Raw genomic sequence first — 54,343 nt, forward strand, 5'->3', positions numbered from 1 at the left:
TGGGCAGCGGCTTGTCATACAGCCGCTTCCCAGCCAGGTCTAGACCGACAGCGTGGTGGGCACCCTTGCCGACGTCCAGGCCGAGGAACACCTCGTAACCGTTGTCCACGTGCGTACCGTCTCTCCTACCGAATGTGCCGGTCACCAGTCAGCATCGACAGCCGGCAGCCACGTTACGAAGAGACCTACCCAGAGGGTGGCCGTGTCCCTATTAGCGGTCCACCGATGCCACCAGACCCGGTGACACCACCCCCCGGATCATGCGTGCGACTGGGGGTGTAAGTCATACCGGGCCTGGCGACCGGAGCTCCTTGATCAGGAGCCACGAAGAAGGTAACGGGGTGTTCAGACCAGGCGGCGGTCGGAGGCCCAGCGGGAGAGTTCGTGGCGGTTGGAGAGCTGGGTCTTGCGCAGGACGCTGGAGACGTGGGTCTCCACCGTCTTGATCGAGATGTACAGCTCGGCCGCGATCTCCTTGTAGGCGTAGCCCCTGGCCAGCAGGCGCAGGACGTCTCGTTCCCGAGGGGTGAGCAGGTCCAGTTCGGGGTCCACCGGCGGGGCCGCGCCAGGACGGTCGGAGAAGGCGTCCAGCACGAATCCCGCCAGCCGGGGCGAGAACACCGCGTCACCGGCCTTGACCCTGCGCACAGCGTCGGCCAGCTCCCGGCCGGAGATCGTCTTCGTGACGTATCCCCTGGCGCCGGCCCTGATCACCGCGATCACGTCGTCCGCGGCGTCGGACACGCTCAACGCGAGGAACACGACGTCCGGCAGCTCGGCCCGCACCTGGCGCAGCACCTCGGCGCCGCCGCCGTCGGGCATGTGGACGTCCAGCAGCACGACGTCCGGCTTGTAGTGCCGGGTGCCGGCGACCGCCTCGGCGACCGATCCGGCCTCGCCGATCACCTCGACGTCGTCGGCCACCGTGTCCAGCTCGGCACGGACCCCGGCCCTGAACAGTGCATGGTCGTCGACCAGGTACACCCGCAGGCGGGCCGTCTCGTCGCTGGTGTGCTCGGTCATTCCGCTCCCTCGAATTCCGGCCTCGGCATCCGCAGGTGCACCTCGGTGCCCTCACCGGGTGTGCTGCGCAGCGACACCGAGCCGCCGTGTCGATCCATCCTGCCGTGCACCGAGTCGACGAGGCCGTGCCGGTCGTCCGGCACCTCCTCCGGGTCGAACCCGACACCACGGTCACGCACGAACACGTGCACCGCGTCCGGTTCGATCTCCGCGTACAGGCTCACCTCGCCGACCTGTGCGTGCTTGGCCGCGTTGACCATCGCCTCCCGCGCGGCCTGCGCGAGTGCCGCCAGCCGGTCGTTCAGCTCGCAGTCTCCGACCACGACCGGCCGCACCGCGATCGCGTACGTGTCCTCGACCTCGGCCGCCGCCGACGTGATCGCCTCGGCCACCGTGCACGCCGAGGGCCTGCCCGCCTCACCCGGCGGGGAACCCACGTGCCCGTACCCCGTGGGCCCGTACAGCCAGGTGCGCAGCTCCCGCTCCTGGCCCCGGGCCAGCCGACGCACCTCACGTGGTCGTTCCGCCTGACGCTGGATGAGCGCGAGGGTCTGCAGCACCGAGTCGTGCAGGTGCGCGGCGATCTCGGCGCGTTCGGTCTCCCGGATGCGCTCCCGGCGTTCGTCGCCGAGCTCCTGGGACAGCCGAACCCAGAACGGCACCGTGAGCACTCCGACGCCGACCAGCGTCGCGGTCACCGCGAGCAGCGCCGACGGCACCTGGCTCAGCGTCACCCGCCCGACGAGCAGCATCACCAGCCCGCACGCGACGAACAGCCCGCCCAGCACGATCCGCAGCGTGGCGGCCTTGCCGCCGGCGCCGAGCAGACCAGAACGGCTCGCGGCCGCCCACCGGCGACGCCGGGTCTCGTCCGCCTCCCGCCACACCAGCGCGACGCCGACCGCCACGACACCCAGCGGACCGACGATCCAGCCGACGACGCTGTCCCCCGCCGCCGACGCCGCCGTCGCCACACCGATCCCGAGCACGGCCAGCCCCAGCGCCTGCCTGCGTTCCCGGCCGGACACGTCGCGGACCTGGTCCGGGCTCTCCTGCGGGATGAACACCCAGCACAGCCCGTACGCGACCACTCCGGCGCCGGACAGCGTGGCGAGCACCGTGAACCCGGCGCGCACCCACCCGACCGGCACCCCGAGGTGCTCGGCGATACCGCCGGCGACCCCGGCGACCATCCGCCCGGAGCGGTGCCGAAGCAGCGTCCGCTGCCGCGCGACCGATCCGATCGGGACTTCCGTCGTGCTCATGGCTCCCATGTTCACACGGACCGGCGTGGTATTCATCGGGGTAGACCCGGATATGCCCCGGTCTGAGACAGGGCAGGGCCCCGACGCCGGGCACACGTGACTCAGGGATCACTCCGGGTTCGACCCCGATGGACGCACCCCGTCCGACGAGCAGAGTGAGAGCCATGAGCCCGACCACCGAGCCCCGTGCCGTACTGGCCGCCATCTGGCAGACCAGACCGAGCCGCCGGCAGTCCGACAAGAAGATCGCCGGCGTGTGCGGGGCGATCGGCCGCCGCTACGACATCGACCCGGTCCTCGTCCGCATCGGTTTCGTGGTGGCCGCGATCTACGGCGTCGGGATCCTGCTCTACCTCGCCGCGTGGGTCGTGCTGCCCGCCGACCCGAACGAGCCGCCGAGTGGCCCGTTCGCCAATCGGGCCAGCGGCTCGGTGCATCCGATCGTGATGATCGCGGCCATCGTGGCGGCGCTGTTCGCCCTGTCGTCACTGATGCGCGGCGGCCTCGGCCTGATCGCCGGGCTCGTGGTCACCGCCGGCCTGCTCTACCTGCTGCACCAGAACCGGGCGGACCGGGGCCTTCCCGGCACCGAGCCGCGCCCGGTCGCCACCCCGGACCCGGAGCCCGGTCCGGCACCCGTGCCGAGCCCCAGTCTGTTGGGCGCGGACCCCTTCGCCCCGGACTTGCCCGGCCACGGTGAACCGCCGCCGCCACCGAAGCGACGCCGCAAGCCACTGACCGCGATCGTCTTCGCACTCGCGGTGCTGACCGGAGGGGTGGTCGCGTCGATCATCCTGATGGCGGGCGGTCCAGGCGGACCCGACGCCGTCCGGCTGGTACTCGGCTGCGTCCTGGCGGTGATCGCGCTCGGGTTGCTGCTCGGCGCGTTCCTCCACCAGGGACGCGGGCTGATCCTGCTGGCCATCCCGTTGGTCCTGATCGCGTTCGGCGTGACGAAGGCGAGGATCAACCACTGGGAGCAGTCCGGGGAGCTGCGCATCGCCCCGACCACCGTGGCCGGGCTGGCCGAGACCTACCACCGGGGTTTCGGCACGGTGGAGCTGGACCTGACCCAGCTCGACCTGTCGGCGCCAGGGACACCCCCGCCGCCCCCTGTTCCTCCCGCGCCGGGACAACCGGCGCCCACCGGCGCGGCACCGGTTCCACCACCGGCACCCGGCGTCCCGCCGCTGCCGCCGGTACACACCAAGATCAGCATGCAGGCCGGTGAGGTCATCGTCATCCTGCCGCCGAACGCGGACGTGACGGTGCGCTGCCACACCGACGTGGGCAGCGTCGACTGCCTCGGCCAGCACGATGACGGCGCCCCCGGCGCCGATCTGCGCGACGCCGATCTGGGTGAGGACCACACAGCGGGCGGGCGCCCGCTGGACATCGACATCACCGTAGGAGCCGGAACCGTGAGCGTGAACCGTGGCTGACCAGGATCCGAACTGGACCGACACCACCGAGACCAGCACCGACACCGTCACCGAGACCAAGCGGCGCAGGCAGGGGCCCGATCTGCTGCCCCTGCTGGCCGGGCTGGTGACCCTGGCGATGGCATGCATGGCGCTGGCGAACTGGGTGCCGAACTTCCCCAGCCTCGACCCTCGCTGGCTGCTGGCCGGCGGAGCGGTGCTGGTGGGCGTGCTGTTGCTGATCGCCAGCGTCCGGCCGCCTCGTCGGTAGTTCTGAGGTGGTCGGGTCTACTACCCCGTGAGTGGCGAGTGGTCCTATAGCGCCACTCGCCACTCACGACGAAAAAGCGTGTCGTGAGTGGCGAGTGGTGCTACGCCTTCGGCGCTCCTTCGGGGTAGAACCACTTGCCACTCACGAAGTGGGGGGTGGGTCCAGGAGGCCTCGTTGGTAGGCGCGGACCAGGCGTCTGGGGACCAGGTGGCGGCGGCCGGATATCAGGATCGGGACCAGGTCGACCGGGGTGGCCTTCCACTGCGAGCGGCGGGAGCGGGTGTTCGAGCGGGAGGTCCGGCGCTTGGGGACGGCCATCAGCGCTGCCCCCCGCGTGCGCCGTAGCGGCGGCGGAACTTCTCGACCTGCCCGGCCGCGTCCAGTACCCGGCTCTTCCCGGTCCAGAACGGGTGCGAGTAGCTGGTCACGTCGACCGTCAGCAACGGGTACTCGTTGCCGTCGGACCAGGTCACAGTGGTGTCGGAGGTCGCGGTCGAGCGGGTCAGGAACTCCTGTCCCGTCGAGCGGTCTCGGAACACCACCGGGTGGTAGTCGGGGTGGATGCCGGGTTTCATGCGTAGTCCTCTCCTGGGTGTCGGGCGGAACCTGGCCGGGTCGGGATGACCTCTCCGCACGGGTCGGTGTGGTACCAGCCGAACGGGTCGGAGAACCGCTGCCAGGCGTCCTCGCCCATCAGCAGCTCGGCGTCGGTGAGCAGGGCGGCGCGCAGGCCGTCCTCGATCTCGGCGGGGTCGGCGCCGCAGGTCAGCACGCTCAGCTCCTGCACGCGGTCGCCGTACCGCGGGTGCCAGCGCAGCGCGGCGCTGGTGCGACGTTCCGCTGAGGCCTTGACCCACGCCTCGTCGTCGCCCGCCGCGAGCCAGTCGTCGACGTACCCCACCTGCAGCCCGCCCCCGGCGGACTCGATCCACAGCACGGCGTCCGGCCGGGTGGCCAGCCAAATCCGGCCCTTGGTCCGGATGACGCCGTCCAGCAGCAGGTCCATGGCGTCGTGCAGCCGTTCGGGGTGGAACGGCCGCCGCGCGGTGAACACCAGTAGCTCGACGCCGCAGTCGCCGGTCAGCGGCGGCTGGCCGCGCAGCAACGTCGCGTGCGGGCTCTCCGGGACACCCCGACGCGCGGTCGGGGGCAGCGCGGCGAGCGGCGAGACCGCGTCGAGTGCGGCGAGCTCGATGCACGGGGCCAGCGGGGTGAGCCGGGTCAGAACCGCCTCGGTGCGGGCACGCAGCCACTGCTCGGCCGGCCCGCCGGTCAGTACCAGCAGGTCGGCGAACTCCGCCTGGCCGACCACCAGCTGCGCGATCGTGCGCTCGTCGTCCGGAAGCGCCGCGAGGCCCCGACCCGTGACGTCGTCCTCGCTGGCCGCGTCGGCGAGGAACCTGCTCTCGTCCAGGACCGTGATGACGCCGGTCAGCTGCACGTCGGCGGCGACCGGGGTGCCGTCCAGCAGGACGTGCAGCACCGCCCAGCACACCTGCTCGGGCTCCAGCGCCGGGTCCAGGTGCAGGACGATCCGCCTGACCGACGGCCTCCTGGAGAGCTCCCTGATCAGGGGCAGCACGTCCTCGCGCAGCGTGCAGGACACGCATCCGTGCGCCAGCTCGAGCACCGCCGTCGCGTCCGACACCACGATACGGCCGGACGGGCCGCCCTTCCCGGACAGCCTCAGCCTGCGGCGCACGACACCGGACGTCACGTCGGCCAGATCGTGGTGCAGGACGGCCGTGCCCGGTTCGGTCAGTAACCGGTCCACCACCGCGCCGACCCCCGGCGCGGTCACCCCACTCACCAGTACCAGCTCGGTATCCACGAACTCCTCCATCCTCGGTCTGCTAATCTCGAGCATAGATGAAAACGACTTTCATTATCGATGGAGGTGTGACCGGATGGCTTCAACCGACGTCCGACCCCTGGTCAAGCTGCGTTCGACGGCCGGGACCGGCTTCACGTACGTGACGCGCAAGAACCGTCGCAACGACCCGGACCGGATGGTGCTACGCAAGTACGACCCCCGGATCCGGCGGCACGTCGACTTCCGCGAGGAGCGCTGATGGCGCGCGTCGACGTGCGGCGCACGCCCCGCCGGAAGGCGAACCCGCTGCGCGCACGAAAGATCGACTCGGTGGACTGGAAGGACGTGGGACTGCTGCGGTCGTTCATCTCCGACCGGGGCAAGATCCGCGCCCGGCGGGTCACCGGGCTCACGCCGAAGCAGCAGCGTGAGGTGGCGGTGGCGATTCGGAACGCGCGGGAGATGGCGTTGCTGCCTTATCCGAGCGCTACGCCTCGGTAGGTCCGGTCTTCGCCGTGGCTGGGTTTAAGGCATCTCGGCTTCGCCGTCGACTCGTGAGTGGCAAGGGCGCCTATAGGCGCCCGGATCACTCACGACGGAAAAGCTGTCGTGAGTGCTCCGAGCGCCTACGCCTGCGGCGCCGCTCCGCGGTAGACACCCTTGCCACTCACGTGTGAAAGGAAAAGTATGTCTCGGCATTGTCAGTTGACCGGGCGTAAGCCCGGGTTCGGGAAATCCGTGTCGCATTCGCATCGGCGCATCAGCCGGCGGTGGGATCCGAATGTTCAGGTCCGCCGGTACTGGCTGCCCAGCGAAGGGCGGCACATCCGGTTGCGGCTGAGCACGAAGGCGATCAAGACGGTCGACCGGTACGGCATCGAGTCCGTGGCGGCGACGCTGCGCGCCCGTGGGGAGAAGTTCTGATGGCCAAGCGCAGCAAGATCGTCCGCAACGACCGGCGACGGGTCATCGTCGAGCGCTACCGGGAGCGTCGAGCGGAGCTCACCGCGATCATCGCCAGCCCGCGCAGCACACCGGAGGAACGCGACGCCGCCCGCCGTGAGCTGAGCCGTCAGCCCCGGGACGCGAGCGCGACGCGAGTGCGCAACCGGGACGCCGCCGACGGCCGCCCGAGAGGTTTCCTGCGGGCGTTCGGGGTCTCCAGGGTGCGAATGCGGGAACTGGCGCACGGCGGTTATCTACCCGGCGTCCGCAAGTCCAGCTGGTGACCTACCGTCACATTGTCCAGTCAATAATTCGGGATACTTCTTTCGAGTGGAACACGTTAACCCGCTGGGGCTCCGCTCGTTGACGGAGTATGACCGCGCTTCGCGATTGGGCAATGGCTGCCGCACCCGCGACCGCGTCACCTGTATCGAACGTGGCGCGGTCGGCGGGCCAGCTCGCCGCGGATGGCCACATCGAGCTGCGGGTGAGCGCCGAGCGGCAACGTATCGCCACCGCACTGCACGACGACGTCAGCCAGCTGCTGTTCGCCATGACCGGCCGCGCCCGGCGCGCTCAGGAGCTGCACGCGGACGATCCGGCCGAGCTGCTGGCGACCGTACGACTGCTCGCCGACCAGCTCCAGGAAGCCCAGCAGCGGCTACGCGGAGTGATCAGCGGCTGCGGCCCCACCGAAGCGACCGACACCGTGCCGACCGCGACCCAGCGTGACCTGGACGACTTCACCGACCGGACCGGGGTCGTGTCCCACCTCGTGCTGCACGGACTGCCCGAGCACCTTCCCGCCGCCGTCGAGCGGGTGACGTTGAGCTGTCTGCGCCAGGCGTTGTTCAACATCGAACGTCACGCGCACGCGAGCATCGTGATCGTCACACTCGACTACCGCCTCGACCGGCTGCGCCTGGTCGTCCAGGACGACGGGCTGGGCCTGCCGGCCGGTTTCGAGCCCAGGGTCGTTCCGGCCGATGGCCACCACTGGGGGTTCACCTCGATGGCCGAACAGGTGGAACGCATCGGCGGCTCGGTCATCCTGCGTCGCGTCGAGGAGGGTGGCACTCAGCTGCGCGTCGAACTGCCCCGCCAGCCCGGCCCCAGTCCCGAGCTGGCCCGCGAGGCGCGATGAGCACCGCGACCACGTTCGCTCTGTCCATCGAGAACGGCGACGAGCCATCGGCCGAGCGCCGCATCCTGATCGTCGACGACCACCCTGTCGTCTTCGACGGGGTGCGCAACATCCTGGCCGCGCACCCGGACCTGCGAATCGTCGGAGAGGCGAGCGAGCCGGTCGGCGCGGTTCGGCTGGCCGGCGAGCTGCAGCCGGACGCGGTGATCCTGGACCTGCGGATGGGCGGCCGGTTCAACCCCGAGATCTCCGGCGCGGTGAAGAAGGCGGCGCCGGCGACGAAGGTGCTGATCCACACCGCGTCGGAGGAGAACGAGCCGGTGCACGCGGCCCTGCGCGCGGGCGCCGACGGAGCCGTGTTCAAGGACGGCCGCGACCTGGTGGTCGCGCTGCGTACAGTCCTCGACTCCGACCGGGGCTATCTCGACCCCCGGCTACGCACGGAGCGCGGCGGCGCTCGGGGTGGCGACACCGGACCGGTGGTCGATGCTTTATCGCCGCGCGAGTACGACGTGCTGCGCGCGCTCGCGCTCGGTCAGTCGACCAGGGAGATATCCCAGGAGCTGTACCTCGCGGAGAGCACTGTGCGCAGCTACACGAAGGCACTGCTTGCCAAACTGGGTGTGCGCAGCCGCATTGAAGCGCTTGCGGTGGCCCGCCGAGCGAACCTCATCTGAGCGCACTGATTCGCCACTGATTGGCTCAGCACACAACTAAACTCGTAACTGGTGACAACTCTCCGTACAGGAGAGCTTACTGAGACCACCGTATCGAGTGCACTTTTCTTTCCTAACGGACTAGCCCGTACCCTCAGTGCTGTCGCCCCCGTAGCCCAATCGGCAGAGGCAAGCCCCTTAAAAGGGCCGCAGTGTGGGTTCGAGTCCCACCGGGGGCACGCTCATCGATTACCCGCGGTACGGCGAAGACGGACATTGCCCAGACTGCATGATCATATCGAGGATTCGGGAGCATAGCCCGCTCGGGCCGCACCGCGTGCGAGCTGCCGGGCGGCCTCGTGTTCCTCGGCGAGGCGGCACAGGGCGAGCACGACCGGCTCGTGGAGCACGGCGCCGACCACCCTGTGCCGCACCATCTCGTCCCCGGGCGCCGAGGCGCTGGTCAGCGCGGTGATCTCGCTGGCCGCGATGCGGTGCGCGGCCTCTGCGTAGGCGTCCAGGACGTCCCTGGCCGGCGCGGCGTCCAGGCGGCGCAACGCCAGCAGTGCGTCGGCGAGCTGGTCCCGTGCCGGGGCGCGGTGGCGCACCTGCCAGCCCAGCTCCTTCAGCAGCGCGTCGACCTCGGTGCGCGCCGACAGCCGGTCCGGGTCGTCCCCCGCCGGGCCGGGGCCCCCGGCCAACGCGTCCCGCACGCGGACGAGCGTCTCATGCGGTCCCGACTCGGTGTCGTCGACCAGGTCGAGCACCGCCCGCACGGTCACCAGCGGCAGTCCGCCGACCTCACTGAGCGCCCGGACCAGCCGGAGGCGACGCACGTGGCCGTCGTCGTAGACGGCCTGTGTGGTCGAGGTGCGCCGCCCGGCGGGCAACAGACCCGAGCGCAGGTAGTACTTGATCGTCGCCACCGGAAGGCCCGCCCGCAGGCCCAGCTCCGAGATCCGCATGCGAGTACTACCCGCACACCTGGCTGCTGGTGCTCCTGATCGGTGGCCCGGCGGGGAACACGCTGTCGATCGCGTAGTACCACCGGCCGGTGCAGGTGGGCGGCGCCACGATGAGCGGGATCCGGCGGGTCCGACCGTCGACCTCCCGCTCGACATAGGTGTGGATGTCGATGTTGCGCAGCGAGGTGATCACGATCGGTGAGGGTGTCGCCGCGGTACCGCCGGGAAGGTCGCGCAGATCCACGTGCAGCGCCGGCCCGTAGGGACCTTGCGGCTCGTCACGCACGACCCCGGTGAGCACGAACGGGGGCGCGATCGGCGTCTCGACGTACAGCAGCTGGGTGGGGTCGCCGTCCAGCGCCGGCCCCACGAACTCCGTGACGTGCGCCCGGTGGGTCAGTGGCGCCACCCCGGCCGCCGCGAGCACCTCGGCGGTGGCGAACCTCGAACCGGCCGGGCACGCGGACGGCCCACGTGACCTCAGCTGTCCCGGGTCGCACTGGGGGAACACCGGCCCGTTCCACACGACACCGCGAGGGAAATGGATGACCACCTCGGTCGGTGAGCGCAGCGGAACCGCGCGCACCCGGTTGTCGTAGGTCTGTTCGAGATCGAAGACGATGCCCTCCCCCGGCCGCGCCGGTGACGCCTGCGCACGAAAGGTCTGGGTATTGCCTAGTGCGTCCGCGTCCTCCGAGGCGTGAGCCACCGGGGCCACCGCGAGACCGGCCGTCACGAGCGCCGCGGCCAGCGAGACACCGAGCATCGTTCTCATCGGCTCGCCCCGACCGATGCCGAGGTCATGCGCCCTTCGGCCGCCTCCGCGACACCCGAGGCGACCAGACGTTCGCAGCCTCGGGCCCATCTCTGGGTGTCCTCGATGACCAGGTCGTGGACCACCTTGCCCCAGCGCAGCACCAGGAAGTGCGCGAACTGGTTCTCGTACGGAGCTCCGGCGATCGAGCTGTGGATGACGACGTGCGCGGTCAGCTGTTGCCGCCACGGCGGACCGGCCGAGACGACTCGCCGGACGTCGAAGCGGGGCTCCGGCAACAGCCGCAGGAACCGCTCGAACCAGCGTCGCAGCTCGACCGAGCCGGACAGCTGCGCGCCCAGCGGTGAGTCACCGGTGAACTCGAACTGGCAGCGGCCGTCGAACTGCGCCAGAAGGGCGTCCAGGTCTCCGCGTTCGAGCGCACGAAGACCCCGGAGGTACTCGCGACGAGCAAGTCTCTGCAGCACAGCTACTCCTGACGGCGTGGGCCGGCACGGGCGCATGGCGATTCCGTGCGGCGGGAGGTCTGGCACGCTGGAGACCACCAGGGCCAGTGTTTGACAGTGTCATACTAGCGAGGAGATTGTCAGTGTCAATCAATGCTGGGGGAGGCCCTCGAAAAGTGGGTACCCACTACGAGGGCGACCTGCGTGTGGCCCTGCTCGACGCAGCCGTCCTCGCGCTCGGCGAGACCGGCGTCGACGGGCTCAGCCTGCGGGGCGTCGCCCGGCGGATCGGGGTCTCACACGCCGCCCCCGCCCATCACTTCGGCGACAAGGTGGGTCTGCTGACGGCCGTCGCGGCCAGGGGGTTCGAGCTGTTCACCGAGCACCTGGCCGAGGCGCTCAGCGGCGGCGAGGCCGACCCGGTGGCCCAGCTGCCGCTCTTGACCAGGGCGTACTCCGAGTTCGCCGAGAACTATCCGGAGCACTTCGACCTCATGTTCCGGCCGGCGTCGGTCCGGGTCGAGGACCCCGAGTACATGCGCACCAGCGGTATCGCGTTCGAGGCGCTCCGGGCCCACCTCGAGGAGTGCCAGCGCCGGGGCTGGCGCGGGGAGGCCGACTCGGCGGCGCTCACCAGCGCGGCCTGGGCCCTCGCTCACGGAATCGCCGTGCTGCGCGCGCACGGCTCACTCGCCCGCCACTACTCCGACCCGACGCTCGACGCCGTCGAGGACATCGCGGTGTCGCTGCTGTTCTGACCAGGCCACCCTCCCGTTCGAGGGGACAGATTGCCTCTCTGGGGGCACGCCCGCGACGCGCACGCTCTCTAGCCTTGTATCGGTAGGTGCCAACGGAGGACCCGGCGCACGGTGTCTCCGACTTCACCGAGCGCACCACGGAAGCGGCGAGACTGTGGACAGCATCGCGATCGAGGAGTTGGCCTACGCGCTGCGTGGTGTGTCGTACCCCGCGCAGCGATGGCAGCTGTTGGCCTGGGCCGACTACAACGCGACCGGCGGGCGGCTGCGGGACGCGGTGTGGCAGCTCCCCGAGCGGGCCTACGCCCACCTGTACGACGTGCACGACGCCATCCATGCCGAACGCCTGCCACCCGAGGTTCCGCTGACCGTCATCCAGCCGCACCGCCTCAGCAGAGAACCCTCGGCCGAGGTTCGCTGACCGCGCCAGGTGTACGTCCGGTACCCGAGGGTAGGTGCTGGGCATGACGCATCACCCGGCACCCTTCGACGACCAGGCCCGGCTGGGCAGGCCCCGATGAAGACGGCCGTGGCCGGTTCCTCGGGTTTCATCGGCACCCGGCTGTGCCCACGTCTGGAGGACGCGGGCCACACCGTGCGGGCGATGACCCGCCACCCCGACCGGTACCTCGGTTCGGGCGAGCCGGTGTTCGGTGACGTCAACGACGAGGCCTCACTCGCCGACGCACTGGCGGGCTGCGACATCGCCTACTACCTCGTGCACTCGCTGGGCGAACCCGACTTCGAGACCCGCGACGCCGACGCCGCGCGGCGCTTCGCCCGCGCGGCCGCCGACGCGGGGATCCGTCGGATCATCTACCTGGGCGGGCTCGGCGACGACCGCGACGACCTGTCCGCCCACCTGCGCAGCCGCCGTGAGGTCGAGTCGCTCCTCGGCGGGTCGGGGGTGCCGGTGACCGCGCTGCGCGCCGGGATCATCGTCGGCAACGGAGGCATCTCCTGGGAGATGACCCGCCAGCTCGTCGAACGTCTCCCGGCGATGATCACGCCCCGCTGGGTCCGGACCCGGACCCAGCCGATCGCGGTGGCCGACGTCGTTCGTTACCTGGTCGAGGTGGCGCAGGTCGAGGAGACGACCGGCCGCGTGTTCGACATCGGTGGGCCGGACGTGCTGGCCTACCTGGACATGCTGCGGCGCGTCGCGGCGATCCAGGGCCGCCACACCCTGATCGTGCCGGTTCCGCTGCTGTCGCCGGGGCTGTCCTCGCTCTGGCTGGGGCTGGTCACCGACGTGGACAGCGACACCGGCCGGTCCCTGGTCGACTCGATGGCCAACGAGGTCGTCGTCCGCGACGACTCGATTCGCTCGCTCGTCCCGTTCCCGACCACGAGCTACGACGACGCCGCGCTCGCCGCACTGGGCGAGCGCGCCGCCGCGAAACGCTCCACGACCGGCGGGTGATCGTGCCAGAGGAGTCCCTCGGGCGCGATCACCCTGATCGTCAGGCCTTGGCCTGCATGGACTCCCTGGCGGGATTGGCCTGCTCGCCCGCCTTCGGGTCCATCTCGTCCTTCTTGTCCAGCACTCCCTGCATGATGCGGTCACCGAGCGTCTTGTCGACGTTGTGCCAGTACTCGAAGGCCCGGTTCAGCACCGGCTCGGTGACGCCGTTGAGCAGGTGCCCGACGACGTTGTCGACCAGCCGCTCGCGGGCGGCGTCGTCCATCACCTCGCGGACCAGCGTGCCCGCCTGACCCCAGTCGTCGTCCTCGGCGTGGGACACGTACGCGGAGCGGGTGATCGCCCCGTCGGTCTGCCAGGTCGGCGGGGTGCCGTACCGGCCGACGTCCGCGGCGGGCCCACCCTTGGAGTTGGGCGCGTACACCGGGTCGGTGCGCTTGCGGAACGCCATCGCACCGTCCTTCGAGTACGTGTGCACCGGCACGATCGGCGCGTTGACCGGCAGCTGCTGGTAGTTGACCCCGATCCGGTAGCGGTGCGCGTCCGCGTAGGAGAACAGCCGCGCGAGCAGCATCCGGTCCGGGCTCGGGCCGATTCCGGGCACCAGGTTGTTCGGCTGGAACGCGGCCTGCTCGATCTCCGCGTGGTTGTCGGTCGGGTTGCGGTCCAGCGTCATCCTGCCGACCTCGACCAGCGGGTAGTCGCCGTGCGGCCAGACCTTCGTCAGGTCGAACGGGTTGAACCGGTAGTCCGCCGCGTCGGCGTACGGCATGACCTGCACGTACATCGTCCAGCTCGGGTGCTCGCCGTCGCGGATGTGTTCCCACAGGTCACGCGTGTGGTAGTCGGTGTCCACCGCGCACATCTGGTCGGCCTCGTGCTGGGTGAAGTACTCCACGCCCTGGTCGGTCTTGAACGTGTACTTGACCCAGAACTCCTCGCCCTCGGCGTTGACCCACATGTAGGTGTGCGACGTGTACCCGTTCATGTGGCGCCAGGTCCGGGGGATGCCCCTGTCACCCATCAGCCAGGTCACCTGGTGCGCGGACTCCGGGGACAGCGTCCAGAAGTCCCACTGCATGTCGTGGTCGCGCAGGTTGTTGCTGACCAGGCGCTTCTGCGAACGGATGAAGTGCTGGAACTTCATCGGGTCCTTGATGAAGAAGACCGGGGTGTTGTTCCCGACCATGTCGTAGTTGCCCTCTGATGTGTAGAACTTGAGGGCGAACCCGCGCGGGTCACGCCAGGTGTCGGGGCTGCCGCGCTCGCCGGCCACGGTGGAGAACCGGGCGACCAGCTCGGTCTCGGCCCCGGGCTGGAACAGCGCCGCCTTGGTGTAGGCGCTGACGTCACCGGTCACCTGGAACCTGCCGAACGCGCCGCTGCCCTTGGCGTGCGGCTGGCGTTCGGGGATGCGCTCGCGGTTGAACTGCGCCATCTGCTCGATCAGGTAGGCGTCCTGCAGCAGGATCGGCCCGCCCGGCCCCGCCGTCAGTGAATGCTCGTCGCTCTCGACCGGGATGCCGGCGTCCGTGGTGGTGAAAACGTGCTGGGCGTCAGTCACTACTGACCTCCTCGGGTGTCTCGGTGCACGGGCGACGGTGACGTGCCCGTGCCTCAGCTGAGGCCTCCCCCGGCCCGGGTCCGTCAAACCTCGCGGCAGGAGGCCGTGCGCTCAGGCGGCGAGCCAGTTCTCCGGTGCGTCGCCGTACTCGCGCCGCAGCGCGGGCAGCAGCTCGGCGCGCGCGTAGTCGAGGAACTCCGGCTGCGTGTCACCGCCCACCTGCACCAGCGCCACGTGGCTGTATCCGGCGTCCGCCCAGGGCCGCAGTGCCTTCACGAACTCGGCCGTGTCCGGTCCGCAGGGGATCGACTCGGCCACGTCCTCCGGCCGGACGAACTGGGTTGCCGCGGCGAAGCCCGCCGGTCCGGGCAGCTCGGCGTTGACCTTCCAGCCGCCGGCGAACCAGCGGAACTGCTCGTGTGCCCGGCGCACGGCCTCGTCACGGTCCGGGTCCCAGCAGATCGGCTGTTGCCCGATCTTCGGCACGGTCCTCGACGTGGCCGCGTCGAACCCGGTCACCAGCTCGGCGTTCGGTTCGACCGCGATCATCGCGTCCGAGACCGGAGCGAACCGCTCGATGCTCTGCGCGCCGCTGACCGCCACACCGATCGGGAGCCTGGTGGCGGGCAGGTCGTAGAGCCGCGCCGAGTCCACCCGGTAGTGGTCGCCCGCGAAGTTCACGTCCTTGCCGTCCAGCAGGTCGCGGATGATCGTGATCGACTCGGCCAGCATCTCGTGCCGGACGTTGACCGGCGGCCATCCCCGCCCGACGACGTGCTCGTTGAGACTTTCGCCCGCGCCGAGGCCGAGCAGGAAGCGGTCGTCGGACAGCAGCGACACCGTCGCCGCCTTCTGCGCGACGACCGCCGGGTGGTACCGGATGATCGGGCAGGTCACATAGGTCATCAGCCCGATCCGCGTGGTGCTCGCGGCGACCGCGCCGAGCACCGACCACGCGTACGGCGCGTGCCCCTGCTCGGCAAGCCAGGGTGAGAAGTGGTCACTGCTGACCGCGAAGTCGAAGCCGGCGTTCTCCGCCCCGACCGCGTCGGCGACCAGCCCTTTCGGTCCACGTTGCTCGGTCATCAAGGTATAGCCCACTGCCACCATGCCCGCGGCTACCCATCGAGCGCGCGGCAAAAACGCCTCACCGGTCCCGGTCGCGCACGGTGCGCCACCGTTCCCACTCCCGGTGTCCGTAGGTCGCGCGCCGCACGGTGGTGTCGTTCTCCAGCCCGGAACCCACCGCGCCCGCGACGGTGCCCATGACGGTCGCCATGAGCGCCACGGTCAGGTAGTCGGTGATCCCCGCCGGGTGGCCGATGATCCGCGACAGGTACCCGGGTGAGGCGACGACACCCACCGCGACCAGCACGAACGCGAACAGCTCGACGAAGAAGACCGCCACGCCGAAACCCACCGTCAGCACGGTGCCCGCGTTGCGCAGTCCGGTGCTCGGCGAACGACGGCGTTCCCACAGGTCGTGGTCGGTGATGAGCCAGGTGACGAGGATGCCGATCGCCCCGCCCGCCATCGTCGCCAGCCGCCACGGGCTCAGCGACGCGGCGAGCTGCCAGATGTTGGAGTACAGGACGCCGAACGCGCTACCGGTCAACGCGCCGGCCAGCGCCCTGGACAGCCCGAGCACGAACTGCCACGGCCGGTTGGCCCGCACCATGCCGGCCACCAGGCGCGGGATGCCGAGCGCGGAGTCCACCACGATCTCGCTGCTGGCGTTCGCCCAGGACGGGGCCGCGGCGCGCACCCTGTTGCGGCCGCCGAAGGCCGGCACCCGATCGGTGCGCCCCGCGAGGTAGCGGATCAGCGGGACCACCAGCCGGCGCGCCCGCCGGGTGATCATGAACCCGCCGAGCGCGGGCAGGGACACCAGCGCGACGCGGTCCTCGACGCTGACCTCCGCGACGATGACGCTCTCCTCGTCCCGCAGCGGCGCGTCGGTCAGGCACAACGCCAGGTCCCAGCCGGTGTGGCGAACCCGGTCACGCGCCTTGTCGAGCAGTCGTTGCTCCGCGTCGGGCGCGAGCGCCTCGAACGGGTCGCACACCGCCTCGACCTCCCAGACCGTCCCGTCCCCTCGGCTCAGGTCGTCCGGCAGCGCCGCCGCGAGCCGGTCGGCGATCACCGAGGGCAGGTCGGGGTCACACAGCAGCCCGACGACGACCTTCTCCGTCACCGCGCGGCACTCAGGTCCTCGAGCGGTGTGGACACCCCGTCGCGCACGATGTCGCGCAGCCGGCCCCGGTGGCGCACGAGTTCCACCACCGCGAGCAGGACGTACACACCCGCGAGCACGAAGCTGACGGTGCGGTTGGTCTCGCCGGGCAGCAGGATCGAGGACAGGAACTGGACGGCGAACAGCACGAACAGCAGCGCCGCGACCTTCCCGTCGAGCCGCAGGCTCACCAGCGTGCTGACCGCGAACAACGACTGCGCGGCGGTGAGCAGCAGCTCGACGCGTTGCTGACCGTCCAGCGGCAGGCCGTGACCGGACCACGAGGAGAGCGCGAAGACCACCGGGATCGTGCCCACCAGCAGCGTCCACTGGTTGACCTTGCTGGACAGCAGCGCGCCGAGTGAGTCGCTCGCCTTCAGCCGCCACGCGTAGAGGCACGCGACGATGAGCTCGGGGGACTCGCTCGCCAGCGGCGCGACCCACTGGACCAGGATGAACTGGTCGGCGCCCCACTGGGTGCCGGTCTGAACCAGCCCGTCCGCGAAGTGCTCCGCGGTGGCCAGGATGACCAGCCCCGCGACGACGAACAGGCCCACCACCGTCGCGCGGCGAGCCGTCCGGGGCTTCTCGCCGGCCCACTTAGCGACGCCGCGCAGCTCCGGCTCCTCGGCTGGGGCCTTCGACAGGCGCCAGGCGTAGGCCACGAAGATCGCCACGAGGACGGCGGCGTCGACGAGGGTGAGCGACGACCGCAACGGCAGCGTGAGCGAGTAGCAGGTGGCGATCGCCAGGAACACCACCTCGACCGACATAGCGCGCTGCAGCCGCACCTCACCGACGTGTGTCGAGGCGCTGTCGTCACCGCCCCGGCGCCGGGAGTGCAGCACCGCGAGCGTCGCCACCAGCAGGACCAGCGGCCAGCCGACACCCACGAGTACCCGGTTGGCGCCGGTCATGTTGGCCAGCGCGAGCCCGCACGGGCTGGCGCCGGCACCGGCCGCGCACGAGCCGTGCTCGGCGAACACCTGCCCCGCCTGGAAGCTGAAGACGAAGTCGACGGCGTACTCGGGCAGGACGGCGACCAGGGCGAGCAGGGCGAGCGCGAGGCCGGCGCTGAGGTCGACCTGCGCGGCCTCGGACGCCCAGGACAGTACGAAAGCCGCGCCGACGATCGCCAGGCCGTAGACGAGTGTGGCCACCGGTGCCGCGAGGTTCGGCGCCGGCAGGCCGAGGTAGGCCGCCGCCCCCAGGTACAGCCCGGGCACGGCGGCCACGACCGCGACCAGCAGCCGGGGCGGCAGTCCACGCCGCGGAGCCGCCTGGGTCATCTCGTGACCTTCTCGGCGAGCTTCTTGTCCAGCGCCACCCTGACCAGCGCCGCGGCCAGCGCGGCGAGCTCGTCCGGCTCGACCAGTGCCGCGAGCTTCGCGGGCGAATCGGGTAGACCGACCCGTCTCGCCCCGTCGAGGGCCTTGCCGTCCAGCGCGGGCCGCAGCTCGGGCCACACCGCCTGGGCCTCCCTGGCGAAGATGTCCGCGCCCACCGGGCCGAGCCGGGGGAACCCGGTCAGTAGCTCACGGATGCGACCGGGATCGCCGTCGGCCCGGGAGCGCAGCTCACGCAGGTCACCGGAGTACTCGTCGACGAGCTGGTGCGCACCGTCCCCCAGTGCGGTGGCGGTGCTCTCGTCGTAGCGCGTGTAGTGCGCGCGGCCCAGCGCGTCGACCCGGTCCTGCCACGTGGCGTCGAGCATGCCCTTCGGCGTTCCCATGCCCGCCCGGGACAGCTCCGCGGCCGCGGCGACCGCGATGTCCGCCTTGATCCGGGTCGACAGCAGCACGGACAGCACCAGCAGCCGGTAGAGCGGCGCGGGCTCGTCCGTCAGCGTGATGCCCGCCTCGGAGGCGTACGTCCGGCCGGCCTGGTCCAGCAGCGCACCGGCGATGTCCTGGCGCGGGCTCATGCCGCCGACTCACCCCGAGGGACCGATGCCCGCGCCCCGGTGAACACCACCACCGCGCCCGCCGCCGCGACGACCGCGCCGAGCAGCGCGCACCAGAACCCGGACCCGGTGAACGTGGTGGCGCTGATCCCCAGCTCCTCGGCACCCGAGCCGGAGATCTCGCGGCTGAGCTCGCCGTAGGGCATCAGGTAGGCCAGCGCGGTGAGCACGGCGCACACCACGACCACCGCCGAGGCCACCTTCGCGGCGCCCGCGCCCGTTCTGGCCAGCACCAGCCACAGGCCGACGCCGAGCATGACGACCGAGGTGAGCGGCACCAGCCGCAACAGCGTCAGCGAGCCCGCGTCGGGAAGCTCACCGGCCAGGCTCGGCGCGGTCAGCGACCCGATGAGCGGTATGGACGCCACCGGCAACAGCAGGTACGCCACCCCGACCAGCACACCTCCGCCCGCCGTCAGGCCGCCACCCAACCGCCGGTTGGCCGACACGACTCGATCGGCCGTGCTGTGCTCCCGTCCCGTCATGTAGTGGCTCTACCCCACTGGGCCCCGGCACTAACAATGCCCACCTCGGTCGCGGATCTCGATAGGCTCGCCATTGCTGCCGGCGAAGAGGAGGCCGCTCATGGACGCGGCTGTGTCGCAGAGGCCGTCGCACAGGTTCGAGCTGACCGACGAGCAGATCGCCTCGTTCCACGAGGACGGGTTCGTGATCGTCGACCGGATCGTCGATCCCGGGCTCGCCTCTGCGGCGCTCGCCCGGTTCGAGCCGATGTTCTCCGGAACCTTCGAGACCGGCCTCTATCCCGACGAGTGGAACTGGCGTCCCGGCCGGGACGACCCGTCGCTGACCCGCCAAATCTGCAACGGCTGGAAGTCCGACCGGGACGTGGCCGCCGTGGTGCTGCGCGAGGACGTCGGGCAGGCCTGTGCGACGCTCGGCGGCTGGCCGGGGACCAGGCTCAGCCAGGACAACGTGCTGTGGAAACCGCCGGGCGGACGACCGCTCGGGTTCCACCAGGACGCGGCCTACGACGACTGGGCGGTGCCGGCGGAGTTCGTCAGCTGCTGGGTCGCGCTCGACCGCACGACCGCCGGGGGCGGGACCCTGGAGTTCGTCGCCGGGTCCCACCGGTGGCGTAGCTGGGGAATGATCGAGGAGTTCCACGGTCCCGAGGACCCCGAGCGCGACCTGCGGAAGGCGGCGGAGCTCGAGGGTGTCGAGGTCCGCAAGGTCGCGGTCGAGGTTCCGCCGGGCGGTGGCGCGTTCCATTCCGGGCGCACCTGGCACGGGTCCGGACGCAACCTGGGATCGGCGCCCCGGCGCACCCTGGTGGCGCACTGCACCACCTCGGAGGCACGGTTCAGCTCGCACGAGGTCGGCTACATCTACAGCCGGTACAAGCGCTTCGGCGACGACTCGATGGACGAGACCCACTTCCCGATCACCTGGCGCGAGGACGGCTACCGCTCACCGTTCATCCGGCCCTACGTCGACCGGGAGATCGGCTGGGGTGGTTAGAGCCCGCCGAGCACACCTGCCGCGCTCTGCGCCGGGGTGAGGCCTCCCGGGGTCGCGCCGGACACCGCGGCACCGGGGGATGCGGCGGCCGGGCCGAGCCCGTTGACCGCCTTGCCCGGCGACGTCGATCCCTCGGCCTGTGACGAGCTGGTCGCGCCGTGGTTGGGGTCGGCCGCGTACGCGGGGTCGCCGGAAGGGGCGACGTAGCCGGAGTCCGACGAGTCGTCGGCGAGCGGCGCGGCGGAGGCGACACCCGCACCGGCCAGGGTCAGCGCGACGGCCGCGCCGCCGGCGACGACGAGGGTGAGCACACGGTGCTGCGTCATGGATATCGACCATCCTTTGTGAATCGGGGAGCGATGGTCTCGCTATTCTAGCTGCTCACGGCCTCTAAATATTGACTGATCTAGTGAAGTATTCAGCCCGCCGGTATCTTGGCGCCGGTGAGAACAGCCCTCCGTCTCCTCCTCGCCTCGACCACGGCACTCGCGTTGTCCGCACTCGCCGCCTGCGCGGGCGGAGGCGGCGACGCCGCGCCAACGACCGGGCCGGTCTACTTCGGGGTGTCCGGCCCGGTCACCGGCCCGAGCGCGGAGTACGGGCGGCTGTGGAAACAGGGGTTCGACCTGGCCATCGCCAAGATCAACGCAGCCGGCGGGGTCCAGGGGCGCCCGATCGCGCTCAAGTGGGAGGACTCGCAGTCCGACCCGAAGCAGACCGTGCCGATCGCACAGAAGTTCGTCGACGACCCGTCGGTCATCGCCGAGCTCGGTGACTTCTCCTCACCCGCGTCGATGGCGGCCTCCGCCGTCTACCAGGATGCCGGGCTCGTCCAGTTCGGCTTCACCAACTCCCACCCGGACTTCACCAAGGGCGGTGACCACCTGTGGTCCACGTCCCTGACCGACCGGACGCTGCAGAACGCGAACGCCGAGTTCGTCGCGAAGAGCGCGAAGCGGATCGCGGTGCTCTACCAGCAGACCGACTGGGGCAAGTCGGCCTTCGACGTGTTCTCCGCATCGGCCGCGCGCCTCGGTGTCACCATCGGCTACAGCTCGGCGTTCCTGCCCGACTCGACCGACTTCCGGCCCATCCTGATCAACGCACGCGACTCGCATCCCGAGGCGGTCGTGCACCTCGGCTACGGGCCGGACGGCGCCCTGATGGTCAAGCAGCTGCGCGACGTCGGGTTCACCGGGCAGTTCTTCGGCGGGCAGAACACGCCCGAGTTCCTCACCCTCGCCGGCCCGGCCGCCGAGGGCGACATCATCACCGGCGCGTTCACCGCCGACGACCCCCGGCCCGAGGTCGTCGCGTTCGTGACAGCGTTCCAGAACGCCTACCACGAGGTCCCCGGCGACTTCACCGTCTACGCCTACGACGCGCTCACCACCGTGGCGACCGCGGCGGCCCACGGCGGCCCGACCCGGGACGGCGTGCAACGCGGGCTGCTGGAGACGAAGGACTTCCCGTCCATCCAGTTCGGCACCTTCGCGTTCGACGCCGAGCGCCGTCCGGCCGACCCGAAGGTGCGCGAGCTGGTCGTCACCGACGGCAAGTTCGTGCTGAAGCACTAGTGGCCGACACTCTGCTGGCGGGCTTGATCCACGGCAACGCGTACGCGCTGGTCGCCGTCGGGTTCTCGCTCGTCTTCGGGGTCAGCCGCGTCGCCAACTTCGCGCACGGCTCGGTGTTCGCCATCGGGTCGATGGCCGGCTGGTGGTTCCTCGCCGACTGCGGCTGGCCGCTGTGGGCGGCGGTCGCCGGGGTGCTCGTCGTGACCGGGCTGCTGGGCCTGCTGATCAACGTGCTGGCGGTCCGGCCGCTGTCGAAGGCCCCGCCGATCGCGGCGCTGCTGGCCACCGTCGCGGTCTCGCTCATCCTGGACAACCTGGCGCAGCTGGTCTTCGGACCGAGGGTGCGGCCGTTTCCCGCCGCGCTGCCGACCAACGATCTGCACCTGGGCGGCCTGCGGTTCGGCACCTCCGACGTGGTGATGCTCGCGATCACCCTCGTCGTGATGACCGCGCTGGCGGCCTACCTGAGGTACGGGCGGTCCGGCCGGGCGATCCGGGCGGTCGCGCAGGACTCGGACGCGGCGCTGCAGATGGGCATCCCGGTGCCGCGCATCCAGCATCTGGCGTTCGTCGTCGCGTCCGCGCTCGGCGGGCTGGCCGGTGTGTTCGTCGGTATGTACACCTCGAACGTCTCCCCCACCTCCGGCGCGGCGGCCGGGCTGACCGCGTTCGTGGCCGCCACCCTGGGCGGGCTCGGCTCGATGGTCGGCGCGGTGCTCGGCGGTGTCCTGCTGGGTGTCGTCGAGGCGTTCGGGATCTCCTGGTGGGGCGACGGGGTGCGGGACCTGCTCACGTTCGGGGTGCTGATCGTGGTGCTGGTCCTGCGTCCCGGCGGCCTGCTCGGAAAACTCCCGACGATCCCGGCCGAGCCGATGACCGGCACGTTCCTCTCCGCCGGACGGGAGATCCGGCTGCGCTGGTGGCAGGGCGGCCTGCTGCTGGTGCTGGCCGCGGTCGCGGTGCCGCTGCTCGCGGATCGCTACACGGTGACCGTCGCGTCCGGGGTGGCGGTCTACGCGATCATCGCCGCGTCCATGACGCTGGTGTCCGGCGCGGCGGGACAGATCACCATCGGGCAGGCCGGTCCGATCGCGATCGGCGCGTACACCTCGGCGGTCCTGACCGTGGTGACCGGCTGGCCGTTCTGGCCCGCGCTGCTGGCCGCCGGGGTGCTCGCGGCAGTCGTCTCGACGGTGCTCACCGCGCCCGTGTGGCGGCTGCGCGGACACTACGTCGCGATCGCGACGCTCGGGACCGGGGCAGTCACCGTCGCGGTGATCCGCAACTGGGAGTCGCTGACCCGGGGCGCCTACGGAATCCGGGGCATTCCGGCGCCGACCCTGTTCGGTGCGAAGCTCCACTCCGCCGTCGAGTTCTACCTGCTGGCGCTGGCGCTGCTGCTGGTGACGCTCGTCGTGATCACCCGGATCCGGGCGTCGCACCTGGGTACGGTGCTGGCCGCGGTCGGCGCCGACGAGGTCGCCGCGCGTGCGTCCGGGGTGCGGGTGCGGGACTACAAGGCGCTCGCGTACGCGGTGTCCGCGTTCTTCGCCGGGATCGGCGGTTCACTCCTGGCACACCAGTACACCTACATCGACCCGAGCATCTTCACCCTGACCATGTCGCTGCTCGCGTTGACGATCATCGTGCTCGGCGGGCTGTCCTCGCCGGTCGGCGCGGTGCTGGGTTCCGTGGTGCTCGTCGGGCTGCCCGAGCTGCTGCGGATCACCCCGGACGTGCGCATCTTCGGCTACGGGCTGGTGCTGCTGCTGGTCATCCGGTTCCGGCCACAGGGCCTGTGGGTCAGGAGCGGGACGTGACCGTGCTGAACGTGAGCGACCTGCGATGCACCTTCGACGGGGTGACCGCCGTCGACCGTCTGTCGTTCGCCGTCGAGCCGGGCGAGGTCGTGTCGCTCATCGGCCCGAACGGCTCGGGCAAGACCACGACGCTGAACCTGATCTCCGGGCTGCTGCGCGCGGACTCCGGCACGATCTCGCTCGACGGCAGGCGGATCGAGCGCGCGTCGGTCGAGCAGATCGCCGAGGCCGGGCTGAGCCGCACCTTCCAGAACGGCCGGGTGTTCGCCGGTCTCACCGTGACGGACAACGTGGCGGTCGGCCTGCACTCCACACTCACCGCCGCGCGACCGTTGCGGAGCTGGTCAGGGGCCCCGGTGCTGCGTTGGGTGCCGTTGCTGGCGGAGCTGGCGCTGGCTCTGGCGCCCACTCCCTCGGTGCGCCGGGAACGGGCCCGGGTGAACGCACAGGCCGACGAACAGCTGCGGCGATTCGGCGAGCGGCTCGTACCGCGCCGGGACGAGCCGGCGGACACGCTGTCGTACGCGAACCGCCGGCGCACCGAGATCGCCAGGGCACTCGTCGCCGCCCCTCGGCTGCTGCTGCTCGACGAACCGACCGCCGGCATGAACCGGACCGAGACGAACGAGGTCGCCGAGCAGCTGGCCGAGGTGAAGGCGGCCGGTCAGACGATCCTGCTGGTGGAGCACAAGCTGGACCTGGTGACGGCGCTGTCCGACCGTGTCCTGGTGCTGGACGAGGGCAGACTCATCGCCTCGGGCCCACCCGAGGAGGTACGGCGTGACCCGGCGGTCATCGAGGCCTATCTCGGCAGGCGGCGGTCCCGGTGACCGCCGAGCCGCTGCTCGCGCTGGACCGCGTCGACGTCTCCTACGGTGCGGCCACCGCGTTGGAGCAGGTCAGCCTGCGGGTGGGGCCGGGTGAGATCGTGTCGCTGCTCGGCGGCAACGCGTCCGGCAAGTCCACCACGATGCGGACGGTCCTCGGCCTGGTCCACCCGCGCGCGGGCACCGTGTCGTTCCACGGCGCGGACGTCACCGCATGGCCGACCCCGCGCCGCATCCGGGCCGGCCTGGCGTCGGTCCCCGAGGCGCGGCGAGTGTTCGGCGAGCTGACGGTCAGGGAGAACCTCCTGGCGGGCGCCTACACCCGGCGCGGCCGCTCGGAGATCGCCGAGGACCTGGACCGGATGTTCACCCGGTTCCCCCGGCTCGCCCGGCGCCGAGGGCAGGCGGCGGGAACGCTGTCCGGCGGCGAACAGCAGATGCTGGCGTTCGCCAGGGCGCTGATGAGCCGCCCCACGCTGATCTGCATGGACGAGCCGACGATGGGCCTGTCCCCGCTGCTGGTCGACCAGGTCCTGGACGAGATCGTGCGGCTGAACGCCTCCGGTGTGGCGGTGCTGCTGGTGGAGCAGCAGGCCGAGCTGGCGCTGTCGATCGCCCACCGGGGCTACGTGCTGTCCACCGGTCGAATAGTCCTGTCCGGCTCAGCCGCGGATCTCCTGGGCAACCCGGCCGTCCAGGAGGCCTACCTGGGCTCTAGTACCCGTGAGTGATGTGGGCTGCCCTGGCAGCCCACATCACTCACGGGTATTCAGCGGGTGCGCCACTCCTGCGCCAAGAGCTCGTAGGAGCGGACCCTGTCGGCGTGGTCGTGGGTGATCGTGGTGATGATCAGCTCGTCGGCGCCGGTCGCCTCGCGGAGGAGCTCCAGCTGGTCGGCCACCTCGGCGGGGGACCCGACGAACTGGGTGTCCAGGCGGTCGGCGACCAGCTCTCGGTCCCAGTCGTGGGACCTGGCCTCGGCGGGCGTCGGGTACGGAATGGCGCCCGCGCCGCTGCGGATGCTGTGCACCCACGGCCCGTAGCCGGCAGCGAGCTCACGTGCGGTGGCCGAGTCCCGCGCGACCACGACGTCCGCCGAGACGCTGACCTGGGGCCGGTCGAGGGCTGCGGACGGCTGGAACGCCGCGCGGTACCCCTCGGCGGCTTCGAGCACGGTGCCGGGGCTGACGTGGTAGTTCGCCGCGAAGCGCAGACCGTTGCGCCCCGCGACCTGCGCGCTCTCCCCTCCGCTGCTGCCCAGGATCCACACCTGCAGGTCGGCGCGCTCGCCGGGCACGACGTGCGCCTCGATGCCGTCGGCGGTGCGGTAGGTGCCGGCCAGCAGCGCGAGGATGTCGTCGATCTGCTCCCCGTAGTCCTGCGCTTCGGCGTGCGGCTGCACCAGCAGGTTCTTGATCATCGCGAACCGGGGTGACCGCAGCAGCCCCTCGAAGGAGAACCGGGGCGGGATCGTCAATCCGTTCGCCGCCCGGCCTGCCGTCGCGCCGACCAGCGCGGGCTCCGGTGCCGGCTGCGCGGGAGGCCGTCCCCCGGACCGGCCGAGGCCCAGGTCGAACCGGCCGGGGTGCAGCGCGTCGAGCAGCCCGAACTCCTCGACCGTCGCCAGCGCCGTGCGATGCCCCAGCTGCACCGCGCCGGAGCCGAGGCGGATCGTGCTGGTCGCCTCGGCGGTCAGCGCCAGCACCACCGCGGGCGAGGTACCGGCGACGCCGGGGTTGAGATGGTGTTCGGCGAACCAGTAGCGGGTGTAGCCGAAGCTCTCGGTCCGTTTCGCCAGGTCGATGCTGTTGCGCAGCGCGTCGGACGCGGTGTGCCCGGACGAGATCGGGACCAGATCGAGGACGGTCAGCGGGGTGGTGGCCATGGTTGTTCCTCTCAGGACGCTCGCTCGGTCGCGCGGTGGCCGACGGGAGCCAGCCCGAGGTGGTCGCGCAGGGTGGTGCCCTGGTACTCGCCGCGGAAGACGCCCCGGTCCTGCAGGATCGGGACGACCGTGTCGGCGAACTCGTCGAGGCCGCCGGGGGTCAGGTGCGGCACGAGGATGAACCCGTCGCTCGCGTCGGACTGGACGAACTCGTTGAGCGACTCGGCCACCTGAGTGGGTGTGCCGATGAACGACTGGCGGGCGGTGACCTCGACCATCAGCTCCCGGATGGACAGGTTCTTCGCCTCGGCCAGCTCCCGCCACTCGCGCGCGGTGGCCAGCGGGTCGCGGTACATGCGGACACTGGCCCTGCCACGCGCGATCGTGTTCTCCCCGACCAGCGGGTCAACCGAGGGCAGCGGGCCGTCCGGGTCGTACGCGCCGAGGTCTCGGTTCCACAGCTGTTCCAGGAACTTGATCGCGGTCTGGCCGCTGACCTGCTGGAGCCGGATGTGCCGAGCCCTCTCGTGCGCGTCCGCCTCGGTGTCGCCGAGCACGAACGTCACCCCGGGCAGGACCTTCAGCTCGTCGCGGGACCGCCCGTACTTCGCCAGCCGCGACTTGACGTCGGCGTAGAACGCCTGGGCCGCGTCGAGTGTGCCGTGCCGGGAGAAGATCGCGTCGGCGCTCGCGGCGGCGAACTCGCGGCCCTCGTCGGAGTCACCTGCCTGGAAGATCACCGGGCGGCCCTGCGGGCTGCGCGGCACGCTGAACCGGCCGGTGATGTCGAACTGGCTGACGTGGTGGTCGAACAGCCCGACGTCCGGGTGGCGCAGGAACTGCCCGGATGCCTTGTCCGCGACGATCTCGTCGCCGTGCCACGAGTCGAACAGCACCTTCGTGGCTTCGAGGAACTGCGACGCGCGTTCGTAGCGGGCGTCCTGGGGCAGGAAGCCGCCCCGGCGGAAGTTCTCCCCGGTGAACTCGTCCCACGAGGTGACGACGTTCCACGCGGCGCGCCCCGCCGAAAGGTGGTCGAGCGAGGCGAACTGCCTGGCCACCTCGTACGGCTCGTTGAACGTCGAGTTGATCGTGCCGGCCAGCCCGAGCCGATCGGTCACCGCGGCCAGCGCGCTGAGCACGGTGAACGTGTCGGGCCTGCCGACGACGTCCAGGTCGTAGATCAGCCCGTTCTGCTCGCGCAGCCGTAGGCCCTCGGCGAGGAACAGGAAGTCGAACTTCGCCCGTTCCGCTGTCCGGGCCAGATGCGCGAACGACCGGAAGTCGATCTGGCTACCGGCCTCCGGGTCGCTCCAGACCGTGGTGTTGTTGACGCCGGGGAAGTGAGCGGCGAGGTGAATCTGTTTCGGAGCCATGGATGTCCTCACGCGGCCGTGTAGCGGTTGGTGGGGCGGGCGAGTCCGAGCAGGCCACGCAGGGTGTCCGCCTGGTACGCGGTGCGGAACGCGCCGAGCTGTTGCAGCCGGGGCACGAGCGCGCGGGTGATCTGTTCCAGGTCGTGCGGGATGGTGCCGGGACGCAGCCGGAAGCCGCTCAGCCCGGCGTGGCGCCAGTCGAGCAGCAGCACCGCGAGCTGGTCGGGCGTGCCGACGAAGACGTGCGCGTCGCTGGAGTACTCGGCGCCGTCGAGCTCGTCCAGCCGCGCCTTGCGGTCGGCCGCGCGGGAGGCGTCGTCGTCGAGGAGCACCACCAGGTCGCCGAAGATCCGAAGCGGGTCGTCGGCGCGTCCGGCGGCCTCCTGCTCGGCGCGGATGGTGGCGACGATCTCGGTGCCGTCCTCCACGCCGGTCGGGGTCACGAAACCGATGTCGGCGCCGCGCCCGACCAGCCGGTACGGGACGGCCTGGTGCGCGAGCGCGCTGACGATCGGCTGGCCCTGGGGCGGGCGGGGCGTGATCGACGGGCCTCGGACGCTGAAGTGCTGACCGCTGAAGTCGATGTAGTGCAGCTTGTCGCGGTCGATGAACCGGCCGGTCGCGGTGTCACGGATCTCCGCGTCGTCCTCCCAGCTGTCCCACAGCCGGCGCAGCACCTCGACGTAGTCGGCCGCCTCGTCGAACAGATCGGTCAGGACCTCGGCGTCGCCGGGCCGTCGCGGCCCGTCCAGCCGGAACGGCGGCACCGTGCGCCTGCCGAACAGCGCCGCCTCGTCCGGTCGTGCCGAGACCTTGATCCGCAGGCCCGCGCGTCCGCTGCTGACGAAGTCCAGGGTGGCGATCGCCTTGGACGCGTGGAACGGCTCGGTGTGGGTGACCACGACGGTCGGGATCAGGCCGATGTTGCTGGTCAGCGGCGCGACCCTGGCGGCGATCAGCACCGCGTCGAGCCGCCCCCTGACCTGGTCGGTGCGCCGGTCCGGCCCGGTGTAGCCGGTGGACTGCTGACCGAGGGAGTCCTCGATGGTCACGAAGTCCAGCAGGCCGCGCTCCGCCTCGCCGACCAGCTGGGCCCAGTAACCGGCGCTCAGCAACGCGGTCGGTTGCGCATCCGGTTCCCGCCAGGACGCCGGGTGCCAGCCGGTGCCGTCCAGCGCGACCGCCAGGTGAAGCTGCTCCGAGGATTGGGACATGATCGCCTCCTGTGAATGGGACGGCTAGGGCCCGTGAGTGAGTTGGGCTGCCAGGGCAGCCCAACTCACTCACGGGGCCAGGACAGCGCGGCCGATGGCGTGCAGCGCGACGTCCTCCTGCGGTGCGTGCACGCCGGCGCACTGGATGTCGCGGAAGTGGCGTTCCAGGGGGTTGTCCTGGCTGAGCCCGGGGTTGCCGAGCAGCCGTACGGCGAGCTCGACGGCGGCGCGGGTCTGCCGGTCGGCGACCACCCGCGCGCCCAACGCCCTGGTCCTGGGGACCGGTTCGCCTCGGTCGAGCCGCTCGGCGACGCCGAACAGCAGTTCCTCCGCGCCGGACAGCAGCACCTCGATCTCACCCGCTGCCTGCGCGAACCGTTCGGTCGTCGCGACCGGGCGGCCGAGGTTGGCCGGGACCCGCTCGTGCGCGAACCGGTGGAAGTAGCGCTGCGCGGCGCGGCCGACGCCCAGGTAGATCGCCGCGAGCGGCAGCGCCATCCGGCCGACGGCGAGGTTGTCCTGCCGCGTCGCGGCGGCGGCCTCGGTCGCCTCGACCAGGTGACCCGCCGCGTCGGTGAACACCACGTCGTGGCTTCCGCTGGCCCGCAGGCCCAGCTGGTTCCAGGTGCGGCGGACCTCGATGCCCGGTGAGCCACCCGGCACCGCGAACGTCCCGACCCTGGGCACCGGCTCGTCGGTCACCGCCCAGACCAGGAAGTAGGCGAGCCCTTCTGCGCCGGTGGCGAACCGTTTGTGCCCGGAGACCGCCCAGCCGTCCGACGTCCGCCGCGCGATGGTGCGCGGGAGGCCGCCGCGTGCCGGCGAGCCGAGGTCCGGCTCGACCCGGACGGCGTTGAGCAGCGTGGGCCGCACGGCGGACTCGTCGAGCACCCGCGAGTACAGCTCGGCGGGCCAGAACCGGCCATTCGCCTGCTTCGCGTGGCTGAACAGCGTCATCGCGGCGATCAACGCGACCGACGGATCACCCTCACCGAGTGCCGCGAGCACCCGGCACTGCCCGGCGACCCCGAGACCGGCACCACCGTCCTCCTCGGCAACGGTGGCGGTGAGCAATCCCGCCGCGTGCACCGCGGCGATCCCGTCAGCCGGGAACTCCCCACTCAGATCGTTTCCAGCGGCCCCCTCACCCAGCACAGCCGTCACCCCACCCAGCCCACCCGCACGTTCCCCCGCCGATCCCAGCGGCACGAATGTGGCTTTAGGGACGTTGAACGTCCCTAAAGCCACATTCGTGCCATGGGGCGGGTGGTGGTGGGTGGCGTTCTGGGTGGTCATGTGGGGGACAGCTCCCTGGTCTCGGTGAACGAGGCCAGGTCTACGGTGCGTGCGATGGGGCCGGCGTTGGCGCCGAGGCGCAGCTGTTCCAGCCAGAGAACGACGGTGGCGGCCACGGTGCGGTGGTGTGCCGCGTTCAGCACGTCGTGCCGGCCGTCCTCGATCGCCGCGAGCTGGACCCTGGGCAGGTCGCTGTACCGGCGTACAGCGTGCGCGAGCGGGCTGACCTGGTCGTTCGCGCCGTGCACCGCCAGTACCGGCACGCTGACCCCGGTCAGGTCGACCGGGTCCCGCAACTCCGACGGGATGCGGGCCGTCGTGAGTGTCCCGGCGACGAACAGGCCGCGCTCGGAATCGGCGAGCAGCTTCTGGTGGGTCGGACAGGACGCGCGCAGCTCGGGTTCGGCGTCCTCGGCGACCGCGGTCTCCCGATCGGGATCGGGCAGGCCCGCGAGCACGACCCCGGCGACGTCGGCCCCGGTGAGCAGCGTGCGCAACGCCATCAGCGCGCCGGTGTCCGAACCGGCCAGCACGACCGGGCCCACCGTGTACGGCGCGGCGAGCAGAGCGCTGATCCGGCGGGCGACCTCGTCGACGTCCTCGGTGGCGTCCCGCACCACCCGGACCCGGTAGGAGTCGGCCGCGAGCCGCCGACCGAACCGCTCGTACACACCGGGTCGCTCGCCCCGGCCGGGCAGGACGATGACGGTCCCCCTCGGCGCGAGTCCGAGTGGTTCGTCCCAGGCGAGCACGGCCTCGAACGGGCTGGTGGTCATGGGGATACCTCTCCCTCGGGCTGACTGTCGATGGCGCTCGATACGGCGAGCAGAACCGGCGGGCACAGGCCACGTCGGGAATTCAGAGGATGTGCGGGGTCAGTACCGGATCAGCGCGGACACGCGGCGCCGACCACCGTCATGAAGTCCACGACGCGGCGGCGAACCAGGAGCAGCTGCTCGAACCTTCGCACACCATCGAGAGTCGCCTGGCCGAGGTGATTTGTCAAACCCCTCACGCGATGTGGGACGCTGGCGGGGTGAGCGAGTTGGTCACCACCAAGAATCTGCGTAGGGCCGGGTTCCCGTTCCGGTCCGGCGCACTGTGCCTGGACTTCGTCGGGACGATCGCTAAACGCGGGATGGGCGACCAGGAGCTGCTCGACAGCCCGGAACGGCTGGCCACCTGGTTGCGCGCCGCCGGGCTGCCCGAGGTCCTGGACCCGATCTCCGACGAGCAGGTACGGACGGCGCACGCGCTGCGCGAGGCGATCCACGACCTCACGCGGGCGACCGTGGAACGGCAGCGGCCCTCAGCCGAGACGGTCGACCGGATCAACCGCGCCGCCCTGCCGTCTCCCCCGACCGCGACGATCGCCCTCGACGGCCGGACCAGGGTGCCACCGCCCCCGGGCAGCGTCGAGTCGGTCATGGCGGTCGTCGCACGCGACGCCGTCGACCTGTTCACCGGACCGTACGGCCCCCGCATCAGGGCGTGCCAGGGCCACGACTGCTCGCTGTACTTCGTCGACCGGTCGCGGCCGGGCTCGCGCCGCTGGTGCACGATGGCGGCGTGCGGTGAGCGAGCGAGCTCAGCCACCTACCGCCGCCGCCACCCCCGCTCATGAGCGGGTCATCGCGCCCCCACCGCCGCGTTGTACCGGCGGTCGAAGTACTCACCGATCGCCACCTTGCCCGGGATCAGGCCCGCTGAGGTGAACGTGTCGGCGAGGGCCTGTTCGGAACCGACCAGCCCGTCGTCGATCGACACCGGGGACAGCGCGAGCCTCGGCACCGCGACCTTCGCCGTGTCGAGGGGGATGCCGGTCTGCTGGGCGTAGATGCTCGCCCACTGGTCCACGTGGCTCTGCGCCCAGACGTTGGCCCTGCCGACGCGCGCGACGTAGTCCTGGATCGCGGAGTTCTTGCCGGGGTCGGTCAGCGAGGCCCGGTTCGCGACCTGCAGCGCCAGCCCGTTGGAGAACGCGGTTCCCCCGGCCAGCCCGGTGCCGTTGAGCGCGTCCGCGCCGCTGACCAGCTCGCGGGCACCGAGGCTCTGCACGGCCTGGGTGGCGTACGGCTCCCAGACGGCCCATGCCGCGACGCTGCCCTGACTGAACGCCGCGTACGCGTCACCGGGCTGCAGGTAGGAGATGGTCACGTCGGTCGGCTTCAACCCGGCCTTGCCGAGTGCGTTGAGCAGCGTCCCGTTGCCGGACGAGCCCTTGGCCACCGCGATCGCCTTGCCGCGCAGGTCGGCGAGGGTCGTGATGGGCGACCCCTTCGGCACGAGCAGCACATCGCCGACCGTGGACCGCAGCGCACCGACGATGGCGATGTTGCCCTGCGCGGCGGCGGAGAAGATCGGCGGAGTGTTGCCGACCTGGCCGACGTCGATCGCGTTGGCGTTCGCGGCCTCCAGCATCGGCGGCCCGGAGGTGAAGGTGGACCACTGGATCCGGTACGGGAGGCCGTCGAGCAGTCCGGATGCCTTCAGCAGCTCCTGCTGGCTGGTGCCCTTCTGGTCCCCGACCCGCAGCGTGACGCCACTCAGCTGGTGGGCGTCGACCGGCGGCGGCACGGCGGCCGGGCCGGTCGAGTCGGTGGGCCCGCCACAGGCGGTCACTCCCAGTACGGCGGCGACGACCGCCAGGCTACGCAGCTTCATCATGGCTCACTCCCAGGTCGGACAGCACTCGTGCGCGCAGCCGCGCGAGCGAGGCGATGGTGCGGGGACGGTCGTCCGGCACGTGGTGTTCGGCCGCGATGCGACCGCCTTCCAGGACCAGGACCCGGTCGGCCAGCACCAGCGCCTCGTCGACGTCGTGAGTGACCAGCAGGACCGCCGGCCGGTGCCGCCGCCACAGCTGGGTGACCAGCCGGTGCATGGCGAGCCTGGTCAGCGCGTCGAGCGCGCCGAACGGCTCGTCGAGCAGCAGCAGGTCCGGCTCGCGGACCAGCGCCCTGGCCAGCGACACCCGCTGCGCCTCGCCGCCGGACAGCGTGCGTGGCCACGCCTGCGCCCGGTCGTCGAGCGCCACCTCGGCCAGCGCGCGCCGGGCCACCCCTCGCGGGTCGTCGGTGTCCAGGCCGAGGGTGATGTTGCGCCAGACCCGCCGCCACGGCAGCAGCCTCGGCTGCTGGAACGCCATGGACACCCGCCCCTCGACCGTCGAGGTGCCGTGGATGTCGCGGTCGGTCCCGGCAAGCACCTTGAGCAGCGTCGACTTGCCGGAGCCGCTGCGGCCCAGCAGCGCGACGAACTCGCCGCGCCGCACGGTCAGATCGAGCCCGTCGAGGACCCGCCGCCCGTCGTAGGCCTTGACCAGCCCGCGCACGGTCGCCGTCACTGGACCCGCCACCGCAGCACTCGCCTCTCGATCAGTCGCACGACCGTGTCCATCAGCAGTCCGACCAGCGCGTAGACCAGCAGGCCGACGATGACGATGTCGGTGCGCAGGAAGTCCCGAGCATTGTTGATCATGAACCCGATGCCGGAGTCGGCCGCGATCGTCTCGGCGACGACCAGCGCGAGCCACGCGGACGCGACACCGAGCCGTACGCCGACCAGCGTGTAGGACGCGGCTCCCGGCACGACCACGTGCGCCAGCCGCTGCCAGCGGGAGTAGCCGAGCACCGTGGCCGCCTCCACCAGACCGGGGTCGGCGTCGCGCATGCCGGTGTGGACGTTGAGATAGATCGGCAGGGCGGCGGCCAGCGCGATCAGCACGAGCTTCGGCAGCTCACCGACACCGAACCAGAGGATCAGCAGCGGGATCAGCCCGAACAGCGGCACGTTGCGGATCATCTGCATGACCGGGTCCACGACCGAGTCACCCCAGCGCAGCAGCCCGGCGACGACCCCGAGCGCCGCGCCGATGACGGCGCCGATGACGAACCCGACGAGCAGCCGGTTCAGCGACACGGCAAGACCGTCGCCCAGTTGCCCGTTGCGCGTCACTTCGACGGCGGCCCGCCAGATCGCGGTCGGCGGCGGCAGCTTGCGCTCGGACACCAGCCCCGAGCCGCTGACGACCTGCCAGCCGACCAGCAGCACGAGCGGACTGACCCACCGGGCGAGGCTCAGCCGCCGGTACCACGCGCGACCGGGGACCGGCCCGGGCTCGGGCGGCGTGATCGGCGGATCGGCCTTGTCGAGCAGGGGTGGGGAGATCGAGGTCACGGAAGGCTCCGATGGCTCAAGACACGGGAACGCCGCTCAGGCGCCGTCGAGGCACGCGGCGGGAGGGCGTGGGTGGGCCGGCCGATCGTCAGGCCGGACAGCCGGAGCTGGCCACCCGCAACAGGTCCACGTGCAGCCGGTGAGAACTTCCCGTTCTGCGATAGAACGAGCTCACCAAGGCCTCCCGAAGTCGGACCGGCACGCGCCGGACCCCATCACTGTACGTAATTGAGGCGCCCTAATGTCAACTAATCAGGTCGATTTAGTTAGACAAGACACGGGGCGCGTCCTCAGCGAGCGCGAGCGCCAGCAGGCCGGGGAAGCGGTCGTCGAGATCGTCCCGGCGCAGCCGGTTGAACCGACGCGTACCACGGCGACGTGAACGCGCCACACGGGGAGAACGCCATACCATCGACGTCAGCGACCGGAGGGCGACCGGTTCCGCCTGGTCACCACCCACCCCGGTCCCGGTGGGCCGCACCCCTACCAGGGCATGGGCCCCTCGTCGTTGCTGAACGTGCCGGTCGGGCCGTCGGCGGGGATCGTCGCCATCCGAACCGCAGCGACGGCACCCTGGGCGGGCGTGCGATGGCCGGAGTGGTCGTTCAGGTCGGTGGCGCAGTAGCCGGGACAGACCGCGTTGACCAGGATGCCCTCGGAGTGCAGCTCCCTGGCGTACTGCAGGGTGAGGGCGGTGAGCGCGGTCTTGGACGGGGAGTAGCCGACCGAGATCGGCAGATGCTCGTCGTTCCACTGGTCCTTGTCCGCCATGAGGGCCAGGGAGCCCGCGCCGCTGGACACGTTGACGATGCGTGGCGTCGCCGAGCGGCGCAGCAGCGGCAACAGGGTGTTGGTGGCGGTCATGACGCCGAGGTAGTTCGTCTCGAAGATGTCGCGGACGGTGTCCAGGTCGGCGGTGCTCGGGCGCTGACCGGCGAGATCGCCGCCAGGGCGACGACTCACGGCGGCGTTGTTGACCAGCGCGTCGAGCCTGCCGTAGCGGGCTTCGACCGTGCCGGCCGCCGAGGCGACCGTCGCGGGGTCGGTCACGTCGAGCACGACGGAGGTGACGTCGGCGCCGGTGGCACGCAGTTCGGCGGCGGTCTTCTCACCGAGCTCGGCGCTGCGGGCACCGATGACGACGGTGTGCCCGAGCGCGGCGAGCTGAGCGGCGATCTCGCGGCCGATGCCCTTGTTGGCTCCGGTGACCAGAGCGATCATGGTGTTGTTCATGACTCCAGAGCACCACGGCGCGGCCCGCGCGGGCCAAGACCGATGCGGTCCGGACCGATACCCTACGGGTATGGATGCGCTGGAGACCCGGGAGCTCGGCTACTTCGTCGCGGTCGCCGAGGAGCTGCACTTCGGCCGCGCGGCGGCGCGCCTCGGCATCGCACAGCCACCCCTGTCCCGCGCCATCCAGCGGATCGAGCGGCGGATCGGGGTGCCGTTGCTGGAGCGCACGAGCCGCGCGGTGAACCTGACCCCGGCGGGCGTCGTCCTTCTCGCCGAGAGTCGGAAGGCCCTCGATGCGGTCGCCGCCGCCGTCCGGCGGACCCGGCGCGCGGGACAGGACGTCGCGCGGTTGACGGTGGTCATGAAACCCAACGGCGACGCGGGCCTGCTGGAGGACATCCTGCCGAGGTACCGCCGCGACCCGGACGCGATCGAGGTCGAAGTGGTGGTGTGCGGCATGGGCGAGCAGGCGCCGATGCTGCGCGACGGGCGCGGCGACCTGGCGTTCCTGCACGCCCCGCACGACGACCTGCGCGGGTTCGACACGGAGCTGCTCCTGGTCCAGGACCAGGTGGCCGTGCTCCCGGCGGGCCACCGGCTCGCCGGCCGTGCCGCTCTGGTGCTGGCGGACCTCGACGACGAACCACTGCCGCGCTGGCCCGGCCACGCCGAAGGCCCTCGGGTACGGGACAGCGCGCAGCTGATGCAGCTGGTCGCACTGGCCCAGATGATCGCGGTCCTCCCCGAGTCCGCCCGGCGCCACGCACGGTCGGACGTGGTCTTCGTCCCGGTCCTCGACGCACCGAACAGCTCGATCCTGCTGGCGTGGCCCGAGCGCACCAGCTCCCGCGCGGTCGCCGCGTTCGTCCGGGCGAGCACGGAGACCACGGCCGGCGATCCGACGGTCGAGACCAGCGGTCCCCCAGGGTTCAGCCCGTCAAGTACCCGGTGATCGCGGCGCGCAGATCGTCGTGCTCCGGACCGAGCATGGTGGCCGGGTCGCTCCATCTGGCAGGCGGATGGAGCCACACCGGCCGGCTCACGAGGTCCGAGGGCTCCCACTCGTAGCGAGGCCAGACGTGCGCGTGCAGGAACGGGTCGGTGTTGCCCAGAATCTCCAGGTTGACGCGGCGGAAGGCCGGGTCGGCCTCGACGCACGCCCGCTCGACCGCCGCGCCCAGGTCGGCCATGCTCTCCAGGAACGCGGTGCGTTCGGTCCGGGTCAGGTCCGAGAGCCGTTCGACGGCCGGGTCGTCGGTGAGCAGGACGCAGTAGCCCGGGAGCCACTGCGAATCCCCCATGACCGCGAAGCCGCCCGGCATCCGGGCGAGCACCGTTGGGTTCTCACCGCGCAGGGCCGAGCCGATCCGGTCGTCCCGCCAGTCCGGCACCGGCAATCAGCTCAGACCTTGCGCAGCACGGTGACGATCACGCCGAGCACCACTGCCTCGTCGCCGTCGATCACGTCGTAGGCGTCGTTGCGCGGTTCCAGGTAGACGTGGCCGTTGCGGCGGCGGTAGACCTTGACGGTCGCCTCGCCGTCGATCATCGCGGCGACGATCTGGCCCGAGTGGGCCTCGTGCTGCTGGCGGACCACGACGGTGTCGCCGTCGCAGATCGCGGCGTCGACCATCGAGTCCCCACGGACCCGCAGCGCGAACACGGTGCCGCGCCCGGCGAGCTCGCGCGGCAGGTTCAGTACCTCGTCGGTGTGCTCCTCGGCCAGGATGGGCGTCCCGGCCGCGATGTCACCGACCACCGGAACCGACACCGAGTCCTCGCTGACCGCCCGTTCGCGCGGTTCCCGCAGGAAGACGCGCACGTCGATCGGCCGGGACATGCCGGTACCCCGCCGGAGGAAGCCCTTCTCCTCCAGGCTCGCCACGTGCTTCAACACCGACGACGAGGACCGCAGGCCGACCAGATCACCGATCTCACGGGTGCTCGGCGGATAGCCGTACCGGGCCACCCAGTCCCTGATCGCCACCAGGATGAGCTGCTGACGCCTCGGTAGTGCCGAAGCGTCCAGTTGGTCGAACAGATCAAGGTCATCGGCGACGGGCACCCGCGAATCGTATGGTCCCTAACCCGCCGAGCGTGTGGCGGCCTCCAGAGCGTTCAGCAGGCACTCGACGTCGGTATCGGTGATGTGCAGGTGCGGTGAGATGCGCAGCGACTCCCCGCGCACCGCCGCGTAGCAGTTCGCCGAGGCCAGCGCGGCCACGATGCCGGACCGCACCGAGGGCGGCAGCCGCACCCCGAGCATGTGCGGGCCGCGCCGGTCGGTGGGGACCGGGTCCAGGCCCAGCTCGACGGCGCGCGCGGCGAGCTGACCGGTCAGCTCGGACAGGGTCGCCGCGATCCGAGGGATCCCCCAGGTCCGCAACTGCTCCAGCGCGACGATCGCCATCGGGAGCAGCTCGAACTTGGTGCGTTCCCCGACGTCGAACCGTCTCGCGCCGGGCTGGTACTCGTCGCGGTAGTCGACCAGGCGCGCGAAGTCCTCCGAGCCCTCCCGCAGGATCCAGTTCTGCTCCACCGGCTCACCCCGGCGATGCTCCTCGGCGACGTACAGATACCCGACGCCGAACGGGCCGAGCAGCCACTTGTAGCCGACGCTCACCACGAAGTCGGGGCGGATCGCGGCGACGTCGAACGGCATCGCGCCGATCGACTGGCTGCCGTCGATGACCAGCTTCGCACCGACCTGGTGGCTGCGTGCGCTCACCTCGTCCAGGTCGATCCGGGCGCCGTCGGTCCAGTGCACGTTCGGCACGCTGACCACCGCGACCCGATCGTCGAGGACGTCCAGCACCGCCTCGGTCCAGGTCTGGTCCTCGGCCCGGTGAACGGTGACGATCTCGGCGCCGGCCGCCCGGCACGCGGCGCGCCAGGTGTAGATGCCGGACGGGTACTCCTCGGCGAGCACGACCACCCGGTCACCAGGCCGCAACGGCAGGTTGCGGGCGGCCACCGCGAAGCCGTAGCTGGTGGCCGGGACCAGCGCGACACCCTCGGCGTCACCCCCGACCAGCCCGGCGAACAGCGAGCGCAGCCGCTCGACGTCGGAGAACCAGTCCGAGGCCGAGATCGTCCACGGCCGGGCCCGCCGGTCCAGCGCCGCCTCACCCGCCGCGCGAACCCCGTGCAGCTGGGGCGAGAGGTTGGCGGTGTTGAAGTACGCGATGTCGGGCGGCACCGCGAACGCCGGCCGTTGCCCGCCCAACGACGTCCCTGCCTGCTCTGTCACCGATACAGGATTCCTCAGTTCCGCTGTTGACCGCGACACGGTTACTCGTAGACAATTCTCGCTTTAGAGAAATTTCTATACCTGGAGGTCCGGCTCCATGACCATTCACGACGTGACCGTCACCGAGGAGCTCGACGAGGCTCCGGTCCTGCTCGACGATCCCGAACCGACCAGGCGCCACACCCGCACGGTCGAGCAGGAGCGGGAGCACCGCAAGCGCATGCTGGCGATCTCGTTCCGGATGTTCGCTCGCTACGGCTTCGACGAGGGCGTCGCCGGCCACATCACCGCGCGCGACCCGGAGCTGCCCGACCACCTGTGGGTCAACCCCTACGGCGTGCACTTCTCCCGGATCCGGGCCAGCGACCTACTGCTCCTCGACGGGAACGGCAAGGTCGTCGGCGGGAACAAACGAACCAACAAGACGGCCTTCGCCATCCACGCCGCGATCCACGACGCCCGCCCGGACGTCACGGCGGTCGCCCACGCGCACACCCTGAACGGCCGGGCGTGGTCGTCGCTGAACAGGCCGCTCGACCCGATCATCCAGGAGTCCTGCGCGTTCTGGAACGACCACGTGGTGTTCGAGGACTACCGGGGCCTCGTGCTCGACAAGTCCGAGGGCGAGGCGATCGCGGCGCGGATGGGCATGCGCAAGGCCGCGATCCTGCGCCACCACGGCCTGCTCACCGTCGGCCGGACGGTCGAGGAAGCCGTCTGGTGGTTCATCACGATGGACCGCGCGTGCCACATGCAGCTCATGGCCGAGGCCGCCGGCACGCCACGGCTGATGAGCGACGAGGAGGCGAAGCTGGCCCACCGCCAGTTCGGCAACGCCAACCAGGCACAACACAGCTTCACCCTGCTGGCCGACATCATCACCGAGGAGGAGCCCCAGGTCCTGGACTGACTGGACCCAATCTTGCCATTCCGGCAAGAACATTCGCCGTTCCAGAGGCAGCACGTGCATCGTCGTGGGCAGGAAACCCCTCAGGAAGGCCACCGGATGCACAGCATGCCCGACACGAACACCGACCCCGCGCAGTTCTGGAACCAGCACTACGGCACCAACCAGAAGACCTGGGGCGGCCGCGCCAATCCGCTGCTCGTCGAGGTCGCCGGACCGCTCGCCCCGAAGGACGCCCTCGATCTCGGCTGCGGCGGTGGCGGGGACGCACTGTGGCTCGCCCGTCAGGGCTGGCGGGTCACGGCGGTCGACATCTCGACGACCGCCGTCGAGCGGGTGCGCGCGCGGGCGGTCGAGGAGGGCCTCGGCGACCTGGTGACCACCGAGGCCCACGACCTCGCCCGCTCCTTCCCGGCCGGGACCTTCGACCTGGTGTCCGCCCAGTACTTCCACACCCCGTTCACGCTGCCCAGAGCCGAGGTACTACGCACCGCGGCGCAGGCACTGGCCCCGGGCGGCCTGCTCCTGGTCGTCGACCACGGATCGACCGCCCCGTGGTCGTGGAACCGTCACGAGCACACCCACCACGCCACCCCGCGCGAGGTGGCGGCCGAGCTGGACCTCGACCCGGCACAGTGGTCCGTCGAGCGGGCCGACGCCCCCGAGCGCGAGGCCACCGGCCCGGACGGCGAGACGGCGCTGGTGACGGACCACGTGCTGGTCGTCCGCCGTCAGTAGCTGCGGCCGACCACCGCCATGACGTCGTCGGCCGAGGTGTCCTCGGGGATCGCGCCGTCGGCGGTCTGCAGGCAGCGAACCGTGATCGCGTCGGTCGCCAGTGCTTGTTCGCCCTCCACCCCCAGCACCCGCCAGGGGATTCGGGCGAAACCGGTGCGCGCGGCTTCGCGGGCCTCCTCGATGGACCCGGCCTGGACGGTTCTGTCCGCCAGCCGTGCCTCGGCCGCGGCCAGCACCTCGTCCTGCATCGTCTCCAGGAGCGAGGGCACGACCTGAGCCGGCGCCTCGGTCACGAGGCGCTCCCCGGTGTCGCGCCGGACCAGGGTGAACCGGCCGGCCTCGACGTCCCGGGGGCCGATCTCGATCCGCAGCGGAACGCCCTTGAGCTCCCAGTCCGTCACCCGGCGACCGAACCCCCTGCCCACGGCCTCGTCGAGGCGCACTCGCACGCCTGCCCGGTCCAGCCTGTCGAACTGGTCGCGGGCGGCGGCGAGCACCGCCTCGTCGTCCTTGACCGCGATCACGACCACCTGGGTCGGCGCCAGCCGGGGCGGAACGACGAGACCGTTGTCGTCACCGTGGCCCATGATGAGCCCGCCGACGATCCGGGTACTGCTGCCCCACGACGTGGTCCAGCACAGCTGACGCCGGCCGTCGGCGTCGCTGAACGTCATGTCGAACGCACGCGCGAAGTTCTGGCCGAGCTCGTGGCTGGTCGCCATCTGCAGTGCCTTGCCGTCGCCCATCATGGCTTCGCAGGTCATCGTGTTGATCGCGCCCGCGAACCGTTCCCGGGCGGTCTTCACACCGACCAGCACCGGCATGGCCAGCACGGACCGCAGGAAGTCCCGGTAGACGTCCAGATGGATGCGTCGCGCGTAGGCGTTCGCGTCCTCCCGCGTGGCGTGCGCGGTGTGCCCTTCCTGCCACAGGAACTCGCTCGTGCGCAGGAACAGCCGGGGTCGCAGCTCCCAGCGCACGACGTTGGCCCACTGGTTGAGCAGCAACGGCAGGTCCCGGTGGCTCTGCACCCACTTGGCCATCAGCTCACCGAACACGGTCTCACTGGTGGGCCGGATGACAAGCGGTTCGGTGAGTTCCTTGCCACCGGCGTGGGTGACGACGGCCAGCTCCGGGCTGAACCCTTCGACGTGCTCGGCCTCGCGCTTGAGGTAGTCCTCCGGGATCAGCAGCGGCAGATAGACGTTCTCCGCGCCGGCACGCTTGATCCTCGTGTCGATCTCCGACTGGACGCGCTCCCACAGTGAGTAGCCATACGGTCGTACCACCATGGTGCCGCGCACCGGGCCGTTGTCGGCGAGCTGAGCCTTCTCCAACACGTCCTGATACCAGCGAGGGAAGTCATCCGCCCTCGCGGTGAGCACCGATCCTCGGCGTGGGTTGACCATGGCGCGCGATGCTAGCGACAGCCGTCCGGGCGCGCCTCCGAGTTTCAGCGGCAGCTCAGGGCAGGTTCAACGGGCGGCGGGCTGGGTAGGCGTCGGCGTGGAGCAGGAACCATGGACCGGGTTGCCGGGCGCGATCGAACGCCTCGGGCCGGTGGACCGCGTCGAGCTCAAGGTCCTGCTGGACGCCGACTCCGCCGACGTCATGTCGGCGCTGGGGGTGCGGCCCCGTTCCGTACGCCGACGCTGGGTCTACTACCTGGACAACCCCGACGGCACGCTGCGTGACCTGGGCATCATCATCCGGGTACGGCTCACCCAGCACCGGAAGGCCGAGCTGGTCACGAAGCTGCGCCGTGCCGATCCCTGTGCCCTCCCGGTCAGCCGGCTCCCGCACCTGGCCCTCGAGCTGGACGCGCTGCCGCACCGGACCCAGTGGTGCGCGGCGGTCAGACGACCGCTGAAGCTCGGCTCCTTCGCCGACGGCACGGGACGGCTGGACACGTTGTCCGCCGAGCAACGACTGTTCCTGACCCACCTCACCCCCGACGCCACCGCGTTCGAACAGCTCAGCCCGCACGGCTCCGCCTCCGTGCTGCGGGTGTGCGGCGCGGCGGCCGGCCTGCCGAAGCTCACCGTGGAGGACTGGCGATTCCCGAACGGCGACCAGGTGGTCGAGCTGTCGCTGAAGTGCGCGCCGAGGCAGGCGCCCCGGTCCGCGGCCCGGCTGCGTCGGTTCCTGCGGATGTCGCGGCTGCGTACTCATCGGTCCCAGCGGACGAAGACGGAGCTGTGCTGCAGCGTCCCGAGTTTGTCGCCGGAGCGTGCGGGTAGTCGAACCACATGGCACAGACGCTGAACTCACGCAAGGTCGCCTTCCTCGTCGCGCCGGAAGGCATCGAACAGGTCGAGCTGACCGAGCCGTGGAAGGCCGTCGAGGAGGCGGGCGGCACACCCGAGCTGATCTCCACCAGCTCCGGAGAGGTTCAGGCCTTCAACCATCTGGACAAGGCCGACACGTTCACCGTCGACCACGTGGTCGGCGACGTGAGCGTCGAGGACTACGACGCGCTCGTCCTGCCCGGCGGTGTTGCGAACCCCGACTTCCTGCGCACCGACTCCGACGCCGTGGCGTTCACCAGGGCCTTCTTCATCCAGAGCAAGCCGGTGGCGGCGATCTGCCACGCGCCGTGGACACTCGTCGAGGCGGGCGTGCTCGCCGGCCGACGGCTGACCTCCTGGCCGAGCCTGCGGACGGACCTGCGCAACGCGGGCGCCGAGTGGGTGGACGAGAAGGTCGTCGTGGACCAGGGCCTGATCACCAGCCGCAACCCCGACGACCTGCCGGACTTCTGCAAGACGCTGGTCGAGGAGTTCGCCGCTGCCGGGGACCGCGAGGTTCCCTCGCCCGGTCACCCGACGCCGGGCTGAGTCAGTCCTTCTCCAGCGCGACGACGAGCCGGTCGAGCTTGCCGTTCAGGGTGCGAAGCTCCTGCGCGACCGCTTCGAGCCGCTGACCGTTGGTCTCCTCCAGCTGGCGCAGCACCGCGAGGAGATGGTCGTTCATCGAGCCCAGCGCCTCGCCGTTCGTCTTCTTCAGCTCGCTGAGCACGTCGGCGAGGCGCGCGTTGGTCGTCACGAGAGCGTCCTGGAGGGCGCCGGTGCCGGCGAGGTCGCGGATAGCCATTGGTGCAGGCTAATGCGGTAGGCCGGATCGGGCAGGACGACGCTTGACCTCAACGTTGGTTGATGTACGACGCTGTGCGCATGGACAACGCATCACGCCTTCCGACCTTCGACAACGCCTACCAGCGGCGCTCGGCCCCCTGGGTCATCGGTGAGCCGCAGCCGGCCGTCCTGGAGCTCGAACGCGCCGGACTCATCACCGGCCGGGTCCTGGACATCGGCTGCGGGGCGGGCGAACACACGATCCACCTGACCAGGCTCGGCTACGACGTGCTGGGTGTCGATTTCGCGCCGACCGCGCTCGAAGTCGCCAGGGAGAATGCAACGACCCAGGGCGTTCCGGCCCGATTCGAGACGGCCGACGCACTTTCCCTCATCGGTTTGTCAGGTTTCGACACTGTCATAGACAGTGCACTCTTTCACGTATTCGCGACCGAGGAACAACAGCGCTATGCGCGCACGCTGCACGGGGTGTGCGCACCGGGTGCGCGGGTGCACGTCCTGGCGCTGTCCGACCGGACCCCCGGCTTCGGACCCCGGATCAGCGACGCGGCCATCCGGGCGGCCTTCACCGAGCCCCTCTGGGCCCTGGACCAGCTGGAGCCGGACATCTACCGCGCCGACGGCAGCCCCGAGGACAGGGCGCAGCTCGGCCTTCCCGCCGAGGGCCTGGTCGACATGACGGCCTGGCTGGCCACCGCCCGCAGGCTCGACAACTCGGAATGACGACTCTCGGTTTCTCACGCCGCTGCCGCATTCGTACGCGGACAGTTGCCTCGTACACACACAGCGTGTTGTTTCAGTTCGAAAACTCACCCGGAAACGCCGAGTGCATACCACCATTAGCGTGAACTTAACCACGGAGAGCACCAATTGGCGCAGAGAGGAATACCCTGTTCAGTGAGCAGCATGGTCTGACACAGGCTTACCGCTTGTCGCTGGGGAGCGGACGGGCGGTCGCGGGCCGGGGTCGGTCGTCTCGGGGACGACCGGCTCCGGCCACTTTCATCTCACGAGCCGGACCGCCGAGCAGTATGCCCCTGACCACTCGATCATGGCCAGCCCGGCGCGGGTGACCACACACCGCTCCACTCGTACCCAGCGGCGTTCCGGCGGTGTTCCGACGGCTGGAGGCCTGATCGGGCCTTGTATAGTTCCAGCGGTTAGATGCCGTCGGGGCCCACTGAATACGATAAGGATGGGGTAAGGACATGCGTGGTCACGCACGATTCGGGTCTCTCATCTGTGCAACGGCAGCCGCGGGAGCCATCGTGCTCCTCTGGCCGAATGCTCCGATGGCCGCCGCGGCGGAAGGTACATTCACTTACACCGACGCCGCCGGTGTCAGCAAGACCAGCGCCAATCCCCCGGACGATTACTGCGTCGTATTGGCCGGCAAGGGCGAGATCGCGAATGACACCGACAAGCCGGTCGGCTTTTACAAGACCGGCGACTGCAAGGAAAAGGTCGCCTCGGTCGCCAAGGGCGACTCGGGTTCCGTTCCGCAGTACGGCTCGGTGATGTTCAGCAGGAACAATGCCCCGCAATCCGAGCCGACGCACGCGGCCAAGCCCGCGCCGAGGCGCCAGCAGTCCGACTCGGGCGGCGGCCTGCTCGGCCTTTAAGCACAGCGACAGCGAACCGGCGTTCGGATCATGCCGAACGCCGGTTTTGCTGTGTCGCGACACATGTTGACGTGCCGTGACAACGCTGTTTCATTTTCTCAAGTCTCCATCAAGTCGCCTGGCGCCCCCTCGGCGACGTGCTTAGACTCTGCGCCCATCAGAACTTCCGGTCGAAGCGGCTAGTTCGTCATCTCACTGGGCACCACGCGCAAGGGGGCCAGCCCGTGTCATCTAATACCAAGGCCGAAGACTCCGCGAACTACGAATCTCGAACCGATTTATCAGTCTTCGAGGACCAGGGTTACCAGAAGGCCCTCGGTAACCGCCAGGTCCAGATGATCGCCATCGGCGGCGCCATCGGCAGCGGCCTGTTCCTCGGTGCCGGTGGGCGGTTGCACTCAGCCGGTCCCGCACTGATGATCGTCTACGCCGTCGCGGGTGTCTTCGCGTTCCTGGTGGTCAGGGCGATGGGCGAGATGGTGATGCACCGCCCGACATCCGGTTCGTTCGTCTCCTACTCGCGCGAGTTCATCGGCGAGAAGTCGGCGTACTTCGCGGGCTGGATGTACTTCCTGAACTGGGCCTGTAGCGGCATGGGTGACGTCACGGCCGCCGCCGTGTACGTGAAGTTCTTCTTCCCGGACATCCAGCAGTGGATTCCGGCCCTGATCGCGCTGGCCGTCGTGCTCGCGGTCAACCTGGTGTCAGTGAAAATCTTCGGCGAGCTGGAGTTCTGGTTCGCCATCATCAAGGTGGTCACGCTGATCGCCTTCATGGTGATCGCCATCGTCGTACTGGTCATCCGTACCCCGGTCGACGGTCACTCGACCGGCCCGCAGATCATCTTCGACAACGGCGGATTCTTCCCGTTCGGCTTCCTCGCCGTCCTGATGATCCTGCAGGGTGTCGTGTTCGCCTACGCAGGTGTCGAGATGGTGGGCGTCGCCGCTGGTGAGACGAACAACCCACGCAAGGTGATCCCCAAGGCGGTCAACTCGGTCGGGTGGCGGATCGCCATCTTCTACGTGGGCTCCGTGCTGCTGCTGACCATGCTGCTGCCCTCGTCGGTCTACCAGTCCGGTGTCAGCCCGTTCGTCACCGCACTGGACAAGATCGGCATTCCCGGCTCGGCCGGCATCATGAACATCGTCATCCTGACCGCAGCCCTGTCCAGTGTGAACTCCGGCCTGTACACGACCGGCCGGGTCCTGCGGTCTCTGGCGTTCAACGGTTCAGCACCGATGTTCCTGTCCAAGATGAGCAAGAGCGGTGTGCCCTACGCGGGTGTGCTGCTCACCGGTGTCATCTACCTGATCGGTGTGTTCCTCAACCTGATCCTGCCGCACGACGCCTTCGAGGTGACGACCGAGCTGTCCGCTGTGGGCATCATCGGAATGTGGTCAATGATCATGGTTGCGCACCTCGCCATGCTCCGGGCCGCCAACGCCGGACTGGTCGAACGGCCTGCCTTCCGACTGCCCGGCGCCCCGTACACCAACTACGTCACGCTAGTGTTCCTGGTGTTCGTGCTTGCGATGACCTGGTTCAACGGGCACACCGGCAAGATCGTCGTCGGCTGTATCCCGCTGATCGCCATCGCACTGGTTGTCGGCTGGTTCTGCGCTAGGGGCGGAGTCGACCGAATCCGCCGCCAAGGCGTGGGGAGCCATCACCGGTAACCCATGATCCATCGAAAGGCCCGGCACCGAATACCTCGGTGCCGGGCCTTTCGCATTTTCTGATAAGCGTCTCAGTTAACCGGCGAGGTGCGATCGGCAGGCGTAGCGTCCGACCGTCACGGCCAACCGGAGTCTGAGGGGACTACCGCATGACCCAGGCCAGCAGCGAGGCGCGCGAGCGACTCACGCCAGATCAGCGCAACTCGTTCACCGCCGCGCTACTCGGCTGGATGATGGATGCTTTCGACTATTTCATCGTGGTGTTCGTCTACGCCTCGATTGCGAAGGACTTCCACGTCTCACTGAGCGAAGTCGCGTTCCTGACCACCGCCACGCTTGTCATGCGCCCGGTCGGCGCGATCATCTTCGGGCTCTGGGCGGACCGGAAAGGGCGGCGAATTCCGCTGCTCGTGGACGTCGTCTTCTATTCACTGGTCGGCTTCCTGTGTGCTTTCGCCCCGAACTTCACCGTTCTGGTGATCCTGCGCATGCTCTACGGCATCGGCATGGGCGGCGAATGGGGTCTCGGCGCGGCGCTGGCCATGGAGAAGATTCCGGCGAAGCGGCGTGGTTTCTTCTCCGGCGTCCTGCAGCAGGGCTATTCGATGGGTTACCTGCTCGCGGCACTGGCGAACCTGCTGGTGGTCAACGCGGCCGGGCTGTCCTGGCGCTGGCTGTTCGCGCTGAGCATCTTCCCCGCGCTGATCAGCCTGCTGATCCGGACCAGGGTCAAGGAGTCCGAGGTCTGGGAGGACACGCAGCAGAAGATGCGCATGACCCAGTCCTCGTTCCGTGACGTGCTGCTGAACGCGACGGTGCTGCGCCGGTTCGTCTACCTGATCCTGCTGATGACGGCCTTCAACTGGATGAGCCATGGCACGCAGGACATCTACCCGACGTTCCTCAAGGCGACCGAGAACGGCGGCGCGGCGGTGTCCGGCACCACGGCGTCCTGGATCGCGGTCGTCTACACGATCGGCGCGACGATCGGCGGCATCATCTTCGGGCCGCTGTCCTCACGGTTCGGCCGGCGCTACACGATCGCCTTCTGCTCGGTGCTCGGGCTGCCGATCGTCCCACTGTTCGCCTACTCGCACACCGTCGGCATGCTGTGCCTCGGCTCGTTCCTGATGCAGGTCATGGTGCAGGGCGCCTGGGGTGTCATCCCGGCGCACCTGTCGGAGATGTCGCCGGACACCATCCGCGGCTTCTACCCCGGCGTGACCTACCAGCTGGGCAACCTGCTCGCCTCGCTGAACCTGCCGATCCAGGAATCGCTCGCGGCCAAGCACGGTTATCCGTTCGCGCTGGCCGCCACGATCATCCCGGTGTTCATCGTGACCATCATCCTGGTTCTGCTGGGCAAGGAGGCCAGAGGTATCGAGTTCGGCGGCCGCCTGGGCACCGAACCCGCGCCAGTTGGTAGCTCCTAGCCCTTGACCTGAGCGCCTCGAACAGGGATCGTCAGTGTTCGGACTATCTCGGTTGGAGGATGGCAGTGAACCACAACCTGCTCAACGACATCTGCCTGCGGCAGCTGACCCTGAGTGGCGTACACGAGGGCGAGACCATCTCGGTGCTGACCCAGGGTGACGAACGCGCCGACTACGCCGACGCGTTCATGTGGGCGGCGCAAACGCTCGGCGCGCGGACATTCCACCTGCGGCTTCCGTCGCCGGCGAGCGCGTCGGGCGCCTGGGCGGTCGGCCAGTCCGGGCTGGCCGGCAACCAGCTCGCCGTGGACGCGCTCAAACAGACCGAGATGCTCGTCGACCTGACGTTCCTGCTGTTCAGCAAGGAGCAGTTCGAGATTCAGGCGGCGGGCACGCGGGTGCTGACCGCCGTCGAACCGGCGCCGCTGCTGGCCCGGCTGATGCCGACGCGTGAGCTGCGCGAACGCGTCGAGATCGGCGCCGAGCTGCTGGCCAAGTCGCAGTCCATGCGGATCACCAGCCCGCACGGCACCGACGTCACCTACAGGCTCGGTGTGTACCCGACGATGAGCGAGTACGGCTACACCGACCAGGCCGGGCGCTGGGACCATTGGCCGGCGGCGTTCGTGTTCACCGGCGGCGCCGACGACGGGGTGGACGGCACCATCGTGCTCGCGCCCGGCGACGTGCTGCTGCCGTTCAACACCTACGTCCAGGCGCCGGTGGAGTTCACCATCGAGCAGGGCTTCATCCGCGACATCCGGGGCGGGCTGGACGCCGAGCTGCTCTCGTCCTACATCAAGAGCTTCGACGACCCGCGCGGCTACGGCATGTCCCACGTCGGCTGGGGCCTGGACGAGCGTGCGCACTGGCACGGGCTCACTCAGTTCGGCGGCGGTATGGGCATGGAGCTGCGCAGCTTCTACGGCAACGTCATGTTCTCCATCGGCCCGAACAACGAGCTCGGCGGACCGAACGACACCCCGTGTCACTTCGACATCCCGATGCGCGGCTGCTCGCTCTACCTCGACGACGAACTGATCGTCGACGCCGGCGAGCTGACCGTGGCCGACATGCGGCCGGCGGGTAAGCGATGACCGACCATCACATCGGCATGATCGTGCCGAGCTCGAACCTCACGATGGAGACCGAGCTGCCACGCATGCTGCGTGCCCGCGAGGAGGTCGACCGGGACAACCGGTTCGTCTTCCACTCCGCGCGGGCCCGCATGCAGCACGTCACCCCGGAGCAGCTGCGCGCAATGAACGCGCAGGCCGAGCGCGCCGCGACCGAGCTGGCCGATGCCCGGCCGGACGTCGTCGCGACCGCGTGCCTGGTGGCGATCATGGCGCAGGGACCCGGCTACCACTGCACCGCCGAGGACTCGATCAGCGCCGCGCTGCGCGCCGAGGGCTCGGACGCGCCGGTCATCTCCAGTGCGGGAGCACTGCTGTCCGGCATCGAGGCGCTGGGCGCCCGCAAGGTAGCGATCATCACGCCCTACCTGAAGCCACTGACCCAGGCCGTTGTGGACTACCTGGAGGACGCGGGCGTCGAGGTGGTCGACGCGCTGTCACTGGAGGTACCGGACAACCTGGCCGTCGCCCGCCTGGACCCCGCCGACCTGCGCGACCACTACCGGAAGCTGTCGCTCGCCGGCGCGGACGCGCTGGTCCTCTCGGCATGCGTCCAGATGCCGTCGCTGCCGTCCATCCAGCCGGTGGAGGACGAGCTGGGACTGCCGGTCCTCTCCGCCGCGACGGCAACCACCTTCAGAATCCTGCAGTCGCTGAACCTGCCCACCAAGGTCCCCCACGCAGGCTCACTCCTCACGTGAGTGGCGCCGGCTACGAACCCAGCGCAGCCGATCAGCCGAACCCGATGTCGCGCTGCCAGTCGTCGAGCAGCGCGACGTCACCTTCGACGTCGATACCGGGTTCGCCGAAAGGCTTGCGCCGGTAGATGGCCAGCAACAGGTCGGTCAGCGAGGCCCGGACGACGACCGACGCCGCGCGGCGGCCTCGGCTCCAGGTGATGACGTCGCCGCCGAGGTCGACGAACCAGACAGCCTCGAAGTCGGTGGCCTCGAAGGTGAGACTCCGGCCGTGTCCGAGCAGCTCACGTTTCCTCGGCTTGTACTCGAGGTGGAAGGGCAGCGCGTCGAGCTCCATCCACTCGTCGACCGCGTCGAGGACGATGTCGGGCCCGGCAGTGAACTCACGCCCGGCCGCCAGCAGGGCGTCGGCGCGGTGCACGAGTGTCTCGTGGGTGAAGCGACGGGCGAAGAAGGCCGTGGGTGCTTCGAGGCCGTGTTGCATAGCGACCCGCACGTCAGGACCCGCCTGGCGCAGGGTCTCGGCAAGGCGAGCGGCACCGTCGACGAGCCAGTCCGAGGGTGCCTCGCCCGAGTCGTCCCCCTCGGTCTGCCGGATCCGGTCGTCGGGGATGAACTCGGTCGCCCGGGTCCGCACGGTCTCCTCGATCCACCGGTGACCGCCGCCGATGTGCCGCAGCAGCCTGCCGAGCGTCCAACCAGGGCAGGATGGCACCGGCGCGCGCAGGTCGGCGCCCTTGATCTCGGTGGCGAGCAGCTCGGTCTGGATGAGAATCTCGCTGCAGTGGCGGTCGTAGTGCATGACTTGCCTTCCTGATGGCGGGTCCGATGTGGAGTGGTCGGAGCACGGCACTCACTTTTGACACTCCCCCGCAGAGAGGTTCGCCCGATGTTGGATCACGTGTCGATCACCGTCGACGATCTCGAGGCCGCGGTCCGGTTCTACGACGCGGTCATGGGCGTCCTCGGCCACGACCGCGTCCATCTCACCGACAAGGCTGCCGGTTACGGCACCCGAAACTCCGCGGCGGACGACGGGCACTGCTACCTGTCGGTCGTCGCCGTGTCGGCGAGAGCGGCCGATGACCGGCACTGGGCCTTCCGCGCGCGCTCACGCCCCGAGGTGGATCAGTTTCACGCGGCCGCGCTGGCCCACGGTGGCCGCGACGATCAGGGGGTCGGCGAACGCCGCGAGTATCACGACTCCTACTACGCGGCTTTTGTGCTGGACCCCGCGGGCAACCGCATCGAAGCGGTCACCCATCGCTAGAACGGGGGCGGGTCGGTGATGGGTTCTCCTCGGGTCGGGTAGGTGCGACCGAGTGGGCTCTTCCAGCGGAAGTGGCCGGGGCGGGGTTGGGTGACCGTCCAGCCTCCTCGGTGTTTGAGTGCGTGGTCGTGTGCGCAGGCCGGTGCCAGGTTGGTGCTGGTGGTGGGTCCGCCGTGTTGGATGTCGTGGGTGTGGTCGAGTTCGGACTGCACCGCTGATCGGCGGCAGCCCGGTGCGGTGCAGGTGCGATCCCGAATCTGGGTGTACCGCCGCAGCGCGCTGGTCGGACGTCGCCGACCCGGCTGGGCGTCGAGTGTGTCGGCGGGGTCCCGTTCGCGGGCCCGCTGGTATTGGGTGGCGATGTCGGTGATGACTTTCACCCAGGCCCGGGGTGGGTCTTTCGTCAGTTGAGCGAGTGTGGTGGCGGGGATAGCGAGTTCCACGATTCCACCTTCGGCGCGGTAGCTGGGTGGGCTGGTGGCGGGTCGGCGGTGGGTGATGCCCTCGGCGATGAGGTAGCCGTCGGGGTCGGTGACCACCCATCGCCATTGGCCGCTGTGTTGGCGGGCGGCGGCGCGTCGGGCGACCGACCCGAGGATCGGGCCCCAGCCCGGGAGTTCCCCGGGGAGGTGGTTGAGTCCGGCGAGGGTGTCGAGCCGGGCCCGCACCTCGATCCCCGACACCCGCCCCACCACCTCAGTGACAGCCTCGGCCGGTTCGGTGTCGGCCGGTTCGGACGGTTCGGGGTTGGCCGGGTTTGGCGGTGAGGTTTCGGCCAGCAGCGCGGCGATCATCTGGGCTCGGGTCAGGTGATGGAACCTCCCATCGAGCAGCCGTAGGAAGATGTCGGCGCGTAGCTGATCGATCCGCCCGCGATGCCCCGCGCGTTTCGCATCGGCCGCCAGCTTCGCGATCCGCTCGGTCGCCGCCGCCGCCTCATCGGGTGGCAGGCCGGTGGCAGTGACCGTGGCGGTGCCCGCCGAATCGAGGTAGCCGACCACCATCCGATCAGCCAAGGCTTGCTCGTACTGGTCCTCGGCCCGCTCCGGCTCCACGGTGATGATCAGCTTCAGGATTCGGGCCCGCAGCTGCCCGGTGGTCAACCCCGGCGCGATCGGCAACACTCGCACGATCACCGCGGCGGTCAGATCTTCGGGCAAACCAGCCAGATAGTGGGTGAACACCATCGCCCGGTCCCGGTCGATCAGCCCGGCCACCATCGCCGCGTGCACCGCCGGCAGCTCCAGACACAGAACCTGAGCGAAATCGCACTCGGCCCGCGCCCGACTGCGAGACAACGTCAACGCGGCCCGTACTTCATCGGAGGCGTACTGCTCCGACCCGACAGCTGCGGCGCGTTGCACCACCGTGGTGACCGCAGCCGTGTACAGGCCTTCGACATGCGCACGCTGACGCCCACAGGCTTGCAGCACATCGACGACGAACTCGTCAGAAACAGCACTCATGTCCAGCGCGGCGAGGACAGCACCGAGGACTGGCCCGGCGGGCATACCCGCGAGCCAGGAACCGACCGACACCCCACCCTGCATGCCATCGATCATACGTTCGAACACCGACAAAAACAGGGAATCAGCAGGTCAACCAGCCAACAACCCCCGATCAGCGGTAAACGGTCAGAGTCAGAACACCGCGATCAGACCCACACCGACCACTCACACAACGCGACCAGAAGGGACTTCGTTGGCAACCCGAGCCGCGCCACAGGGCCCCCAGGGCCCTGTGGCGCGGCTCGGGGCGGCAGCCCCCTCAGTAAAAGCCCCCGGCACTCACAGAAGAGACGACAAAACCGAACGAAGCAGCGACAACGCCGGCCCCGGGTTGTCCCAGAAGACCATGTGCCCGGCGTCAGGAATCGACACGAAAGAAGCCGAAGGGTTCGCGGCCCGAGCCTCGGCAACACCGGCAGCCGTGACCACAGGACTGTCAGCCCCGTACAGCAACGCGGTGGGGGAAGGGACCTTCGGCCACGACGAGAAGAAGTCCTCGGTCTCGAACCCGAGGTGGGTGGCGGCGATGGCCGAGGAGTCACAACTGGACAACCAGCGTGCCCGGAGTTCCTGCTCACGCCGCGGCCACCGAGGCCAGGAGCGAGCCACCTCATCAGCGTCGGTACCACGCGAGGCTTCGGCGAGCTGTCCGAGGAAGGCGTCCAGCGTCGTCGGGTACGGCCCACGTCCGGGACCGCTCATGGGTGGGTCCACCAGTACCGACCCGCGCAGCGACACCAGCCCCGACGAGGCGACCACGGACGCGATCCGGGCACCCATCGAATGTCCGAGCAGCAGCGGCCGGGACAGACCCAGCGAGGTGATCACCGCGATGGTGTCGTGCGCGTAGTCGTCCAGGGTGTACGACGAGCCGGAGTCCGACAGGCCCCGTCCCCGCACGTCCAGCACGAGTGGCCGGACCAGGTCGGTCAGCTCACGCGCCACGAAGTCCATGGTGATGGCGGGGCTGGTGATGCCGGGCAGCACGACCAGCGGGACACCGGATCCGCCGTAGTCGAGCAGATGCAACCGGACGTCGGAACGAACCCACTGGCTGGTCGCGGGCACCGACGCCAGGTCGGCCAGCGCCGACTGCAAGACCGCGCGGGCCATCAGACCGACACCGCCGCCGCCAGCGAACCCAGGTAGCCCAGCGCGTCGTCCAACTCGATCACATCTCCGTACTTGGCGTGGATGTCGAACAGGTTCGCCTGGTGCGGGCCGTCGGCGCGGTCACCGACGCACTGACGGGGCACCAGCACGTCGAAACCGGACTGCACGGCGTCGACCGCGCTGGCCCGCACACATCCACTGGTGGTGGCGCCGCAGATCAGCACCGTGTCGACCCGAAGTCCGGAGAGCAGCGCACCCAGACCGGTCCCGAAGAACGCCGAGGCGCCCTTCTTGGTGATCAGGTGGTCCGAGGGGCCGACCGGCAACCGGGCATCGA

62 protein-coding genes and 1 tRNA gene (1 of these 63 cut by a window edge) are annotated in these 54,343 nt (G+C 70.1%); 30 read left to right on the top strand and 33 right to left on the bottom strand.

Annotated elements, in window-relative coordinates:
• Positions 1-345: 345 nt before the first annotated feature.
• A complete protein-coding gene (locus G406_RS0111115; protein ID WP_028933890.1) occupies positions 346-1,023 on the bottom strand; it encodes a response regulator in 678 nt (225 codons plus the stop codon).
• A complete protein-coding gene (locus tag G406_RS0111120) occupies positions 1,020-2,288 on the bottom strand; it encodes an ATP-binding protein (RefSeq protein ID WP_245607081.1) in 1,269 nt (422 codons plus the stop codon). Before G406_RS0111120 ends, G406_RS0111115 begins: the two co-directional genes overlap by 4 nt.
• Before the next feature lie 164 nt (positions 2,289-2,452).
• Here G406_RS0111120 and G406_RS0111125 point away from each other — a divergent pair, with 164 nt between their 5' ends.
• Together G406_RS0111125 and G406_RS0111130 are read left to right on the top strand one after the other, a co-directional pair.
• Entirely contained in the window at positions 2,453-3,730 is a 1,278-nt protein-coding gene (locus G406_RS0111125) for a PspC domain-containing protein (RefSeq protein ID WP_028933892.1), read from the top strand.
• Positions 3,723-3,980 (top strand): hypothetical protein, encoded by a 258-nt coding sequence (locus G406_RS0111130; RefSeq protein WP_028933893.1) that lies wholly within the window; start codon positions 3,723-3,725, stop codon positions 3,978-3,980. The genes G406_RS0111125 and G406_RS0111130 overlap by 8 nt, the downstream gene beginning before the upstream one ends.
• A gap of 141 nt (positions 3,981-4,121) precedes the next feature.
• Here the strand turns inward: G406_RS0111130 and rpmF are convergent, their stop codons facing one another.
• Genes rpmF through mrf form a run of 3 tightly spaced genes read right to left on the bottom strand, consistent with a single transcriptional unit; the run spans position 4,122 to position 5,811 of the window.
• Positions 4,122-4,298: a 50S ribosomal protein L32 gene (gene rpmF, locus G406_RS55570; RefSeq protein WP_084215978.1), complete on the bottom strand. Its 177-nt coding sequence runs from the start codon at positions 4,296-4,298 to the stop codon at positions 4,122-4,124.
• Positions 4,298-4,555, bottom strand: coding sequence for a type B 50S ribosomal protein L31 (locus G406_RS0111135; RefSeq protein ID WP_028933894.1), 258 nt, complete (start codon positions 4,553-4,555; stop codon positions 4,298-4,300). The genes rpmF and G406_RS0111135 overlap by 1 nt, the downstream gene beginning before the upstream one ends.
• A complete protein-coding gene (gene mrf, locus G406_RS0111140) occupies positions 4,552-5,811 on the bottom strand; it encodes a ribosome hibernation factor-recruiting GTPase MRF (RefSeq protein WP_245607082.1) in 1,260 nt (419 codons plus the stop codon). Before mrf ends, G406_RS0111135 begins: the two co-directional genes overlap by 4 nt.
• 76 nt (positions 5,812-5,887) lie before the next feature.
• On the opposite strand from mrf, the gene rpmG reads away from it, so the two are divergent.
• The 7 genes from rpmG to G406_RS0111175 all read left to right on the top strand — a co-directional run bounded on the left by rpmG (position 5,888) and on the right by G406_RS0111175 (position 8,777).
• A complete protein-coding gene (gene rpmG, locus G406_RS0111145) occupies positions 5,888-6,052 on the top strand; it encodes a 50S ribosomal protein L33 (protein WP_028933896.1) in 165 nt (54 codons plus the stop codon).
• Complete coding sequence (rpsR, locus tag G406_RS0111150; protein ID WP_028933897.1) at positions 6,052-6,294, top strand: 30S ribosomal protein S18; 243 nt, start codon at positions 6,052-6,054, stop codon at positions 6,292-6,294. Before rpmG ends, rpsR begins: the two co-directional genes overlap by 1 nt.
• Before the next feature lie 186 nt (positions 6,295-6,480).
• The gene (gene rpmB / locus G406_RS0111155) at positions 6,481-6,717 is read left to right on the top strand and encodes a 50S ribosomal protein L28 (protein WP_028933898.1); all 237 of its coding nucleotides are present in this window, start codon (positions 6,481-6,483) and stop codon (positions 6,715-6,717) included.
• The gene (gene rpsN / locus G406_RS0111160) at positions 6,717-7,022 is read left to right on the top strand and encodes a 30S ribosomal protein S14 (protein WP_028933899.1); all 306 of its coding nucleotides are present in this window, start codon (positions 6,717-6,719) and stop codon (positions 7,020-7,022) included. Before rpmB ends, rpsN begins: the two co-directional genes overlap by 1 nt.
• Positions 7,023-7,135: 113 nt before the next feature.
• Positions 7,136-7,882 carry a sensor histidine kinase gene (locus G406_RS0111165; protein ID WP_028933900.1) on the top strand — a complete coding sequence of 249 codons (747 nt, stop codon included), beginning with the start codon at positions 7,136-7,138 and terminating at the stop codon, positions 7,880-7,882.
• On the top strand, positions 7,879-8,559 hold the full coding sequence (locus G406_RS0111170; protein ID WP_051341947.1) for a response regulator: 681 nt from the start codon (positions 7,879-7,881) through the stop codon (positions 8,557-8,559). Before G406_RS0111165 ends, G406_RS0111170 begins: the two co-directional genes overlap by 4 nt.
• A gap of 144 nt (positions 8,560-8,703) precedes the next feature.
• Positions 8,704-8,777, top strand: a tRNA-Leu gene (locus tag G406_RS0111175).
• A 54-nt stretch (positions 8,778-8,831) separates the two neighbouring features.
• Here the strand turns inward: G406_RS0111175 and G406_RS0111180 are convergent.
• From G406_RS0111180 to G406_RS0111190, 3 genes are read right to left on the bottom strand one after another with little or no spacing between them, the layout of a single operon-like run.
• On the bottom strand, positions 8,832-9,503 hold the full coding sequence (locus tag G406_RS0111180; RefSeq protein WP_028933902.1) for a MerR family transcriptional regulator: 672 nt from the start codon (positions 9,501-9,503) through the stop codon (positions 8,832-8,834).
• Positions 9,504-9,510: 7 nt separating this feature from the next.
• Positions 9,511-10,278, bottom strand: coding sequence for a hypothetical protein (locus G406_RS0111185; protein ID WP_156934788.1), 768 nt, complete (start codon positions 10,276-10,278; stop codon positions 9,511-9,513).
• Positions 10,275-10,745, bottom strand: a complete 471-nt coding sequence (locus tag G406_RS0111190) for a nuclear transport factor 2 family protein (protein ID WP_028933904.1) — start codon at positions 10,743-10,745, stop codon at positions 10,275-10,277. The genes G406_RS0111185 and G406_RS0111190 overlap by 4 nt, the downstream gene beginning before the upstream one ends.
• Before the next feature lie 155 nt (positions 10,746-10,900).
• On the opposite strand from G406_RS0111190, the gene G406_RS46175 reads away from it, so the two are divergent.
• From G406_RS46175 to G406_RS0111205, 3 genes are all read left to right on the top strand, one after another.
• Positions 10,901-11,482, top strand: coding sequence for a TetR/AcrR family transcriptional regulator (locus G406_RS46175; RefSeq protein WP_051341948.1), 582 nt, complete (start codon positions 10,901-10,903; stop codon positions 11,480-11,482).
• Positions 11,483-11,636: 154 nt separating this feature from the next.
• Positions 11,637-11,903, top strand: a complete 267-nt coding sequence (locus G406_RS0111200) for a DUF2795 domain-containing protein (RefSeq protein WP_028933905.1) — start codon at positions 11,637-11,639, stop codon at positions 11,901-11,903.
• Positions 11,904-11,999: 96 nt separating this feature from the next.
• The gene (locus G406_RS0111205) at positions 12,000-12,905 is read left to right on the top strand and encodes an NAD(P)H-binding protein (RefSeq protein ID WP_028933906.1); all 906 of its coding nucleotides are present in this window, start codon (positions 12,000-12,002) and stop codon (positions 12,903-12,905) included.
• 40 nt (positions 12,906-12,945) lie between these two features.
• Here the strand turns inward: G406_RS0111205 and G406_RS0111210 are convergent, their stop codons facing one another.
• The 6 genes from G406_RS0111210 to G406_RS0111235 all read right to left on the bottom strand — a co-directional run bounded on the left by G406_RS0111210 (position 12,946) and on the right by G406_RS0111235 (position 19,150).
• Positions 12,946-14,469 carry a catalase gene (locus G406_RS0111210; protein ID WP_028933907.1) on the bottom strand — a complete coding sequence of 508 codons (1,524 nt, stop codon included), beginning with the start codon at positions 14,467-14,469 and terminating at the stop codon, positions 12,946-12,948.
• A gap of 111 nt (positions 14,470-14,580) precedes the next feature.
• On the bottom strand, positions 14,581-15,576 hold the full coding sequence (locus G406_RS0111215; protein ID WP_037076151.1) for a TIGR03557 family F420-dependent LLM class oxidoreductase: 996 nt from the start codon (positions 15,574-15,576) through the stop codon (positions 14,581-14,583).
• 40 nt (positions 15,577-15,616) lie between these two features.
• Positions 15,617-16,663, bottom strand: a complete 1,047-nt coding sequence (locus tag G406_RS46180; RefSeq protein ID WP_037076080.1) for a hypothetical protein — start codon at positions 16,661-16,663, stop codon at positions 15,617-15,619.
• Positions 16,660-17,991 carry a sodium:proton exchanger gene (locus tag G406_RS0111225; RefSeq protein ID WP_028933909.1) on the bottom strand — a complete coding sequence of 444 codons (1,332 nt, stop codon included), beginning with the start codon at positions 17,989-17,991 and terminating at the stop codon, positions 16,660-16,662. The genes G406_RS46180 and G406_RS0111225 overlap by 4 nt, the downstream gene beginning before the upstream one ends.
• The gene (locus G406_RS0111230; RefSeq protein WP_028933910.1) at positions 17,988-18,626 is read right to left on the bottom strand and encodes a hypothetical protein; all 639 of its coding nucleotides are present in this window, start codon (positions 18,624-18,626) and stop codon (positions 17,988-17,990) included. The genes G406_RS0111225 and G406_RS0111230 overlap by 4 nt, the downstream gene beginning before the upstream one ends.
• Entirely contained in the window at positions 18,623-19,150 is a 528-nt protein-coding gene (locus tag G406_RS0111235; protein WP_028933911.1) for a hypothetical protein, read from the bottom strand. Before G406_RS0111235 ends, G406_RS0111230 begins: the two co-directional genes overlap by 4 nt.
• Before the next feature lie 100 nt (positions 19,151-19,250).
• On the opposite strand from G406_RS0111235, the gene G406_RS46185 reads away from it, so the two are divergent.
• Entirely contained in the window at positions 19,251-20,147 is an 897-nt protein-coding gene (locus tag G406_RS46185) for a phytanoyl-CoA dioxygenase family protein (RefSeq protein ID WP_064742900.1), read from the top strand.
• Here the strand turns inward: G406_RS46185 and G406_RS0111245 are convergent.
• A complete protein-coding gene (locus G406_RS0111245) occupies positions 20,144-20,473 on the bottom strand; it encodes a hypothetical protein (protein WP_028933912.1) in 330 nt (109 codons plus the stop codon). The two genes, G406_RS46185 and G406_RS0111245, sit on opposite strands and share 4 nt — an antisense overlap.
• Before the next feature lie 117 nt (positions 20,474-20,590).
• Here G406_RS0111245 and G406_RS0111250 point away from each other — a divergent pair, with 117 nt between their 5' ends.
• From G406_RS0111250 to G406_RS0111265, 4 genes are read left to right on the top strand one after another with little or no spacing between them, the layout of a single operon-like run.
• Positions 20,591-21,724 (top strand): ABC transporter substrate-binding protein, encoded by a 1,134-nt coding sequence (locus G406_RS0111250; protein WP_051341977.1) that lies wholly within the window; start codon positions 20,591-20,593, stop codon positions 21,722-21,724.
• Positions 21,724-23,544, top strand: coding sequence for an ABC transporter permease (locus G406_RS0111255; RefSeq protein WP_028933914.1), 1,821 nt, complete (start codon positions 21,724-21,726; stop codon positions 23,542-23,544). Before G406_RS0111250 ends, G406_RS0111255 begins: the two co-directional genes overlap by 1 nt.
• Positions 23,541-24,374 (top strand): ABC transporter ATP-binding protein, encoded by an 834-nt coding sequence (locus G406_RS0111260; protein WP_028933915.1) that lies wholly within the window; start codon positions 23,541-23,543, stop codon positions 24,372-24,374. Before G406_RS0111255 ends, G406_RS0111260 begins: the two co-directional genes overlap by 4 nt.
• Positions 24,371-25,102: an ABC transporter ATP-binding protein gene (locus G406_RS0111265; protein WP_028933916.1), complete on the top strand. Its 732-nt coding sequence runs from the start codon at positions 24,371-24,373 to the stop codon at positions 25,100-25,102. Before G406_RS0111260 ends, G406_RS0111265 begins: the two co-directional genes overlap by 4 nt.
• A gap of 38 nt (positions 25,103-25,140) precedes the next feature.
• On the opposite strand, the gene G406_RS0111270 is transcribed toward G406_RS0111265, so the two are convergent.
• The 5 genes from G406_RS0111270 to G406_RS46190 all read right to left on the bottom strand — a co-directional run bounded on the left by G406_RS0111270 (position 25,141) and on the right by G406_RS46190 (position 30,918).
• The gene (locus G406_RS0111270) at positions 25,141-26,256 is read right to left on the bottom strand and encodes an LLM class flavin-dependent oxidoreductase (protein ID WP_028933917.1); all 1,116 of its coding nucleotides are present in this window, start codon (positions 26,254-26,256) and stop codon (positions 25,141-25,143) included.
• Positions 26,257-26,267: 11 nt separating this feature from the next.
• Positions 26,268-27,632, bottom strand: a complete 1,365-nt coding sequence (locus G406_RS0111275) for an NtaA/DmoA family FMN-dependent monooxygenase (RefSeq protein WP_028933918.1) — start codon at positions 27,630-27,632, stop codon at positions 26,268-26,270.
• 8 nt (positions 27,633-27,640) lie between these two features.
• Positions 27,641-28,846: an LLM class flavin-dependent oxidoreductase gene (locus G406_RS0111280; RefSeq protein WP_028933919.1), complete on the bottom strand. Its 1,206-nt coding sequence runs from the start codon at positions 28,844-28,846 to the stop codon at positions 27,641-27,643.
• 69 nt (positions 28,847-28,915) lie between these two features.
• The gene (locus G406_RS0111285; RefSeq protein WP_211241114.1) at positions 28,916-30,142 is read right to left on the bottom strand and encodes an acyl-CoA dehydrogenase family protein; all 1,227 of its coding nucleotides are present in this window, start codon (positions 30,140-30,142) and stop codon (positions 28,916-28,918) included.
• Positions 30,139-30,918: an alpha/beta hydrolase gene (locus G406_RS46190; protein ID WP_064742902.1), complete on the bottom strand. Its 780-nt coding sequence runs from the start codon at positions 30,916-30,918 to the stop codon at positions 30,139-30,141. The genes G406_RS0111285 and G406_RS46190 overlap by 4 nt, the downstream gene beginning before the upstream one ends.
• A gap of 260 nt (positions 30,919-31,178) precedes the next feature.
• On the opposite strand from G406_RS46190, the gene G406_RS0111300 reads away from it, so the two are divergent.
• The gene (locus G406_RS0111300) at positions 31,179-31,766 is read left to right on the top strand and encodes a CGNR zinc finger domain-containing protein (protein WP_169736675.1); all 588 of its coding nucleotides are present in this window, start codon (positions 31,179-31,181) and stop codon (positions 31,764-31,766) included.
• A gap of 5 nt (positions 31,767-31,771) precedes the next feature.
• Here the strand turns inward: G406_RS0111300 and G406_RS0111305 are convergent, their stop codons facing one another.
• The 4 genes from G406_RS0111305 to G406_RS0111325 all read right to left on the bottom strand — a co-directional run bounded on the left by G406_RS0111305 (position 31,772) and on the right by G406_RS0111325 (position 35,554).
• Complete coding sequence (locus G406_RS0111305; RefSeq protein WP_245607083.1) at positions 31,772-32,809, bottom strand: ABC transporter substrate-binding protein; 1,038 nt, start codon at positions 32,807-32,809, stop codon at positions 31,772-31,774.
• Positions 32,793-33,500 (bottom strand): ABC transporter ATP-binding protein, encoded by a 708-nt coding sequence (locus G406_RS0111310; protein ID WP_028933923.1) that lies wholly within the window; start codon positions 33,498-33,500, stop codon positions 32,793-32,795. The genes G406_RS0111305 and G406_RS0111310 overlap by 17 nt, the downstream gene beginning before the upstream one ends.
• Positions 33,485-34,321, bottom strand: a complete 837-nt coding sequence (locus G406_RS0111315) for an ABC transporter permease (RefSeq protein ID WP_245607084.1) — start codon at positions 34,319-34,321, stop codon at positions 33,485-33,487. The genes G406_RS0111310 and G406_RS0111315 overlap by 16 nt, the downstream gene beginning before the upstream one ends.
• Before the next feature lie 483 nt (positions 34,322-34,804).
• A complete protein-coding gene (locus G406_RS0111325) occupies positions 34,805-35,554 on the bottom strand; it encodes an SDR family oxidoreductase (RefSeq protein WP_028933925.1) in 750 nt (249 codons plus the stop codon).
• Positions 35,555-35,624: 70 nt separating this feature from the next.
• Between G406_RS0111325 and G406_RS46200 the strand changes: the two genes are divergently transcribed.
• The gene (locus G406_RS46200; protein WP_051341950.1) at positions 35,625-36,509 is read left to right on the top strand and encodes a LysR family transcriptional regulator; all 885 of its coding nucleotides are present in this window, start codon (positions 35,625-35,627) and stop codon (positions 36,507-36,509) included.
• On the opposite strand, the gene G406_RS0111335 is transcribed toward G406_RS46200, so the two are convergent.
• The 3 genes from G406_RS0111335 to G406_RS0111345 are packed head-to-tail and all read right to left on the bottom strand — an operon-like array spanning position 36,487 to position 38,807.
• On the bottom strand, positions 36,487-36,954 hold the full coding sequence (locus tag G406_RS0111335; protein ID WP_028933926.1) for an HIT family protein: 468 nt from the start codon (positions 36,952-36,954) through the stop codon (positions 36,487-36,489). The genes G406_RS46200 and G406_RS0111335 overlap by 23 nt on opposite strands.
• Positions 36,955-36,959: 5 nt before the next feature.
• Positions 36,960-37,622, bottom strand: coding sequence for a transcriptional repressor LexA (gene lexA, locus G406_RS0111340; RefSeq protein ID WP_028933927.1), 663 nt, complete (start codon positions 37,620-37,622; stop codon positions 36,960-36,962).
• 18 nt (positions 37,623-37,640) lie between these two features.
• The gene (locus G406_RS0111345) at positions 37,641-38,807 is read right to left on the bottom strand and encodes an aminotransferase class V-fold PLP-dependent enzyme (RefSeq protein WP_028933928.1); all 1,167 of its coding nucleotides are present in this window, start codon (positions 38,805-38,807) and stop codon (positions 37,641-37,643) included.
• Positions 38,808-38,904: 97 nt separating this feature from the next.
• On the opposite strand from G406_RS0111345, the gene G406_RS0111350 reads away from it, so the two are divergent.
• Both G406_RS0111350 and G406_RS0111355 read left to right on the top strand, forming a co-directional pair.
• On the top strand, positions 38,905-39,717 hold the full coding sequence (locus G406_RS0111350; RefSeq protein WP_028933929.1) for a class II aldolase/adducin family protein: 813 nt from the start codon (positions 38,905-38,907) through the stop codon (positions 39,715-39,717).
• A 105-nt stretch (positions 39,718-39,822) separates the two neighbouring features.
• Positions 39,823-40,452 carry an SAM-dependent methyltransferase gene (locus G406_RS0111355; RefSeq protein ID WP_084215997.1) on the top strand — a complete coding sequence of 210 codons (630 nt, stop codon included), beginning with the start codon at positions 39,823-39,825 and terminating at the stop codon, positions 40,450-40,452.
• Here G406_RS0111355 and proS read toward each other — a convergent pair.
• Positions 40,446-41,861 (bottom strand): proline--tRNA ligase, encoded by a 1,416-nt coding sequence (gene proS, locus G406_RS0111360; protein WP_037076096.1) that lies wholly within the window; start codon positions 41,859-41,861, stop codon positions 40,446-40,448. The two genes, G406_RS0111355 and proS, sit on opposite strands and share 7 nt — an antisense overlap.
• A gap of 97 nt (positions 41,862-41,958) precedes the next feature.
• Here proS and G406_RS0111365 point away from each other — a divergent pair, with 97 nt between their 5' ends.
• Both G406_RS0111365 and G406_RS46205 read left to right on the top strand, forming a co-directional pair.
• Positions 41,959-42,717: a hypothetical protein gene (locus G406_RS0111365; RefSeq protein WP_028933932.1), complete on the top strand. Its 759-nt coding sequence runs from the start codon at positions 41,959-41,961 to the stop codon at positions 42,715-42,717.
• Entirely contained in the window at positions 42,702-43,289 is a 588-nt protein-coding gene (locus G406_RS46205; RefSeq protein ID WP_051341951.1) for a type 1 glutamine amidotransferase domain-containing protein, read from the top strand. Before G406_RS0111365 ends, G406_RS46205 begins: the two co-directional genes overlap by 16 nt.
• 1 nt (position 43,290) lies before the next feature.
• Here G406_RS46205 and G406_RS0111375 read toward each other — a convergent pair whose 3' ends face one another.
• The gene (locus tag G406_RS0111375; RefSeq protein ID WP_028933933.1) at positions 43,291-43,545 is read right to left on the bottom strand and encodes a hypothetical protein; all 255 of its coding nucleotides are present in this window, start codon (positions 43,543-43,545) and stop codon (positions 43,291-43,293) included.
• Between the two features lie 62 nt (positions 43,546-43,607).
• Between G406_RS0111375 and G406_RS0111380 the strand changes: the two genes are divergently transcribed.
• The 6 genes from G406_RS0111380 to G406_RS0111405 all read left to right on the top strand — a co-directional run bounded on the left by G406_RS0111380 (position 43,608) and on the right by G406_RS0111405 (position 50,118).
• Positions 43,608-44,270, top strand: a complete 663-nt coding sequence (locus tag G406_RS0111380) for a class I SAM-dependent methyltransferase (protein WP_245607085.1) — start codon at positions 43,608-43,610, stop codon at positions 44,268-44,270.
• Positions 44,271-44,839: 569 nt separating this feature from the next.
• Complete coding sequence (locus G406_RS0111385) at positions 44,840-45,169, top strand: hypothetical protein (RefSeq protein ID WP_028933935.1); 330 nt, start codon at positions 44,840-44,842, stop codon at positions 45,167-45,169.
• 335 nt (positions 45,170-45,504) lie between these two features.
• A complete protein-coding gene (locus tag G406_RS46210; RefSeq protein WP_037076100.1) occupies positions 45,505-46,848 on the top strand; it encodes an amino acid permease in 1,344 nt (447 codons plus the stop codon).
• A gap of 149 nt (positions 46,849-46,997) precedes the next feature.
• Positions 46,998-48,281 (top strand): MFS transporter, encoded by a 1,284-nt coding sequence (locus G406_RS0111395; RefSeq protein WP_028933936.1) that lies wholly within the window; start codon positions 46,998-47,000, stop codon positions 48,279-48,281.
• 65 nt (positions 48,282-48,346) lie between these two features.
• Positions 48,347-49,378: a 2,5-dihydroxypyridine 5,6-dioxygenase NicX family protein gene (locus G406_RS0111400; protein ID WP_028933937.1), complete on the top strand. Its 1,032-nt coding sequence runs from the start codon at positions 48,347-48,349 to the stop codon at positions 49,376-49,378.
• Entirely contained in the window at positions 49,375-50,118 is a 744-nt protein-coding gene (locus G406_RS0111405; protein WP_028933938.1) for a maleate cis-trans isomerase family protein, read from the top strand. Before G406_RS0111400 ends, G406_RS0111405 begins: the two co-directional genes overlap by 4 nt.
• 31 nt (positions 50,119-50,149) lie before the next feature.
• On the opposite strand, the gene G406_RS0111410 is transcribed toward G406_RS0111405, so the two are convergent.
• Entirely contained in the window at positions 50,150-50,917 is a 768-nt protein-coding gene (locus G406_RS0111410) for a maleylpyruvate isomerase family mycothiol-dependent enzyme (RefSeq protein WP_028933939.1), read from the bottom strand.
• A gap of 87 nt (positions 50,918-51,004) precedes the next feature.
• Here G406_RS0111410 and G406_RS0111415 point away from each other — a divergent pair, with 87 nt between their 5' ends.
• Complete coding sequence (locus G406_RS0111415) at positions 51,005-51,385, top strand: VOC family protein (protein WP_037076103.1); 381 nt, start codon at positions 51,005-51,007, stop codon at positions 51,383-51,385.
• Here G406_RS0111415 and G406_RS0111420 read toward each other — a convergent pair.
• The 3 genes from G406_RS0111420 to G406_RS0111430 all read right to left on the bottom strand — a co-directional run.
• The gene (locus tag G406_RS0111420) at positions 51,382-52,935 is read right to left on the bottom strand and encodes an HNH endonuclease signature motif containing protein (RefSeq protein WP_169736676.1); all 1,554 of its coding nucleotides are present in this window, start codon (positions 52,933-52,935) and stop codon (positions 51,382-51,384) included. The two genes, G406_RS0111415 and G406_RS0111420, sit on opposite strands and share 4 nt — an antisense overlap.
• 237 nt (positions 52,936-53,172) lie before the next feature.
• Positions 53,173-54,006: an alpha/beta fold hydrolase gene (locus G406_RS0111425; protein ID WP_037076114.1), complete on the bottom strand. Its 834-nt coding sequence runs from the start codon at positions 54,004-54,006 to the stop codon at positions 53,173-53,175.
• Positions 54,006-54,343 carry the 3' portion of an isochorismatase family protein gene (locus G406_RS0111430; protein ID WP_028933943.1) on the bottom strand. The gene runs 322 nt beyond the window's last position, so the window shows 338 of its 660 coding nt (coding positions 323-660); its start codon lies beyond the right edge, outside the window; the stop codon is at positions 54,006-54,008. Before G406_RS0111430 ends, G406_RS0111425 begins: the two co-directional genes overlap by 1 nt.

Origin of the sequence: Actinospineispora spinosispora DSM 44797 (genome assembly GCF_000429025.1) — a bacterium.
Taxonomy (GTDB): Bacteria; Actinomycetota; Actinomycetes; order Mycobacteriales; family Pseudonocardiaceae; genus Pseudonocardia; species Pseudonocardia spinosispora.

Coding starts and splice junctions, on each gene's coding strand:
- G406_RS46200 (WP_051341950.1), top strand. CDS start 35,625: ATGGATGCGCTGGAGACCCGGGAGCTCGGCTACTTCGTCGCGGTCGCC.
- G406_RS0111285 (WP_211241114.1), bottom strand. CDS start 30,142: ATGACCACCCAGAACGCCACCCACCACCACCCGCCCCATGGCACGAAT.
- G406_RS0111350 (WP_028933929.1), top strand. CDS start 38,905: ATGACCATTCACGACGTGACCGTCACCGAGGAGCTCGACGAGGCTCCG.
- G406_RS0111115 (WP_028933890.1), bottom strand. CDS start 1,023: ATGACCGAGCACACCAGCGACGAGACGGCCCGCCTGCGGGTGTACCTG.
- G406_RS0111120 (WP_245607081.1), bottom strand. CDS start 2,288: ATGAGCACGACGGAAGTCCCGATCGGATCGGTCGCGCGGCAGCGGACG.
- G406_RS0111165 (WP_028933900.1), top strand. CDS start 7,136: ATGGCTGCCGCACCCGCGACCGCGTCACCTGTATCGAACGTGGCGCGG.
- rpsR (WP_028933897.1), top strand. CDS start 6,052: ATGGCGCGCGTCGACGTGCGGCGCACGCCCCGCCGGAAGGCGAACCCG.
- G406_RS0111380 (WP_245607085.1), top strand. CDS start 43,608: ATGTACGACGCTGTGCGCATGGACAACGCATCACGCCTTCCGACCTTC.
- G406_RS0111185 (WP_156934788.1), bottom strand. CDS start 10,278: ATGAGAACGATGCTCGGTGTCTCGCTGGCCGCGGCGCTCGTGACGGCC.
- G406_RS0111415 (WP_037076103.1), top strand. CDS start 51,005: ATGTTGGATCACGTGTCGATCACCGTCGACGATCTCGAGGCCGCGGTC.
- G406_RS0111395 (WP_028933936.1), top strand. CDS start 46,998: ATGACCCAGGCCAGCAGCGAGGCGCGCGAGCGACTCACGCCAGATCAG.
- G406_RS0111280 (WP_028933919.1), bottom strand. CDS start 28,846: ATGTCCCAATCCTCGGAGCAGCTTCACCTGGCGGTCGCGCTGGACGGC.
- G406_RS0111125 (WP_028933892.1), top strand. CDS start 2,453: ATGAGCCCGACCACCGAGCCCCGTGCCGTACTGGCCGCCATCTGGCAG.
- rpmB (WP_028933898.1), top strand. CDS start 6,481: ATGTCTCGGCATTGTCAGTTGACCGGGCGTAAGCCCGGGTTCGGGAAA.
- G406_RS0111180 (WP_028933902.1), bottom strand. CDS start 9,503: ATGCGGATCTCGGAGCTGGGCCTGCGGGCGGGCCTTCCGGTGGCGACG.
- G406_RS0111225 (WP_028933909.1), bottom strand. CDS start 17,991: ATGACCCAGGCGGCTCCGCGGCGTGGACTGCCGCCCCGGCTGCTGGTC.
- rpmG (WP_028933896.1), top strand. CDS start 5,888: ATGGCTTCAACCGACGTCCGACCCCTGGTCAAGCTGCGTTCGACGGCC.
- G406_RS0111205 (WP_028933906.1), top strand. CDS start 12,000: ATGAAGACGGCCGTGGCCGGTTCCTCGGGTTTCATCGGCACCCGGCTG.
- G406_RS0111235 (WP_028933911.1), bottom strand. CDS start 19,150: ATGACGGGACGGGAGCACAGCACGGCCGATCGAGTCGTGTCGGCCAAC.
- rpsN (WP_028933899.1), top strand. CDS start 6,717: ATGGCCAAGCGCAGCAAGATCGTCCGCAACGACCGGCGACGGGTCATC.
- G406_RS0111420 (WP_169736676.1), bottom strand. CDS start 52,935: ATGCAGGGTGGGGTGTCGGTCGGTTCCTGGCTCGCGGGTATGCCCGCC.
- G406_RS0111385 (WP_028933935.1), top strand. CDS start 44,840: ATGGCCGCCGCGGCGGAAGGTACATTCACTTACACCGACGCCGCCGGT.
- G406_RS0111305 (WP_245607083.1), bottom strand. CDS start 32,809: ATGATGAAGCTGCGTAGCCTGGCGGTCGTCGCCGCCGTACTGGGAGTG.
- rpmF (WP_084215978.1), bottom strand. CDS start 4,298: ATGGCCGTCCCCAAGCGCCGGACCTCCCGCTCGAACACCCGCTCCCGC.
- G406_RS0111245 (WP_028933912.1), bottom strand. CDS start 20,473: ATGACGCAGCACCGTGTGCTCACCCTCGTCGTCGCCGGCGGCGCGGCC.
- G406_RS0111270 (WP_028933917.1), bottom strand. CDS start 26,256: ATGGCCACCACCCCGCTGACCGTCCTCGATCTGGTCCCGATCTCGTCC.
- G406_RS46205 (WP_051341951.1), top strand. CDS start 42,702: ATGGCACAGACGCTGAACTCACGCAAGGTCGCCTTCCTCGTCGCGCCG.
- G406_RS0111375 (WP_028933933.1), bottom strand. CDS start 43,545: ATGGCTATCCGCGACCTCGCCGGCACCGGCGCCCTCCAGGACGCTCTC.
- G406_RS0111170 (WP_051341947.1), top strand. CDS start 7,879: ATGAGCACCGCGACCACGTTCGCTCTGTCCATCGAGAACGGCGACGAG.
- G406_RS0111355 (WP_084215997.1), top strand. CDS start 39,823: ATGCCCGACACGAACACCGACCCCGCGCAGTTCTGGAACCAGCACTAC.
- G406_RS46190 (WP_064742902.1), bottom strand. CDS start 30,918: ATGACCACCAGCCCGTTCGAGGCCGTGCTCGCCTGGGACGAACCACTC.
- G406_RS0111135 (WP_028933894.1), bottom strand. CDS start 4,555: ATGAAACCCGGCATCCACCCCGACTACCACCCGGTGGTGTTCCGAGAC.
- G406_RS0111275 (WP_028933918.1), bottom strand. CDS start 27,632: ATGGCTCCGAAACAGATTCACCTCGCCGCTCACTTCCCCGGCGTCAAC.
- G406_RS0111410 (WP_028933939.1), bottom strand. CDS start 50,917: ATGCACTACGACCGCCACTGCAGCGAGATTCTCATCCAGACCGAGCTG.
- G406_RS0111425 (WP_037076114.1), bottom strand. CDS start 54,006: ATGGCCCGCGCGGTCTTGCAGTCGGCGCTGGCCGACCTGGCGTCGGTG.
- G406_RS0111325 (WP_028933925.1), bottom strand. CDS start 35,554: ATGAACAACACCATGATCGCTCTGGTCACCGGAGCCAACAAGGGCATC.
- G406_RS0111405 (WP_028933938.1), top strand. CDS start 49,375: ATGACCGACCATCACATCGGCATGATCGTGCCGAGCTCGAACCTCACG.
- proS (WP_037076096.1), bottom strand. CDS start 41,861: ATGGTCAACCCACGCCGAGGATCGGTGCTCACCGCGAGGGCGGATGAC.
- G406_RS46185 (WP_064742900.1), top strand. CDS start 19,251: ATGGACGCGGCTGTGTCGCAGAGGCCGTCGCACAGGTTCGAGCTGACC.
- G406_RS46210 (WP_037076100.1), top strand. CDS start 45,505: ATGATCGCCATCGGCGGCGCCATCGGCAGCGGCCTGTTCCTCGGTGCC.
- G406_RS0111230 (WP_028933910.1), bottom strand. CDS start 18,626: ATGAGCCCGCGCCAGGACATCGCCGGTGCGCTGCTGGACCAGGCCGGC.